Raw genomic sequence first — 57,671 nt, 5'->3', positions numbered from 1 at the left:
CAATCGCCAGCACCACCAGCATGCTCAACAGCGCGCCGATAAAAGCGGCGATCGGCAAGGTCAACAACCCGACAATTTCGCCGACATGCAGCACTACAATCACCGCGCCCAGCGTGGCCCCGGAGGTGACGCCGAGCAGATGCGGATCGGCCAGCGGATTGCGCGTCACCGCTTGCAGCACCGCGCCAATCAGCGCCAGCCCGGCACCGACCAGCGCGCCGAGGAGCATGCGCGGCACGCGAATCAGCCAGACGATATGTTCCTGCCCGGCGCTCCAGTTCACCTCGCCAACACCGAAGGCCTTGTGCAGCAAAATCCGCCACACCACGTCCACTGGCACCCGCGCCGGGCCGAAGCCGAGCGAGACCACGCACGACACCAGCAACACGGCGCCGAGGACGAGCAGCAGCAAGGCATATCGACGGTTGATCATTCGCCGTGGAAACCTTTGGCCAGGGTTTCAACGGCCAACACGTTGTCGATGCCCGGCGTGGCCTGCACATACGGGATGACGATGAAGCGCTGGTTCTTTATCGCATCGACCGATTGCAGGGCTTTGTTATCGAGCAGGAACTGGATTTTCTGATCTGCGGTGATTTCGCTGTAGTCGACGATCACGATCACTTGCGGATTGTGTTCAACCACGGTTTCCCAGTTGACCCGCGTCCAGCTCGCGTCGACGTCATCAAGAATATTGCGCCCGCCCGCCGCATCGATCAGTGCTTGCGGCATGCCGAGGCGGCCAGAGGTCATCGCGCGGTCTTCGCCGCTGTCATAAAGGAACACGCGCGGCTTTTCTGCTGGCAGGTCTTTGCGCACGGCAGCGACTTGCGCCTGCATGTCGGCGATCAAGGCATTGGCGCGATCCTGCACGTCGAAGATTTTGCCGAGGTTGCGCAAGTCGTTGTAAGTGTCCTCCAGCGTCGCCGCCGGGCGCTTCATCACGAAAGCGCAGGACTCGGTCAACTCGTAGACATTGATGCCCAGCGGTTGCAGGGTTTGCGGCGTCAGGTCGCCGCCGACGCGCATGCCGTAATCCCAACCGGCGAAGAGGAAATCGACGTTGGCGTTGAGCAGGGTTTCCACCGACGGGTACTTCGCCGCGAGCTCCGGCAGACCGTCGAGCAGCGATTGCATCTCGGGTGTCACCGACTTCCAGCCACTGACGCCGCTGTAGCCGGCCATCCGCGATTTGAGACCGAGGGCGAGCATCATCTGGGTCATGTTGATGTCGTGGCTGACCGCGTGTTTTGGCGCTTCCTTGAAAGTCACGTCGCGGTTGCAGCTTTGCACGGTCAGCGGGTATTTGGTCGATTCGGCCAAGGCCTCGGCACTGCACAACAGAAGGGCGACGCAAAGCAGGGAACGCAGGGTCATGGTCGGGTTATCCAGGTGATTCGCGGGTAGCCGTGGAGGGGATGCGCGTCGATCAACGCCTCGACGCCAAACACCTCGCGCAGCAATTGTTCAGTGAGGACTTCTTGCGGCGTGCCGCTGGCGACGATGCGGCCGTGATCGATCACGTACAAACGGTCGCAGAACGCGGCGGCCAGATTCAGGTCGTGGATGCTGGCGAGGGTGCCGATCTTCAGGCGTTTGACCAGTTGCAGCAGTTCGAGCTGATAGCGCGGGTCGAGGTGATTGGTCGGCTCGTCGAGGATCAGCAGTTGCGGTTGTTGAGTCAGGGCGCGGGCAAGAAAAACTCGCTGCTTTTCGCCGCCGGAGAGGGTGGCGAAGGCGTGGTCTTCGAAGCCTTCGAGGCCGACGGATTTCAGCGCTTGAGTGGCCAGATCGCGGTCTTCCCGGGTGTCACCGTCGAACAGACGTTTGTGCGGCGAGCGGCCCATGGCGACGACTTCTTCGACGGTCAGGCCGAAGGCATCAGGAAACTCCTGCAAGACCACGGCGATGCGTTGCGCACACCAGCGTGAGGACTGTTTCCAGACGTTGTGGTGTTCAAGTCTGACCTCACCGCTTTCCGGCGCGCTGAAGCGATAGGCGCAGCGCAGCAGACTGGTTTTGCCGCTGCCGTTGGGGCCGATCAACCCGACGAACTCACCGGCGGCCACCTGCAACGAGGCGTCACGCAGCTGGAACTGGTGATGACAGTGGCCGTGGCCCAGCGGTGTCCAGGCGAGGTCGGTGAGGGTGAGTGAGGTCATGCGGGTCCGGTGTGATGTCGATGATTGTGGTGGTTCAGTGAGATTTTTTCCCCCTCACCCCAACCCTCTCCCCCAAGGGGTAGAGGGGGAAAGGGAGCCGATCTTCATGCTGTTCAAACCCTGAGTTCGACTCGATCTTTCCAAATTTATAGAGGAAAGGGAGCCGAGCTGTGTGCTCTTCAAAGCCTGAGTTCGACTCGGTATTTCAAGTCGGTGCAACTTGGCCAAACACCTCGGTCAGTCCCCTCTACCTCTGGGAGAGGGCTAGGGTGAGGGCAAGGCTTTTCAATCAAAAGGTGTAATCAGCACTGACAAAAAACGAGCGCGGTTCGCCAAGGATCCACTGCTGCCCTTCATTGTATTGGGTTTGCGCATACCGGCGGTCAAACAGGTTGTTCACCTGCAAGCCCAGCGTCGTGTTGCGCAGGGCTTGCCACGACAACGTCGCGTCGACCACGGTGTAACTCGGCAGCTCGTTGCGGTTGGCCATGTCGGCGTAACGCGCATCAACATACCGCACACCGGCGCCGGCTTTCAGGTCATCGTTAATGGCCTTGTTCAACCAAAGATTGGCCGTACGCCTTGGCACGTCCACCGGACGATTGCCGTTATACGACAGCGTCTGGCCGTTCACTACCGCCGAGAAATCGTCGTACTTGGCCTTCACGATCGCCGCGTTTGCTTGCAGTTGCCAGGCGTGCGGCAATTGCAGATCGAGGCTCGCTTCCAGCCCGTTAGACGACTGCTGACCCACCTGCTGCTTAAGCGTCGGGTTGCCCGGATCGTCAGTCAGCAGCTTCTTTTTCACAACGCGATACGCCGCCAAGGTGAACTCGCCGCGCTGATCCCAGAACAATTGCTTCAAGCCGACTTCAGTCTGGCGCGCGGTCGACAGATCATATTGCTGCTGGCTCGGGCTCAGAGAAATCAGCCCGCCAATACCGTCGGTGCTGGTCGCCATCTGGCCGTAGAGCGACGTATCCTGCGTCAACGCAAACACCAACCCGGCCTTCCAGTTGTTGCCGGTCAGGGTCTTGTCGCTCTGACTGCCATCGAGCAGATTGTTGCGATCGACGTGCACGTAATCGCGGCGCACACCGGTCACCAGCGACCAGCGCTCACTCAGTTGCGTGCGGTTCTCGGCGAACACCGACAGCTGTTTGGTGGTGCTGTCGAACTGATCGCGATAAGGGTCGGCGCTCTCGAAAGTGCCGGCTTGCGGGTGATACAGATCCACGGCCTGGCCGGTCGGCAACACGTCGTTGAACGGTGAGTTGCTGTTGAGCTGGAAGCGGATGCGGTTGTATTCGACGCCGCTGACGGTTTGGCTGTCGAGGCCGAACAGCGAGTGTTTGAAGGTGAAAGTCTGACGGTCGCCAACCTGTTCTTGTTTATGGCCGATGCCGAAATAACCGCTGCGGCTCAGTTGCTGCGTGCCCGCGTCGAAGTTGTAGTTCTCGGCGTTCTGCCAGCGGCGCTGGGCTTTGAGGTAGTACAACTCGTTGCTGGCGCTGACCGAGTCGTTGATCTGCCAGTCGCTGGTCAGACGCGTCCACTGATCGTTGTAGTGCTGTTTGTCGTCGCGCACGTTGTAGTTTTTGTTGCGCAAACTGTCCTGCAAATGGCCATTGATCAACGGCGTGCCGAAGTAGTTTTGCGGGCGCTGATCGCCGTAATCGTGGGCGAGGGTAAACGCCAGCTCTTCGCTGGCCTGCCAGCGCAGGGCCGCGCTGATGAAGTCGCTGGAGGCGTCGCCGCGATCGATCCAGCCGTTGCTGCGCAGACGATTGAGATTGAGGCGATAGCTCAACGTATCGCTCAGTGAACCGCCGCTGTCGAAGGCCTGCTGTTGGCTGTCGTAAGAGCCATAACCGACGCGCAGATGATTTTCGATGTCGCCCTCGAATGGCTTCTTCGGAATGACGTTGACCACCGCGCCGGTCGCGCCTTCGCCGTACAACACCGACGCCGGGCCACGCAGCACATCGACACGCTCCACCGACCAAGTGTCGACCGGAAACGTGACGGTGCCCATGCCGCTGTACATGCGGTTGCCGTCATACAACTGCATCACCGAACTCTGCCCGGTGAAACCGCGCGCCTGCAACGATGTGCCGCCATCGCCCGGCGTCCCGGTGCGGCTGATGCCGGTGCTGCGCGACACCGCGTCCTGCACGCTGCGATCGCCGCGTGCGCGGACTTGCTCGCCGCTGAGGCTTTCAACGCTGGCCGGGGTTTGCATGGCGCTGAGGTTCAGCCGCGAACCGGCGGTGGTCGGCGTGGTGAGGCTGACGGTTGCATCGTCAACGGCGGGCGCGCTGATGGTGCCGGTGGGCAACGTCAGGGGGGCGCTGTCGGCGTGGGCATTGTTCATGGCGAACAGGCAGAGGCTGGACAAGAGGTACTTGTTCATCGGTACGGTGAATCACTTCATCAAATGAAAAGCCCACGACTTGTGGTCGTGGGCAGAATGGCAAATTCGCGTTATACAGTAACACTAAAAATTGCCGGCATATAAGCCCCGGCAGTCTATAGAGCTGTCTAAATCGCGCATCTCGCCTGCTTCATGATGAAGTTGAGGCAGATTCAGGTTGGCGACCAAACCGCGACAGCAGCAGTCGATCCAGCAACCACACCACCACCAGCGAAGCCCCCACCAGCGGAAAAATCACCGCCAGCGCGAGCATGATGACCACGCCGGTTTTCCATTTCGGCAGGTCATGCCGCAGCGGTGGCACGCCGAATTTGCCCTGTGGCCGACGCTTCCACCAGATCACCACGCCGCTGACGGCGCTGAGCAGAATCATCAGACAGATCAGCAACACGACGATCTGATTGAAGGTGCCGAACATCTTGCCTTCGTGGAGCATCACGCCGATTTCGGTGGCGCGGGCAACCGTGCCGTATTGTTCGAAACGCACATCGGCGAGGACTTTGCCGGTGTATTGATCGACGTGCAGGGTGGCGTCGTTGCGCGGATCGTCGGCGAACACGGCGATGGTGAACACGCCGGTGGCGGTGGTCGGCAGGGTGATGCTGTAACCCGGTTCGACCTTGCGCGCGGTGGCGATGTTTTGCACGTCTTGCAGGCTGATGCTCGGTGCCGCCGGGCCAGCGTTGGCGCCGCCGTGGGCCATGTGTTCGGCGTGGTCGCCGGACATCGGCATCGGCGTGTTTTCCATTGCCCAAGGCACGGTCTGGCGGGTGGCGCTGTTCAGGGTTCGCGCTTCAACATCGGAGGTCGGCACGTTGTCCCACATCGCCGCCGGGAACACGTTCCACACCTGCGCGTATTGTTTGCCCCAGAAACCGGTCCAGGTCATGCCGCTGAGCAACATCACCAGCAGCAATGTCGCACCCCAGAACCCGGTGACCGCGTGCAGATCCCGCCACAACACACGACCGCGACTGTTCAGCCGAGGCCACAAAATGCCTGCTGCCTGACCGCGCGGCCACCACAGGAACAACCCGGACACCACCAACACCACGCCCCAACCGGCGGCCATTTCGATGAGACGGTCACCGACGGTGCCGATCATCAATTCGCCGTGAATCGCGCGGGCGATGGCTTGCAGGTTTTGCTTGGCATCTTGTTCGCCGAGGATGTCGCCGTGGTACGGATCGACGAACACATTGAGTTCGTGACCGGCGTTGGTCACCACAAATTGCGCGCTGCGTTCGGCGTTGACCGGCGGCAGGTATTGGGTGACCTGGCCTTGTGGATAAGCGCTTTTTACCCGTTGCAGCAAGTCATCGGCCGGGACGCTGTGATGACCGGCGGGGACGTTGAGCAGGCTGCTGTACATCAATGAATCGAGTTGCGGTTTGAACAGGTAAATCATGCCGGTCAGGGCCAGCATCACCATAAAAGGGGCGACGAAGAGCCCGGCGTAAAAATGCCAACGCCAGGCCAGGTTGTAGAAATTCGGTTTGGGCTGATTCATCACGTGTGCTCCGCTTGGCTTGGGTCTTCTAGTTGTTCATTCAGGTTGCAACACTGCATTCCCTGTGGGAGCGGGCTTGCTCGCGAAAGCGGCGGCACATTCAACATTGATGTCGCCTGGCATGCCGCCTTCGCGAGCAAGCCCGCTCCCACATGGGTGGGTGTTGCCTGTCAGAAACTCATGTCCACCTTGGTCCAGAGCGTGCGCCCCGGTTCGTTGATGGCTTGCGGGTCGTTGGCCGGGTAGCCGAATCCGGCGTTGCCCGCCAGGTTCAGGTGTTCGGCGTAAGCCTTGCCGAACAAATTGTCGACGCCGCTGCTGACCTTCCAGTTTTTGTTGATCCGGTAGGCACCGTTGAGTGAGAACACGCCGAAGCCCGAACTCTTGTCGTAATCCTTGCCGACCACGTTGCCCTTGTTCTGGTCGATACGGTTTTGCGCAGCAACCACCCTCCACAGTGCGCCGGCGCTCCAGTTGTCTTTGGTATAGGTCAGACCGAAGCGTGCATCCAGCGGCGGCATTTGCGGCAGGGCCGAACCGTCGCTGCTGTTCTTGCCCCAGGCGTAGGCCAGGGTTGCATCGGTCTTCCAGTTGTCGGTGAGTTGATACGCGGCACCGAGTTCACCGCCCATGATTCGCGCGTCGATGTTCTCGGCGCGCGAAGTGCTCATGCCCATCATTCCCGGGGTGTAATCGAAGAGGATGTAATCGCGCACCACGCCGATGTAGCCCGAGGCCCAGGCTTCCAGATCGGCGCTCTTGTAGTTCACGCCGAAATCGAACTGCGTGGTCTTTTCCGGTTTGATCGAATCGAACGCGTTGAGCGAACCGACCGGGCCGCTGCTCGCCGAGAACAGCTCCCAGTAATCCGGAAAGCGCTGCGCGTGACCGAGGCCGGCGTAGAGCGTGGTCGGGCTGTCAGCGAGGTCATGCTCGTAGCGCACGAAGCCGCTGGGCAGGGTGTCGGCGCGGGTGTCGTCGGCGGTCGGATTGGGGCGGGTCATCATTCCCGAGCCGCTGGTTTGCCGATAATCCTTGGCCGAGGCGCGGTCGACGCGGGCGCCGGTGATCAGCCGATCGCGGTCGGCGGCGTACCAGGTCATTTCACTGAACACGCCGTAGTTATGGAAATCGGCGTCCTTGGTGTAGGGCAGATCTTTGTAGGTGTCGACGCCCATTGAACTGCGCTGGCGATGCTCGTTGGTCTGCGCGTCGAGGCCGGTGATCAGTTGAATGTCGGCCCAACGCCAGGTCGCTTTGATCCGCGCACCGAGGGTGCGGCGGTCGACATTGGAGGCCATGGGCCCGGCCATCATGCCGGTGCCGGACGGCGTGCGCAGCGTATAGTTGTCCATCACGTGGTCGGCGTAGTTGTAGTAGACCTGCGCTTCGAGTTTCTCCAGCACGTCGGTGATGTTGGATTTTTCGAAACGCAGGCCGAGGCTTTCACGCAGGAATTGCGAGCCGTCCATGCCGCGCCCAGCGTAGCGCGCTTCGCCGTCGCCCTTGCCGGCGGTGAGTTCGATCAGGGTGTCGGCATCCGGCGTCCAGCCGACCGCGACGTCGCCGTTCCACTTGTCGTAGCGCGAGGCGACGATGTCGTTGTTGCCGTCGCGGTAATCGTCGGAATGCGCGGTGTTGCCGATCACCCGCACGTAACCCAACGGGCCACCGGCAGCGGCGTCGACAACCTTATCGAAGCGTCCGTGAGAACCGGCCAGAACGCTGGCGTTCACCCGCGTGCCGAGTTCGCCGAAGCTCTCCGGTTCACGATCAAACAACACCGTGCCCGCCGAGGCGCCCGGGCCGTAAAGCACGGTTTGCGGGCCTTTGATCACGGTGAGTTTGTCGTAGGTCTCCGGCGAGATGTACGAGGTCGGCGCGTCCATCCGGCCCGGGCAAGCGCCGAGCAGCATGCTGCCGTTGGTGAGAATGTTCAGACGCGAGCCGAACATGCCGCGCAATACCGGATCGCCGTTGGTGCCGCCATTGCGCACCAGCGCAAAACCCGGAATGGTTTTCAGATAGTCGCCGCCGTCACTGGCCGGCACTGGTTGGCGTGGATCTTTTGGGTTGGTAACGATGGTCAGCGGTGAGCTCGGCGCGATCGCGGTGATCACCGTTGGACTCAGTTCTTCGTTGTGGCCGGGGTGATCATCGGCCAACACCAACGGGGACAGCAGGACGCCGCAAAGGACGGCGCTAGCGTGCCTGAAACGAATCCGCGATTCGTTCAACACGAAGGACGCCGGGGCGGAACCCGAGCGTGAAACAGCAGCAAACCTGGACATGACAATTTCCATCAAACAGTCGTAAACGACACGGCCGGCAGCCTGAAGCTGTCTTCTCCACCGTGTGCAATCAAAGGTGCGTGTTTACGTGGCGATGGGCGGGGCGCGGGTGCGGGCGCCGGGGAAGAAGGTTTGCCGGGCGTGGCCCAGGCGCGGGGAGGGCGGAGTGAAAGTGTTGAGTGGCGGGATGTTGAAGGCGACGAAATCGCCGCCGCCGGTCAGTGCCGGGCAATTGAACAGCAGGCTGCAATAGCCGCATTTTTCCCACAGCACGTGGTGCGAGGATTGTGGCGGGCAATGTTCGGCGCTGGGTTTCGCGTCATGTCCGGAGTGATCCATCCCCGGCATGTCCATCGACATGTCCATGCTCATTGGCAGGGAGGTCGAGGCGTGTTGATCCATCGGCATCGACTGAGAAATCAGTGGGCCGATGAAAATCATCAACATGGCGAACAGGGCGATCCAGCTGCCGCGAGTCAGGTGTTCAGTCTGACGGCGTGGCGCGGAGGGCCTGGCGCTCAGCGGGCGCATGGGCGGAATCTGCCGGAAGGCTTACTGAGCGTGCGCGTGAGCCTGCGTGGTTTCCGGGGGCTTCTTCTGCACCGAAACTTCGACGGTGACGTCGCCGGCCTTCTCGAAATGCAGCGTCAGCGGGAATTGCTTGCCGTCCGTGAGCATGCTGCGATCAGTCGGGTTGAGCAGCATCACGTGGTAGGCCATCGGCGCAAATATCACGTTGCCGCCAGCAGGGATTTCCACGCTCGGCACCTGCTGCATCTTCATCAGATCGCCCTGCATCACATGCTCATGCAACTGCGCTTGGGGGGCGATCGGCGAGTCGACGCTGAGCAAGCGGTCAGCCGTTTTGCCGCCGTTGTGAATCACGAAATACGCCGCTACGGTCGGCGCATTCGGCGGCAATTCCTGCGACCACGGGTGGGCGATTTCAATCTCGCCAGCCTTGTATTCGTGGGCATTGGCGAAGCACGCGGGCAGCAACAGCGCAGCGATGACGATGAGTTTGTTCAACATGGCAGTTCTCCAGAACGATTTGAAACGCAGGTCAATTGCGAGAACAAATCAAACCAGAGGAGAGGCGCGGGGATTGAGGCTCGGCCATTGCTGGCGCGGAGTAGGGGTTTGCAGTGAGAGCGGCGCGACGCTGTGATTGCTTTCATAGCGGGCGAAATACAGCTGCGGCGAATGGCCCGGCAACGCCACCAATGGCGCAGAACCCGAGCAACACCAGCAATGCTGCATGTTGGAATGCGTGTCGTTGGCCGGCGCCTTCTGCTCGGTGGAACCGATGTTGATCGCGACCATCTTCGTCCCGCTGCCGGTGCAGAAACTGCTCCACAGCAACTGTTCGGCCGGTGAATTGGCCGCCTGCGCCATCGCCCCCGTCATCGGCATGGCGAGCATGTTGAACAGCACTGCAAAGCAGGCGATCCAGGCAAATGCTAGCCGTTGTCGGTTCATCGGAGAGATCCATTGGGTGGGCGATCAGGCGCGGGCTATTTAGCCTGATCAGGGCCGATAAGTAAAAAAGCGTCGTGCGGTTTGGTGTCGCAGCGTTTTTCAAAGAGTGTAGCGGTTGCGAATCGCGACGCCAGTCAGGCCGCCTTCGCGAGCAAGCCCGCTCCCACAGTGATTGATGGCGTACGCAGAAAATGCGAACGCCGCGAACCCTGTGGGAGCGGGCTTGCCCGCGAAGGCGGCCTCAAGGTTTCTAACCTTTCAAACCAGGCCTTCAGTCGTGAGGGCCGCGAGGACTTCAGACGCCGACCCAAACTCCCGATCAACCCCCGGCAACACCGGTCGCTTCAACACCAGCACCGGCACTCCACGCTCGCGTGCCACTTCCAGTTTCGGCTCGGTCGCAGTGCTGCCGCTGTTTTTGCTGATCAGCACATCGATCTGCCGGCGTTCGAACAAGGCGCGTTCATCGTCGATCAGGAACGGCCCGCGCGCGCCGATGACTTCGCAGCGTTCGTTACCGGGATAAACGTCGAGGGCGCGCAGCGTCCAGAATTGCTCAGCGGGGATTTCGTCGAGGTGCTGCAACGGTTCTCGGCCAAGGGTAAACAGCGGACGGCGGAAGGGTTTGAGGGCATTGATCAGCTCCGCCCAGTCGCTGACTTCGCGCCAGTCATCGCCCGCTTGCGGCTGCCACGCCGGGCGGCGCAGGGCCCAGCACGGGATGCCGGTCAGATGCGCGGCGGTGGCGGCGTTTTGGCTGATTTGTGCGGCGTACGGGTGCGTGGCGTCGAGCAGCAGGTCGATGCCTTCGGCGCGAATAAATTGCGCCAGACCTTCGGCACCGCCATAACCGCCGACGCGCACCTGACAGATCAGATCGGTCGGCACACGGCCGACACCGGCGAGGCTGTAAATGTGCTCCGGCCCCAGCTTGCGTGCGATCGCGAGCGCTTCGGTGACGCCGCCGAGCAACAGGATTCGTTTACGCATCGAAGGGTTTAACCAGATCAAGCAAAGTGATCGGCAACGCTTGTCGCCACGTATCAAACTCGCCCAGCGGCTGCGCCTGCGCGACATGAATGCGCGTCAGCTCACCGCCGAAACGTTCGCGCCAGCTCATCAGGGTGACTTCACTTTGCAGGGTCACGGCGTTGGCCACCAGACGCCCGCCGGGTTTGAGCCGTTCCCAGCACGTTTCAAGCACGCCCTCACGGGTGACGCCGCCGCCGATGAAAATCGCATCCGGGCGCTCCAGACCTTGCAGCGCTTGGGGAGCCTTGCCGCGAATCAACTGCAAACCGGGCACGCCCAACGCATCTCGGTTGAGCTCGATCAATTGCTGGCGACCGTCATCGGCTTCGATGGCCAGCGCGCGGCAGCTCGGATGTGCGCGCATCCATTCGATGCCGATCGAGCCGCTGCCGGCGCCGACGTCCCAAAGCAATTCACCGGGCGTCGGGGCGAGGCGGGCGAGGGTGATGGCGCGCACGTCGCGTTTGGTCAGTTGGCCGTCATGTTTGAACGCCGAGTCCGGCAGGCCGGCAAGGCGCGACAGACGTGGCGTGTTGGCGTCGGCGAGGCATTCGATGGCGATCACGTTGAGGTCGGCAGTCGAGGCAAGGTTCCAGTCGTGGGCGCTGGCGTCGATCCGTTGCTCGGCATCGCCACCCAAGTGTTCGAACACGCTCATGCGACTCGAACCAAAGCCGCGCTCACGCAGCAATTGCGCAACTGCCGCCGGGCTCTGTCCGTCATTGCTCAACAGCAGCAACCGCACGCCGCTGAACAACTGCGCATTGAGCGCTGCCAGTGGCCGCGCCACCAACGACACAATGCTCACTTCCTGCAACGGCCAGCCCAGCCTTGCCGCCGCCAGTGAGCAGGAAGAGGGCGCGGGTAAAATCAGCATCTCATCGCTGGGCACCTGCCGCGCGAGACTGGCGCCAACGCCATAGAACATCGGATCGCCGCTGGCCAACACACAGACCGCTTCGCCGCGCTGCTCAAGCACCGGCGCGAGAGAAAACGGGCTCGGCCACAACTGGCGTTCGCCGCGAATGCACACCGGCAGCAAATCCAGCTGACGCTGGCCACCGATAATCCGCGAGGCGTTCATCAGGGCGCGCCGGGCGTTTTTTCCAAGGCCTTTAAAGCCATCTTCAGCGATGCCTACAACCGTCAGCCAAGGGGCCATACCTTCCTCAATCGTGTGCTTGCGATTATCCGGCGACATGATAGCGCGATGGCTGCCCACTGACTGCTTTCAATCTGTTAATTGGCGAACGGACACTAATTGTTTTAGTTGCTTTTATTGGAATTGTTTTGAGGTTGTTATTCTCAGTGCAATGCGCTGCCGTTACAGCTGAACAGGCATTAATAATGAGTGCCAGGCAAGGCACCTTAAATATACAGGAGTGTAAATATGAGTGAGATGCAGCGGGCTGCAAGTGCTTTAATTGATGGCGGTGCTTCAGTCGTAATGGGAGGCAACTTACTGTCGTTTCTCTCGGGTGTGGCCAAGATAGATCAACGGTTTATTAAAGACAGTATGCGCTGGGCGGAGTTTGGAGCGGATCAGCGCCATAACAGAAAACATGAACCTGCGGCATGGTTCGAATTTTACTCTGGCGTCCTGTGGTCTGTTGGCTGGGGGTTGGAGTACGAGCCGGTAATTGTTGCCGACAAAAACTTTACAGGGAACGTGTTGGACAAGTGGGCGAAATCGGTGTCGACGCTGATAAGCCGATCAAAAATTGCCGCAATGAAAGAGACCTTTCAGTTACTTGAGTTTAGCTCGGCTGGAATCGACGTGTTATCCGATGGCGCGCGCGCATGGGCAGACTTTCGTTTTTCCCCAGCGCAATATAACGCGCAAAAAGAGTTGGAGATCGTGATTAGCAACGTGCGCTTTCTGCAAACTGACTGGAGTTCAAATTATCTGTTCTGGACGGTACAGCACAGCGGTGCGCAACTTGATATCCAGTCCAGGCGCTTTGCAATCAAACCGCGACAGATGGAAGAGTATCGCGCACGATTAAGCGAAGCGGTGCTTGAAATGCGTACGAGGGAAATTGAACTGACGCGTTAAATGGTGGCTGGAGATGAAATGGTTTTAATGTTGGCGTGACAGCTGAAATGAATTGAATGGAACGGAAGTTGATTAATTTTAAACGTGGGGTTAATTTGGTTTTACGCCAAGACGGCGTTTAAATAATTGCAGGGAATCAATAGTCATGACTGAAGTAAAAGAACAGGTAACTTCTGCTGCTCAACGTGTTGCATTAATTACGGAGTGCAATGAGTTTGTTGCGGCACAACCAGTAATGCATGCGCGCACCGTTCGGGCCGCAGCGAACTTGCCCATTGACAAGGATGAACTGAACGCCGCCATCATGGGGTCGGGTATCGCAGGTTTTGATGCGAGCATGTCCAAGCGCAGCAAGCGTATCGTCAAGAATACGTACATGTACGCCGACCTGGTGGCCTTGCTCAAATTTCCGGCGGCCAGTCAGAAAGAACAGCGATACAACGAGTTCATGCGACTGATGAAGTTGACCGGATGGTTCGCCTTCAGCCAGCCGTATAATCGCTACAGTGCTTCTTCGCAAAAGCTCACGATGGACAATGTTGCCTTGACCATTATTCATGCGGCAGTGGGTGCAGCCATTGGCCAAGGCCAGACAGCATTGAAGGTACTGTCGACTGTCGCCGATTCAACTATGGATGCACTGAAGAACGAGCCTGAAGCATTGAAGCTTTTCGAAAACAACTCGAAGAAAGCCGAAGGTGGCAACTTCTGCATGTCCAGTGCCCTGGAAGATACCGACGGTGGCATTACCCTGGCCGTTGCAGCCGTGCAATACCTCGCCACTGCGCAACCGACCAAAGTGTTGTTTGTCGAGTGGGCCACTTCGGCGGTTGAAATCTATAACGGCGCGGCCACCATGCACATGGATGAAGAGGATTACTTGATGGTCGAGCCGCTGATTGTCAAAGCGCTGACCGAGCAGCGTGAAAAAGCGCTTAGCTATGAGTTCGGTAAAAAGGCCTGAGTTTAAATAAAGCCAGAGACGCGAGTCTCTGGCTTTCCAGGAAGCTGAAAATGAACACAGGATTTAAAACTTTTGTCTGCGCCGGCGCGGTCATTCTGGTGGCGGACGAATTATCCGCAGCAGACCGATCCGATAGCCTTGATGCCCTGCTGTATGCTCAAACAGTCGCCTCCCATAAAGTGTCCGATGGCCGCGACGTTGAGTCATGGGCCCACGCTAATAACATGGCATTGAGAGCCACCGGTGCCCTGTTGCTGGACAACCCGGGCGTAAATTTTCCGGCGCCTTTGCCTGAAAGCTTTACCGTGTTGGAGTTGGCAACCAGACTTCTGCACAGCTGGATTCCCGCGACGGTCACACGCGTGTGCGCTTCAGCGATCAAGTTGCAGTTGAAGCAAGTCTGCGCTGAGGTTGCTAATCAGAGTATCCAGCCACATGTTTTGTTAGAGGGGAATTGCATAAGATTTATGTTGGGCTTTGTTTCTTCCGGGACAGCGGTATCGACTGTGGTCGTGTCTTTTGAAGTTGCAGAAATCGTCGTCGATAATGTGCTTTATCATCGTTTCAATAACAAAAGTATCCAGGGCCGCGTGTTTGTCGAAGGCTACAAAGCGCTGATCGATCCCGAGGATTATGGTTTTTCCCGGGCCAAGGTTATCTCGTTACTGGGCGAGCGCCGCCAAGAGCAAATCATCGCGTTGGCCTGAAATGCCCGCGAGGGCAATGCCCGTCGAGGGATATGTCTTGCAAAACCGACGGGCAGACTTTTCATGCCGGTGAACAAAGCAGGCATAATACCGCGCCTTTCCCTCGCAACCGGTTCGCCCCTTGAACGAACGCCCGATGTCCACTGCCATACGCCCCTCGGCTTGTCCGGGGTTGCTGCGCATCGTTCAGGCATTGGATGGCGGGATCTGTCGGATCAAACTCAACGGTGGCTCGATCAGTGCCGATCAGGCAGATGCGGTGGCGAATGCGGCACAACAGTTCGCCAGCGGCGCCATCGAGGCGACCAACCGCGCCAATCTGCAGATTCGCGGGATCGGCGCTCAGTCCTCTGCATTGATCGACAGCCTGTTGGCTGCCGGCCTCGGCCCGCGATCCGCCGCCGGCGACGATGTGCGCAACCTGATGCTCAGCCCGGCTGCCGGGATCGACCAGCAGATGCAATTCGACACTCGTCCGCTCGCCGAACAGATCCTCGATACCCTGCAAAACCATCCGCGCTTTCATGAATTGAGCGCCAAGTTCGCCGTGCAACTGGACGGCGCTGAAGCCTTGGCGATGCTCGAACACCCGCATGACCTGTGGTTGTCGGCCTTCAAAAAGGACGGCGAAACATTGCTGGCATTCGGTCTGGCCGGTTGCCCGACGGATCGTGCGCTTGGTGCGGTGGCACTGCACAACGGCCATGCGCTGGTGGTCGCGGTGCTCGAATTGTTCCTTGATCTGGCGCGCCCTGAGCAAACGCGGATGCGCCATTTGCTCAGCGAAATGACGCCTGAGCTGTTTCTCGAAAAACTCGCTCAGCGGGTCAATCTGCAAACCCTCAGCGACCGGCAACGCCCGCCAGCGGCGGACAATCTGCACATCGGCGTTCATCCGCAAAACGCCTTGGACTTGGTATACATCGGCGCCGTGCCAGCGCTCGGTCGACTCGATCCGACAATGCTGCGCGGTGTTGCACAACTGGCTCGCCAGTTCGGCAACGGCCACCTGCGTTTCACCCCGTGGCAAAGCCTGTTGCTGCCCGACGTCAAAATCACTGACGCCGCCGAGGTGCTGCAAGGCCTCAAGCAACTCAACCTGCTGACCGAGCCGAGCGAACCGCTGTCGCGCCTGATTGCCTGCACCGGTTCCAACGGCTGCGGCAAAGGCCTCGCCGACACCAAACAGGACGCCCGCCATCTGGCGACGCTGCTGCCCTCGGCGCTCAGCGTGCACCTGTCCGGTTGCTCGCGTTCCTGCGCCGCCGCGCACCGTGCGCCGGTGACGTTGCTGGCGGTCAGCCCCGGTCATTACGACCTCTATTTTCGCGATGCGACGCTGCCGGGTTTCGGCGCGTTGCACGCACGCAATCTTACTATTGAAGCGGCCGCGACCCTGCTCGACGCCCGCTCCCGGAGCCCCCTTGATGCTTGATTACATTCGCGACGGTCAGGAGATCTATCGCAACTCCTTCGCGATCATTCGCAGCGAAGCCAACCTCGCGCGAATCCCGGCCGATCTGGAAAAACTCGCGGTGCGGGTGATTCACGCCTGCGGCATGGTCGAGGCCATCGACGGTCTGCAGTTTTCCGAAGGCGCGGGCAAGGCCGGGCGCGAGGCGCTGGCCGCCGGTGCGCCAATCCTGTGTGATGCACGAATGGTCTCCGAAGGCGTGACCCGCGCGCGCCTGCCGGCCAACAACGAAGTGATCTGCACCTTGCGCGACGACAGCGTGCCGGAGCTGGCGCGCGAGCTGGGTAACACTCGTTCCGCCGCTGCGCTGGAACTGTGGCGTCCGCACCTTGAAGGCAGTGTTGTGGTGATCGGCAACGCGCCGACTGCGCTGTTCTATCTGCTGGAAATGCTCGATGCCGGCGCACCAAAACCGGCGCTGATTCTGGGCTTCCCGGTCGGCTTCGTCGGCGCTGCCGAATCGAAAGCGGCACTGGCCGCCGACAGCCGTGGCGTGCCGTTCGTGATCATGCAAGGCCGCCTCGGTGGCAGCGCCATGGCCGCCGCCGCCGTCAATGCCCTCGCCACGGAGATCGAATGATGCAGGCTAAAGGACGTTTGATTGGCCTGGGCGTCGGCCCCGGTGATCCGGAACTGATTACCGTCAAAGCGCTGCGCTTGTTGCGTGAGTCGCCAGTGGTTGCGTACTTCGTCGCCAAGGGCAAAAAGGGCAACGCGTTCGGCATCATCGAAGCGCACCTGCAAGAAGCGCAGAACCTGCTGCCGTTGGTGTATCCGGTGACTACCGAAGCATTGCCGGCGCCGCTTTCTTACGAACAAGTCATCAGCGATTTCTACGATGAAGCCGCCGAAACCGTCGCCGCGCATCTCGACGCCGGTCGCGATGTCGCAGTGATTTGCGAAGGTGATCCGTTCTTCTACGGCTCCTACATGTACCTGCACGATCGCCTCGCCACGCGCTATGAAGCGCAAGTGGTGCCGGGCGTTTGCTCGATGCTCGGTGGCGCTTCGGTGCTGGGCGCGCCGTTGGTGTATCGCAATCAAAGCCTGTCGGTGCTCTCCGGCGTGTTGCCCCATGAAGAATTGAAGCGACGTCTGGCCGATGCTGATGCCGCCGTGATCATGAAGCTTGGGCGCAACTTTCCGAAAGTGCGTCAGGTACTGGAAGAACTCGGTCTGGCCGAGCGTGCGTTGTACGTTGAGCGCGCGACCATGGCCAATCAGAAGATCGTGCCGATGGATCAGGTCGAGCCGATGTCCTCGCCGTACTTCTCGCTGATCATCGTGCCGGGCGAACGGTGGCAGGGCTGATGACTCACTCAATACCCGCGATCGTCATTCTTGGTCAGGCCAGCCTGGCCACGGCCCGTCGCATTCAGCAGGTCTATCCGGCGGCGCAGATTCACGGCCTCGCCGGGCGCGTTGAAGGCGCCGATTGCAGCTATCAGGAATTCGGCGCGACCCTGCGGGATCTGTATCAGCACAACACGCCAATCATTGCGCTGTGCGCTGCGGGCATTGTCATCCGCACACTGGCGCCGCTGTTGCTGGAGAAGGGCGCCGAGCCTGCCGTGCTCGCCGTGGCTGAAGATGGCAGCGCGGTGGTGCCGCTGCTTGGCGGCCTCGGCGGGGTGAATGTCATGGCGCGGGAAATCGCTATGGGGCTGCAAGTGACGGCGGCGATCACCACCAGCGGCGAATTGCGCTTCGGCACTTGCCTGCTCAATCCACCGAGCGGTTATGCGCTCGCCGATCTGGAACTGGGCAAGCGTTTTGTCTCCGATCTGCTGGCCGGGCACAGCGTGCGTATTGACGGCGAGGCGCCGTGGCTGGATCAGGCGCAACTGCCGGAAGACCCGCAGGCGCAGCGTTCGATTCATGTCAGCAGCGCTGAGCGTGAAGTCAGCGCCAACGAATTACTGATTTATCCGCGCAGTGTGGCGGTGGCGGTCACTGCCGACGTTGCCGATCTACCGAGCGCCGTTCGCAAAGCATTGCAGCAAGCAAAAATTGCGCTGCAATCGCTGGCGTGTCTGGTTGCCGCTGACAGTGACATGGCTTCGGCGAACTTGCGTGATGCAGCGCTTGAACTGGGCGTGCCGCTGCGGTTTGTCGCTGCGCAAACTGATCTCGAAGCATTGGCACTTGATGCCGTACCTTCAGCGAGCATCGTGACCGCAAACAACCTCGCCATCGCGATTGCCGAGCAGCCGCTGGACGTTGCTCATGTCGGCCGCCCACGCGGTCGTCTCGCCGTCATCGGTCTTGGCCCCGGCGCTGCCGAACTGATGGTGCCCGCCGTCAAAGCCGAACTGGCGCGTTGTACCGATGTGCTCGGCTACGAAACCTACGTACGCATGGCCGGCCCGTTTCGCGACGATCAAGTGCAGCATTGCACCGACAACCGCGAAGAAATGCAGCGCGCCCGTCACGCTTTCCGACTGGCCGCCGAAGGTCGTTCGGTGATCGTGGTTTCCTCGGGCGATCCCGGCGTGTTCGCCATGGCGGCGGCGGTGCTCGAAGCGCTGCATGAGTCGGATGATCCCGCCTGGCACAGCGTCGATCTGGAAATTCTTCCCGGCGTTTCCGCTTCGCTGGCCACCGCCGCACAGGCCGGTGCGCCGCTGGGGCACGACTTCTGCGTGATGTCGCTGTCGGACAACCTCAAGCCGTGGTCGATCATCGAGAAACGTCTGGACCTGGCTGCGGAGGCGGATCTGGCCCTGGCCTTCTACAATCCGATCTCCAAGGCTCGGCCGTGGCAGTTGGGCCGCGCGCTGGAAATCGTCGGCCAACACCGCACAGCGCAAACCCCGGTGGTACTGGGGCGCGACATCGGCCGCCCAGGGCAGACACTGCGCGCCACGACGCTGGGGGCGCTGACCCCGGATCAGGTGGACATGCGCACGATGGTGCTGATCGGCTCGTCCACCACCTGCACGTTCCCGCGTGCCGACGGTAGCAGCTGGGTTTACACCCCACGTTGGTACGGTGAAAAACCCGCCTCCTGAAATCATGCGGCCCGCGCTGGGCCGCCTATCCCTTCCTGCGTCAGCCTTGATCAGGTATTTATTCGCTTATCGCTGTAGGCATCTTCCTGAATGCCGACGTAAAGCCAGCTGGCGGGTGTAGGTTTTTTTACATTGGGTTGTCAGTCTATTTACTGCCTTGATTGAAGTTGTTTCCGACTGATTGCAGATGTAAGTAATGTTTTTGTTGTTTTGCGCTGTGAGCGCTATTTGCGTGCTGGCTTGAAGTTCATATTGTTTATTGTATTTCCATGCCGCTGTTTATTGATTCGACATGTAGCCGTGCTCCTGAAAACAATTGAATTCCTTGTGGCTTGATCGCGTTGGCAGGGGGAATAGTTTTTCCTTGTTCAAAAGGTCAAAGCGGCCTTGCGTTAATTTAAGTCAATGGTTGATAAAAGGGGTTTTAGTGTATGAGTGAGTCAGAAGTCTCGCCGGCGAACGGCTATGTTGAATTTGTAGAACTCTTTAAACTGCAAACGCTGGAAGAAGCATTGTTGGCCTATAAAAGCAGTAAGCAGCATGACGCGATCTTGCGTTATTACGCCGGCTGCGTTGCGGCAGATACGGCCTCTGAATTACTTGAGCCGTTGAGATTGTTACAGCAGGCGCTTGCCTCGTTGACTGATTCTCCCGGTGGTCGCCGTCGACGTTCAACAGAGCCCGCTGCTCCTGTAACGGAAGAAACCAAGGCTGATGCGGAGTTGACGGTTATCAGCAACAGAATCGATGAATACGCCACTCGCCTGGGCAACAGCGTCGAGCAACTGAATGCCTCGGCCAGGGAAGTGGTGAAGTTGCAGCACTTTGTCTGGCTTGGCGGAGGCATCGGCGATATCCAGCGTGATTACATCAATGTCTGGACGCAGGTACTGGGCCCCGAAGGCTATGCCTTCAAGCTCTGGTATGACAGTGATGCACTGCTGGTTCATGAAACCAATCGGATTGTGGTGGAAGCGGCAAAGGCTGATGCCATGGCGGCCGGAGGTGCAAGCGTTTCCACGGGATATGATTTGGCCGATCTCTACGAAGCGCGTCTGGAAGTTTTGAAACTACAACTGTTCGAGCATGTGCAGGCGGGAAAATCTGGCGCCGATGAAGCGCGAATAGACTTGCTGGTACGTGCTTACGGTCAGGACGAAAAAAGGCTACGTGAGCTGCGGCAGAAGAACCTGGTGACACTGCAGGGCATGAACCAGGATTCTTTACGGTTAGTTGATGTGCGTGAGAAGGACTATTTACTCCCGCTTGTGGATATCTATGAGCGTGAATTGAACATGCGTGGCAATCTGGCGGCGGCGGGCGATGTTCTACGCTACCAGGTGTTATTCAATGAAGGCGGAACTTACAGCGATGTAGATTACTTGCCACCGTTCAAGAAGATGCTGGGCGAAGTTCACGTCGATATGATCAAGGGAGATCTGGCCTCGCTGGCGGTAATTCAATTGATCCTTGATCGTAACCCGCATTTTATGCCCGGTCGTCAGGCTTTACGCGACCGCTACAAAAGTTATGCAGAGGGTATTCCGGCGGATTTATTACCTGAAATTGAGGCGTTTGCTGCCAGCGGCCCTTTGTTGAAGGACGTGTTTGCCGCCCCCGAACCTCGTGTAGCCATTCCACACGCATTGCGGGCTGCTTACGTTAATAATGCCGCTTTGAGCAATGCTTTTTTGATCGCTCACCCAGGCGCGGCGAGTTTGGAGGCTGTTACATCGCGTGTGCGATTCATGTACGAGTTGATGGATCAGTACAGAGATGCATTGATTGAGCAGCGAGTACCTGCGCTCGACCGTGAAACCCAACTTCGGATTGCTACTGATGTGATCGTTGGCGCACCGGGGTTTAATGAGCTACCTGGTGAAATTCAGGACTACCTTCAGGCTCGAACATACGATCTCGTCGGTTACATTGGCGAAGGGGTGACACCCAATGCCAAAGGCACCATTCATTTGACCGGGCCGGGCGTCATGCGCACGGGGATGTCAGTCTACGCAGCAGCCCATTTCACGCCCCGCGCTGCAGCGGTGTTCAGCGAGCAGGCGAAGTTGCAGGACGGGTTCAACTACTACACTGAAGAAGATCAGGATCACAGCTGGCACGAGAAGTTTTCTGACTTCGAACAGTGGCGTTTGAGTGAACAGAAAAAATCGCAGGAAGGCGTATTCAAGGCCCGCTATGTGGGTGATGTCGAAGAACTGCTCAAACGCCAGATTATTGAGTTCGATGAAGGCTGGCCGGTCATCGAGGGGCGTTACGTGCTGGCGACCGAAATCCTTCATGGACCTCGCCGAAGGGCTTGGCGAACCTTTCTTGCGGGCGATGCGTGAAGGCTTCACCGGCACCGTGGGCTTTGCCCGTCTGGTGCCGCTGGGTTTTGATCAGCGTCAGGCCATTGTCGCGCAGAAGGCCAACGTCTTCGCCCCTGCTTCAGGCGCTACCGCGGAGACCCGCGATCTGCCACTGGATGAATTCCTGCAGCGATACGCCAAGGGCACGTTCGGGCTAGAGCAACTCAGTCCTTGCCAGCGCCTGTTGCTCGGCTCGTTGCTGGGTGCGCCGAGCCTGGACAAACACAGCTTTGAAGCGCTTGTCGTGGAACTCGATAACCTCGCCAACGGTGTTTTGGAGCTGGGCATTTCAAGTCGTTATGCGGTCATCGAGCGCGAGCTGTTCAGGCGTCAGGCACCGGCGTTTCTCGCCGGGCTGAAACGCCCGCCGGCCTCGCCTCCGGCCCATGATGAAACGGCATTGGCGTTGAAGAAGTATGCGCTGGAGCAACCACTGACATTGAGTCAGTGGGGGGAGCATGTCGCACGCATCCAGCAGGTGGCGAAGCTCGAGTTTCGCGACCGTATCGTCGAGCGCCTGAGTGATGTGCTCGACAGCTTCCACGGCGCCGACACCAAACTGGTGCCTCAGGATCTGTTGCTGGAAGGAGCGGGCGACACCATCGGTGGCCGCTGCTACCCGCTGGCACTGGTGATGGCGGCCGCCCTGCATCAGGGCGCTGACGCCATGAACACCCTGCGCGAGCGTTTCTACCTGGGCGTGATCGAGCCTTCTGATCGCGACTCGATGGCGTTTTTGCAAGTACTTGAAGAACTGCGCGATGAAAGCCTGGCTGATTCCGGCAGCGCCCTTGAACGTTCCACGCTGGAGCAGGTGGTGAGCCTGCTGGAGGACGCCGATGCTACTCGCACGATCATGCTCAACTCTGACAATCACGCGATGCTGGTCGCTAAAACGTGGACTGGCGAGGGCAGCGCCTATCACTTTTACGATCCCAACTTTGGCGTCTTCGAATTTGCCCAGGCGCAGCCGTTTCGCGAGGCGCTGGAACGCTTTTTCATTGAGCATGGAATGGCTCGTCACTACGCCACGTTCGGCGAACTGTCCGCACCGACATTTGATCTGATCGAACTGAATGCCGAACGCGTCGGGGCGCTCGTCGTGCCGTCGGGGTTGCAGGTGAACGAACTGCTGGCGCCGGGAGCACTGCGCGAAAGACCGCTGCTGCCCGGGCGCCAGCGCCTGACCAGTGCGCGCGGGCAGTCCCTGGTGAGCAACATCAATCTGGGCAACAGCCTGCGTGATCTGGACGGTCACTGGTGGGCGCAACAGATCGAGCAGGCCACCCGCCGACTGCAAATCGACAACCAGCTGACAGCAAGCTTTGCGCCGGTGTTTGATTCGCTGGAGGTGACGCCGACGGGTGACTATCACCTCAGCCTGGTCAACCTCGAGGATCCGCAGCAGTGGGTGAAAGTCACCACCCGCGATCATGGGATCTTGCGCATCAAACAGTTCTTGAGCGAGCGTTTTGCCAGTCTCGCCCGACAGCCTGTGTCCGCTGGCAGTCCGCCGGATCCGACCGAAGCCGGCAGCGTCCACACCCTCAACGCCGGGTTTACCATTCAGGCACTGATGCATGCACTGCGTTCGCGCGAGGGTGATACGCGGGAGCTGACCATGGCGGTGCGTTTGCACGCCTACATCAACTACGCGCAGTTGCTGCACGGCAACCTGGTGGATATCGCCGGTGTCATCCAATTGGTGCGTCAGGCGCTGGCGCAGGAAAAACTCATCGCGCAGACCAGCTCTTCGGTGGTCGGTGAAGCCCTCGGGCATGCCGCCGGCGAAGGCGCTGGCGCGGTGTTGGGACTGGCCAACGTCGGGTTTGATATCTATCAGTTGAGCGAGGCGGGCAGTGATGCCGAGAAGGCGCGCTTCGGCACCCAACTGGCGTTTGACTCCGCCAGTTTGCTGGTCACCGGTTCCGGACTGATCGCGGCAGCCGCCGGCGCAGGCACGGCGGCGGCGGTGCTCGGCGGCGCCGGGGTGATTCTGGGCGGACTGGCCATCGGTGTTGGCGCATTGGTTGAAGGATTCGCCGGTATTTTTGAACGGGCCAGGCAAGTCGGGTTGTTCTTTTACGAGTTCGATAAAGCCGTTCGGCAGGGCGGTTATCGTCTGGATCCGCAGAGCAAGGCGTGGACGGCCCACGCCTCGCTGGTGGTCGAGTCCGTTGACCTGCTGACCGGTCAGCTACGTCTGGGCAGCCCTCAACTGTTTCCGCTACGTGATCATTTCGGGGTTCCGGACTACGAGGTTGATTTCACCCGTAGTGTGGATATTCGCCAAGGCCTGGAGTTGCCGCAGACGTTGGCTTTTTCGCCGCAGGCAGGCGACTTGATCGTCCTGCCCTGTACGCCGAAAACCTGGTATGGCTACGGCTACAAAGCCTTTCCGTTCGCAAATGAAAAGCACGCTGAAGGTTTTGACCTGGCGCGCCGCCTGGAGAAACCCGGGGCCGATGGAAAACGCAGGTTTTTGTTCTCGTTCTACTCGTTTCCAAGTGAGTATCTGGTCGCAGACATGGCGCCGGTCTACAAACCCTCGGCGATCAAAGTGCGGCTGGACACTGTCGAACGAACGCTGGTGGTGCCGGTGTTGCCGAAAAACTGGCACGGCTTGATCAGTTACGACATTGAGGGCTGTGGAGCGCCGTGTACTTTGTTGCTCAATCCCGGGGTCAGCCTGGCATTCACCGGCACTCATCTGGCCACCACACGCTGGACATTGCTGGCGAGTTGGGCGACGCAAGCCGATGTCAGCTTGTCCGGCGGCCGGCTGGATATCGGTAAGATGAGGCTGTGCTTCGACGACGTCAATCTGCATGAGGTCAGCCTCAAACTGGCCGATCAGGTCCTGCGTATCGACCTCACGCAGCAGACGCTGCTGCTGGTTTCAGCAGATCTGCAGCCGGGCATGATGGACCCGCGCACGCTGCATGCGCACTTCAAGAAACTCGCCCATGAGCATCGCCTGGCGTTGCCCTATACGCCGGTGCATAACTATCGGGTGCCCTTCGAAGACCCTGGCCAACCGCGCGATACAACGGCGTTCTACGACGCCCGAGAGGATCGCTTCATCTACATTCGCGATGAAGACCTGCCGTTAGCCGATGAGGCCCAATTGGGTATGGTCATGGGCCAGGATGCGTTCTTTTATCAACCCGACAGTTTCCTGGTCTGGCAGGTCGATGTCGTCACCGGTCTGATCAGCCATCACTACCGTCTGCTGGCGAGCGTCACGGGCAGCCGCATCACTCGCTGCGAGCCTGTTGCCGGTGGCGCCGTACAGGTGACGCAGGAGACACCTCGCGCCGGTCAGGCTGCAGATGTGCTGAGCTACCTGATCCGCGATGGCGAGGTGTATCTGACTTCATTGGTACGCGGGCCGGACAGTGCATTGCAGGCGCTTTTCAGTGCGACACCGACGTTGTCCGACTGGTCGCTGGTGCTCGGTGAATTCTATGAATTGCGCGAGCGCGAACACACCGCAACCGCTGTCTTCGTCAATTGGCAGCCGGCGCCGATCGTCTCGGTCTGCTGGGCGATCGATTCGAACCAGCGCGATATGGCATGGGTGCGTCATGAGGATCGTTTGATCATTCGTCCGCCGGCGCGTCGGCACCATGCTCGCGGTTGGGCCGACTCGATCAAGAATATGCAGGACCTGTTGTTGATAGTGCCCGCAGGCGGACGGCAGGATCTGTTCGTCGTGTACGACAAACTGCACAAACGCCTGTTGCGCTTGCAGCGCAATCAGAGCGCGCAAGCGGGGGCACACTGGTCAAAGGCAAATATCTGGGTCGATGGATTGCAAAACATTCTGGCCACAGACCACGGTTACGTGGCGCTGAGTGAGAACGGGCTGTGCTTCGACGTGACGAATGATGGTCAGCTGGCGCTCAGCGGCCTGGCCGAATCGTGGTTCAAACAGCGCCCTGAGTGGTGGGCGCACTTGGCAGAGGTCGCGGCGAAACACCCCGTTATCCGTTTTGCGCTGCTGGGATTGAGCAACGCCGCCGGTGATGCAAAGTTGTGTGCCTGGTACGTCGACGATCGTTTGTTGCTCGCCGACTTGGGGCCGGGTGCTCATGTTCGTCTGCTCGGGGTTACGCCGGACCGGCAGGCCGCCTGGTTGTTCGAGGTTGATAGCGGCGTCATCTATCGCCAGGGTTTCATCGCGGCTGATCGACTGTCAGCAGCGTTCGGTCAGGGGACTCGGCTGTTACAGGCTGACAGACTGCCGGCACCCCAACGGCTGTGGGCGGATTGGCCTTTTGTCGATGTGACGGCCAAGGGTGCAGAGCTTAGAGGCGTTACCGCGCAAGGTCTGATTATGACCTTGCAGCAGGATCAGCCCGCGTTGCTGACCGGCGTCGAAAGCCAATGGGTTTCGACGCATGAAGACAGGTTGCTGGCTGACCTTGCGGCACTGGCGAACTCCCATCGACACGTGGATTTCCTGTCCGTCGACACGCCGCAGAAAGTCCAATGGTACGTCGCCGCCAGCGGGCAGTTGCTCGGGGTTGATCGTGCATTGGTGCAGCCTTCCAGCGCTTTGCTTGGGACGCGGCAGCAAGGCCATGCACTGGTGCTCCATGACCCGGCGCGGGGTGTGGTTCAAGCCTTTCCGGGCGAAACCCGAATCGGGCCGCTGCCTTATGCTCGACGTGACACTGACGTGATGACGCTGGAGGGTCAGCAGTTGATCGGCGATGTTTTGCCTTTGCTTCCCGACGATGTCAAAACCCTGGTATTGCGCCTGGGGCAGGGCGCTGTGACGTATCGACTGTCGCGGGGGGCCTGGCTGAGGCTGGATTCGCTGGTGCTCGATTGCCGACCGGCCTTGGCCGGTAAGCCAGCGATTCCCGGCAAGTTGATCTGGGAGCTGGATGATCCCGGCAAGTTGCTGCTGAGCATCGTTGGCGAACATCTGGTGCTGATCGAACCGGACAGTGGCCACGCGGTGATCATCCGGGAAGCCTGCGCGGCTGATGTCAGCTTGCGTGGCGAGGTTGTCCTGGCGTTTGCCGGCTATCGCTCGCTGCTTGTGTCTGCGCTGGTCGCGGCGATCGCTGATTTGGGGGCCGCCGCAACAGGCGTGTCGCTGGAAGAACTGGTGGGGCGTGCGACCAATTAGGTCGAGGTGGCGCCTGCCGACCTGGATGCCTTGATCGATTGAAAATGACGCCCTTGCGCGTTACCCGGTTTGGCCTGTTCCGCCAAACCGGGTGTGCAGAGCCGTCTTAAGGCACCAGATACCCCTTCACCCCGGTAAAGATGATTTGCGCCGCCAGTGCGCAGACGAACAGCCCCATCAAACGGCTGACAATCTGCAACCCCTGATCGCCGAGAATTCGCTCGATGCGGTTCGACAGATAAAGCACCACGCCAACCGTGAAGCTGGCCAGAATGATGCTGAGAATCGCCGTGAGTTTGTCGTCCCAGTGCGGCTGGCTCACGCCCATCACCAGCAGCGCACCGATGGTGCCGGGGCCGACGGTAATCGGGATGGTTAAAGGTACGATTGTCACGTCTTGCTGGACATTATCGGCCTGCACCGCCGATTTTCCCTGCGCCATGCCCAGTGCCGAGATAAACAGCACGCTGCCGGCGCCGATGCGGAACGCATCCACGGTAATGCCGAAGACATCGAAAATCACTCGCCCGAACAGGTACAGCAAGACGCTGGAAATCAGCGTGGCGGCGGCGACTTTCCAGGCCAGGCGCCGTTGTTCCTTGCGCGAGTAGCCACGGGTCAGGGTAATGAAGCACGACAACACGAAGAACGGGCTGTAAAGCACCAGCATCTTCAGGTAAACGCTGAACAACACGTGGAGCATGGTGCTGGCTCACTGGCGAGGGTAGTCGTGGGGGAGTCTAACAGGCGTTACGACGGTTGGGTTGTCGCGCGATTCTGCTGATCACGCTCAGCTACCCAATGCTCGATCAACTCGCGCAACTGCGACAATTCCACCGGTTTCGACATGTGCCCGTCCATGCCGGCCTGACGCGCGCGTTCTTTGTGTTCGGCAAGAATGTGCGCGGTCAGGGCAACGATTGGCGTGCGGATGCGCTGATTGCTGACTTCCCAGGCGCGTAACTGCTGGGTCGCTGAGAAGCCATCGAGAATCGGCATTTCGCAGTCCATCAGCACCAGATCGTAACGCTGCGCTTTCATCGCCTGCAGGGCTTCTTCGCCGTTGCTGGCAGTGTCCGGTTGCAGGTTGAGCTTGCCGAGCATGCCGCGAATCACTTTGGTCGAAATCGTGTTGTCTTCGGCGACGAGGATGCGGAAATCGCTCGGCACTTTCGCTGCCGTGGCGGCGGTGACCACTTGCGGCTGGAACACCACCTGACCTTTGTTGCGCTGGTTGAGTTCGTCCGCCAGCGTGGTCTTGAGGGTGTAGCCGGCCACCGGTTTGGCCAGAATGCGTTTGATCCCCGAGTTGCGCGCGATGATCTTGCTCGGCGCGTTGCTGATGCCGGTGAGCATGATCAGCAGAATGTCGTGATTGAGGCTCGGGTCTTCCTTGATCTTTGCCGCAAGCTGCATGCCGGTCATGCCGGGCATGTTCTGATCGAGCAACACCACATCGAAATAATCGCGCAGGTGCGCTTTGGTGCGCAGCAGGGCCAGCGCTTCCTTGCCCGACGGCACGGCGCTTACATTCAAGCCCCAGGCGCTGCATTGCTGCACCAGGACTTTGCGGCAGGTGTCGTTGTCGTCGACCACCAATACGCGCGCGCCTTGCAGTGGGCTGTCGAGATCAGAGGTCGGGTGTTCGAGACGATCCGGATCCAGCGGCAAAGTCAGCCACAACGTGCTGCCCTGCGTGGCGCCGCTCTTGATGCCGAATTCACCCTGCATCAAACGAATCAGTTGCCGCGCGATGACCAGCCCGAGATTGCCGCCCAGACGATTCGCCGAGAGGAAGTGTTTGCTGTGCAGTTCGGCGTGCATCAGCGCATCGCGTTCTTCCTGCTCCATCGGCGCGCCGCTGTCCTGCACGGCGATGCGCAGACGCGGTTTGGTGCTGCGCTCGTCGAGGGCGACGACGATCAGCACTTCGCCTTCTTCGGTTTTCTTCAGGGCGTTTTCCAGCAGGCTGAGCAAGGTCTGGCGCAGGCGGGTCGGATCGCCGCTGATCACGCGCGGCACTTGCGGCTGGATGAAGCTGATCAGTTCGACGTTCTGCTGTTCGGCCTTGGCGCGGTAGATGCTCAGGCAATCGTCGATCAACGCATTGAGGTCGAACTGCACATCGTCCAGTTCGATCTGTCCGGACTCGAGTTTGGAGATGTCGAGAATCTCGTTGATCAACGTCAGCAATTCGTTGCCGGCGCTGTGGATGGTTTGCACGTAATCGCGTTGCTTGACCGACAGCGGCGTGCCGAGCAGCAGTTCAGTCATGCCCAGCACGCCGTTCATTGGCGTGCGGATTTCGTGGCTGATCTTGGCGAGGAATTCGGCTTTGGCGTTGATCTCGGCGTTGCTCGCGGCGAGGTCGCGGCTGACGCTGAAACGGCTTTCAGTGATGCTGCGCTGACGCTCGCCGAGGGCGATGCTCATCAACAGACCGCTGACGCAGATGAACGCCATCAGCGTCATGATCAAGCCTTGCGGCGACACCAGTGTCAGCCCCAGCAACGCCGGCAAAATAATCAGCGTGCCGATGTTGAACACCACCATCGCCGCCACGAACAGGCGCGCCGGGCGATAACCTTTTTGCCAGTGATAGACGCCGACGAACAACATGCTCAGACCGGCGAGTGCCACCAATGCGTAGGTGATGATGTTCAGCGGCAGTGTATTGACGAACAACAGCAGCAGGCTGCAGATGACAATGAACAGGATGTCGGCCATCAGCAGCTTGTTCAGCGGGTGCGGGCCGAGCGGGCCGAAGAAGCGATAAGCAAACATCAAACCGGCGGGTGCGGTCAGCAGCAGCGCCAGATAAGCGCCCGGTGTCTGGATCGCGTGCCAGTTCGGCAGCCAGGGCCCGAGTAGATTGAGCAGCAGCAACAGGCTCAGGCCCAGCAGACCTTCGCAAACCGCCAGCCACAAGCTGCTGCGTGAACGCGAATAGCTGTAACGCACCACGTTATGCAGCAGAAGCATGGCGAGGCAGCCGAACAGTAAACCGAAAATCAGCGACTGGTTTTGATTGGCCGCGCTCATCACGGCCGATTGCAGGGTGATGTGCGGACGTAATTGATGGTCGGAGAACATCCGCAAATAGACGTCGAGGGGCTTATTGCTTTGCGGCAGGGCGAGCATGAAGTCGCTGCTGGGCAACGGTCGCTCGGCCTGCGGTTGCTCGGTGCCGGTGTTGCGTTGCTCGATCAACTGGTCGCCGTCGAGCACGTACAGATTGAGCTGCGAGAGGTCGGGGGCAAAGATGCGCAGCACTTGTTCGTGCTTGCCCGGCGCCAGTCTGAAGCGCAGCCACAGTGCACCATCGGGCTCGGACGCGGTGAGGCGGTCAAGGTCGATGGGGCTGAATTGATTGGTGTAGCGAGCGGAGCGGATGTCGCTCAGTTGCAGATTGCCCTGATCGTCGAGCAATACCGACCAGCCACTGCCTTGTGCGGCCTGGGCCGGAAGCATGCAGAGCAAGGTCAGCATCGTGACGGTGAAGCTTATGGCAATCCTGAGCCAGCGCACGGCGAAATCCCTTCGTAGGTTGATGCCAGAATATAACGATGCGCCGCGGCGGAACAGCCCGGCGAGGAACGGTATCCCTCGCCGGACTTGATGAACAGCTTATTCCTGGGTTTCGCCACGTTCACGGGCAATGGCGCGGTAGCCAATGTCCTTGCGGTAGAAGCTGCCTTCCCAGTCGATGGCTGCCGCCAGCTTGTACGCTTGCTGCTGCGCTTCACCGACGCTTGCGCCCATCGCAGTGGCGCAGAGTACGCGACCACCGGCGGTGACAACCTGGCCATCCTTCAGCGCAGTACCGGCGTGGAAGACTTTGCCTTCCAGCTTCGCCGCTGCGTCGAGACCGTTGATCGCCGCGCCCTTGGCGTAGTCGCCCGGGTAGCCGCCAGCGGCCAGCACGATGCCGACGCTCGGGCGTGGATCCCACTGTGCTTCAACCTTGTCCAGCGCTTGCGCCAGCGCGGCTTCGACCAACAGCACCAGGCTCGATTGCAGACGCAGCATCACCGGTTGGGTTTCCGGGTCGCCGAAGCGGCAGTTGAACTCGATGACTTTCGGATTACCGGCCTTGTCGATCATCAGACCGGCATAAAGGAAACCGGTGTAGACGTTGCCTTCTTCGGCCATGCCGCGCACGGTCGGCCAGATCACCAGATCCATCACGCGTTTGTGCACGTCGGCAGTGACCACCGGGGCAGGGGAGTAAGCACCCATGCCGCCCGTGTTCGGGCCGCTGTCGCCGTCGCCCACACGTTTGTGATCCTGGCTGGTGGCCATCGGCAGCACGTTTTTGCCGTCGACCATGACGATGAACGACGCTTCTTCGCCGTCGAGGAACTCTTCGATCACCACGCGCGAACCGGCGTCACCGAAAGCGTTGCCAGCGAGCATGTCGCGCACGGCGTCTTCGGCTTCGGCCAGGGTCATGGCGACGATCACGCCTTTACCGGCGGCCAGGCCATCGGCCTTGATCACGATCGGTGCGCCTTTTTCACGCAGATAAGCCAGGGCCGGCTCGATCTCGGTGAAATTCTGGTAGTCGGCCGTCGGGATCTTGTGACGGGCGAGGAAATCCTTGGTGAAGGCTTTCGAACCTTCCAGTTGCGCAGCGCCGGCAGTCGGGCCGAAGCAATCCAGACCACGGGCGCGGAACAGGTCAACGACGCCAGCCACCAGCGGCACTTCCGGGCCGACGATAGTCAGGGAAACGTTTTTCTCGGCGAAGTCGGCCAGTTGCTCAAGGGCCAGCACGTCGATGGGGACGTTTTCGCACTTGGCTTCAATGGCGGTGCCAGCGTTGCCCGGTGCAACAAAAACCTTCTGCACGCGCGGATCCTGAGCCACTTTCCAGGCCAGAGCGTGTTCACGGCCACCGCTGCCAATGATCAAAACGTTCAAAGAGAGACTCCTTCGGAGAAAGCTGCAAGCTATAAGCTGCAAGCAAGAGCGAATGTGTGGCTCTTAACTACAGCTTATGGCTCTGAATTAATAAGGCTGCATCTGCAAGAAAGAGCGACACATGCCTGCTCTTTCTTGCAGCTTGCAGCTTGAGACTTGTAGCTGCCGTATTTCAGTGACGGAAGTGGCGCATGCCGGTGAACACCATGGCGATGCCGGCTTCGTCAGCGGCGGCAATCACTTCAGCATCACGCATCGAGCCGCCCGGCTGGATCACCGCAGTGATACCGACTTTGGCTGCGTTATCCAGACCGTCGCGGAACGGGAAGAACGCGTCCGAGGCCATCACCGAACCGGCGACTTGCAGACCAGCGTGCTCAGCTTTGATCGCAGCGATACGCGCCGAGTTTACGCGGCTCATCTGGCCAGCGCCGACACCGATGGTCTGACGGTTCTTGGCGTAGACGATGGCGTTGGATTTAACGTATTTGGCAACTTTCCAGGCGAAGATCAGGTCGTGGATTTCCTGCTCGGTCGGCGCACGTTTGGTCACGACTTTCAGGTCATCGGCGCTGATCATGCCGATGTCGCGGCTCTGTACCAGCAGGCCGCCGTTGACGCGCTTGTAGTCCCACGCTGCAGCGCGGTCAGCCGACCACTCGCCGCAGGCCAGCAGGCGCACGTTAGCTTTGGCCGCGACAATCGCGCGGGCTTCTTCGCTGACGCTTGGGGCGATGATCACTTCAACGAACTGACGCTCGACGATCGCTTTGGCGGTCTCGGCATCCAGTTCACGGTTGAAGGCGATGATGCCGCCGAACGCCGACTCGGTGTCGGTGGCGTAGGCCAGTTCGTAGGCCTGACGAATGCCGCCTTCAGCGTCCGGGCTCACCGCAACACCGCACGGGTTGGCGTGCTTGACGATGACGCAGGCTGGCTTGACGAAGCTCTTCACGCATTCCAGCGCGGCGTCGGTGTCGGCCACGTTGTTGTACGAGAGTTCTTTACCTTGCAGTTGGGTCGCGGTGGCGATGCCGACTTCGGCAGGCTTGGCTTCAACATAGAACGCCGCGCTCTGGTGCGGGTTCTCGCCGTAGCGCATTTCCTGGGCCTTGATGAACTGGCTGTTGAAGGTGCGCGGGAATTCGCTGCGACCTTCAGTGCTCAGGGTTTCAGCGGCCTGATTCACGGTGCCCATGTAGTTGGCGATCATGCCGTCGTAGGCAGCGGTGTGTTCGAATGCCTTGAGCATCAGGTCGAAGCGCTGAGCGTAGGTCAGGCCACCGGCTTTCAGACCTTCCAGTACGCTGGCGTAATCGCTGGCATTCACCACGATGGCCACGTCTTTATGATTTTTCGCTGCCGAACGCACCATGGTCGGGCCGCCGATATCGATGTTTTCGATCGCGGTCGGCAGGTCGCAACCTGGCTTGCTGATGGTGGCTTCGAACGGGTAGAGGTTAACGGCAACCAGATCGATCGGCTTGATGCCGTGCTCGTTCATGATCGCGTCATCGATACCACGACGACCGAGGATGCCGCCGTGGATTTTCGGGTGCAGGGTTTTCACCCGACCGTCCATCATCTCGGCGAAACCGGTGTAATCCGCGACTTCCACTGCGGCAACACCGTTGTCGCGCAGCAGCTTGAACGTTCCGCCGGTGGAGAGGATCTCGACGCCCAGAGCTTCAAGCTCCTTGGCGAATTCGAGGATCCCGGTCTTGTCGGAAACGCTGATCAAGGCGCGGCGGATCGGCAGGCGGGTAGTCTGGTCGGTCATCTCAATTTCCATCAAAAGCAAAGGAAGTCAGCAAAAAAGGCGACCGTTTTTTACGCGGGCGCCTTTCTGGTTTGATTGAATGCTTACAGCAGATCGTACTGCTTGAGTTTCTTGCGCAGCGTGCCTCGGTTGAGACCGAGCAGCTCGCTGGCCTTGGTCTGGTTGCCCTTGACGTAGTTCATCACGCTTTCGAGCAGGGGCGCCTCGACTTCGGAGAGCACCAGGTTGTACACATCCGTGACGGACGCGCCCTCAAGGTGGGCGAAATAATTGTGCAGCGCCTTCTCGACACTCCCGCGAAGGGTCTGACCTTCTTCGCTCGGGGTATTGAGGTGCTGTTTCAAATTCACGTTGTCGCTCACGGGTGCTGTTCCACTCACTAAAGTCTCGGTCATCATCGTCATGCGGCCACCCCTTCTTCGTCCCCTGTCAGGCTCTTGTAATGCTCGGCGAAGAACTCCCGAACATTGGCGCATTGTGTTTCCGTACCATCCAAACGATTGAAGTGGGCGCGAAACTCCTTGGCGCCCGGCAAGGTTGCGAGATACCAGCCCACATGCTTCCGAGCAATTCGCACGCCCATCACATCCCCATAGAAAGCGTGAAGTGCGGCCAGATGCTCTAGCAGTATGTGTTCCACTTCGATCAACTGCGGCGCCGGCAATTTCTCGCCCGTGCGCAGGTAATGATCGATCTCGCGAAAAATCCATGGCCGCCCTTGGGCGGCGCGGCCTACCAACAGGCCATCGGCTCCGGTCGCGTCGAGCACGTAACGGGCCTTCTCCGGCGAATCGATATCGCCATTGGCAAACACCGGAATCGACACGGCCTGCTTGATCGCGGCAATCGTGTCGTATTCGGCTTCACCTTTGTACAGATCGGCGCGAGTGCGGCCATGCACTGCCAGCGCGGTGATCCCGGCCTGCTCGGCGATCTTCGCCACGGTCAGACCGTTCTTGTTGTCGCGATCCCAACCGGTGCGGATCTTCAGGGTGACCGGCACATCAACCGCAGCCACAACGGCCTGCAGGATCTCGGTCACCAGTGCTTCATCTTTCAACAACGCGGAACCGGCGGCCTTGTTGCAGACCTTCTTTGCCGGGCAACCCATGTTGATATCAATAATCTGTGCGCCCAGCTCAACGTTGGCCCGGGCTGCATCCGCCAGCATCTGCGCGTCACCACCGGCAATCTGTACCGAGCGTGGCTCGGGATCGCCTTCGTGGATCATGCGCATGCGCGACTTGCGGGTGTTCCACAAGCTCATGTCGCTGGTGACCATTTCCGAGACTACAAGCCCTGCGCCCAAACGCTTGCACAGCTGACGAAAGGGCTGATCGGTGACGCCCGCCATCGGGGCGAGAATCAAGCCGTTCTGCAATATGTATGGGCCGATGCGTACCGCCGACATAGGACTTCCCTGAAGTGGGGCCGGATCATGAGAGTTCGAAAAAGGGTTGGCATGATACCCGCTCTCGATGACTGGATAAAGGCTGAATTGAACAAAATCTGAACAGTTATTCTGTTATTGCCAGCGGTTTGGTTGCCCGCCGCTCAGTCAGAAAACTGCCGTCAATCGAGAAACGGTGAAGCGATTCACTCGGGCGAGTGAAAACTCAGGCTGTAATTCACCGCTTTCGGGCCTGGATCGAGAATATCCAGCGCAATGTGGATCGGCGTCTGTGGTGGCATTTCCGCCAATCCTTCGAGATCGCCGCTCAGGTATTCGCCGGGTTTGAACCGACGACTGGCAATCAAGTGACCGTTGAGGTCGGCGAAACGCAGTTCCAGCAGCGGAAACGGCTGCGAGAATGTCGCGCGGTTATAGATGATCGCGTCGACCACCAAGGCACCGCTGAACTCCGGATGGCTGCGCACCACCAGATTGCTGCTTTTGATGCGGGCAATGTCGACTTTCGACGGCACGGTGCAGCCGATCTGCGGGCAGATCTCCTGGAACCATGGCCGGTATTGATCCTGCCGCGCCAGTTCGTCGAAATGGTAAGCAACGTACTGCGCGCCGAGACCGCTCGCCGCCAGCAGCACCAACAACAGCCAAAGCATGCGCCGGCCCCACGGCGAGCGGCGCTTCTGCCAGTCGAGTTGCAGCGGGTCGTCAGTCAGATCCTGCAGGACTTCGGCGCGCACGCCGGGGTCTGCGCGGTCACGCTTTTTGCGCAACGGGGTGATCGTTGGCAGGTCGTCGTCTTCGCTGTCGTCGCTGGCGGAAAAGCGTTCGCGACGGGCGTTCGGATCGATCGGGTCGTGCAGGCGCAATTGCGGGATGGCCGGCTCGTCGTCGAGATCCGCCGGTTCGAGCGACAACGAAGGCTCGGTGCGCGCGGATTTCACCGGCTCGATGTCGACGGTTTCTGGCTCGTGTTCTTCGTGCTCTTCGTGTTCGGCGGCGTGCTCATCGGCGCGTTCGCTGAACAGAGTATCGCGCCAGACCGTTTCATCCGGCTCAGGGCTGTCGCGGCGGGCGCTCAGGGAATCTTCGCGTTGACGACCGAATTCGGTGGTCGGCTGGATTTCCCGTTGTTCGAGGCGGGCAAGTTCTTCGTCCAGATCGAGGCTGTCGAGATCAAGCTCCGACGCGCTCCACTGTTTTTGGCTGATGGCGCGCGGTGCGGGCGGCTCGATGATGGGCGGTGGCTCGATAACGGGCGCGGCCTCGACAATCGGCGCGGGCTCGACAATCGATGGCGCGACCGGCGTCACCGCATCCTTGCCGGCGTGTTGTTCCAGCAGCTGTTTGGCCGCGTTGAACACTTGCAGACAAGAGCCGCAGCGAACCACCCCGCGGGCCACGCTCAATTGAGCATGGCTGACACGGAAACTGGTTTGGCAATGCGGGCACTGGGTGACGAAGCTGTCGGTCATGCGGCGATCCGGATTGTGCAGGCGGTCATATTAGCGCCGACGGCCGGTGATGCGCACCCAGCCATCGCGATTGGCGATCGGGTCGAGGTCGAAATCCTGCGCGTAAGCGGCGGCGACTTCATCACCTTGCTCGGCAAGAATGCCCGACAACGCCAGACGGCCACCGGATTTCACCAGGCTGGACAGTTGCGGCGCCAGCGAAACCAGCGGGCCGGCGAGAATATTGGCGACCAGCACATCGGCTTGAATCTGCGGCAGATCTTCCGGCAGGTACAGCGGGAACAATTCATCAGCGATGTTGTTGCGCCCGGCGTTGTCGCGCGACGCTTCCAGCGCCTGCACATCGATGTCGGTGCCGACCGCTTCTTTCGCGCCGAGCAGCAGCGCGGCGATGGCCAGAATCCCCGAGCCGCAGCCAAAATCGAGCACGTTGCAGTCTTTCAGATCCTGACCGTCGAGCCATTCCAGGCACAGTGCGGTGGTCGGGTGCGTGCCAGTGCCGAAGGCCAAACCCGGATCGAGCAGCAGGTTGACCGCATCAGGCTCCGGCGCGGCGTGCCAGCTCGGCACAATCCACAGACGCTGACCGAAACGCATCGGCTCAAAACCGTCCATCCAGCTGCGTTCCCAATCCTGATCTTCGATGACTTCGCTGTGATGCTCGGGCAGCGGGCTGCCGGTCAGCAGTTCGAGATGGGCCAGAACCGGTGCCGGTTCGGTGCCGCCTTCGAACAGCGCCAACAGATGCGTGTGTGCCCACAGCGGGGTGGTATTGAGTTCCGGTTCGAAGATCGGCTGATCTTCGGCGTCCATGAAGGTCACCGACACGGCGCCCACTTCAAGGAAAGCGTCTTCGTAGGTTTCGGCTTGTTCCGGGCTGATGGCGAGACGTACTTGCAGCCAAGGCATGGCGGGCACCTTTGAAAAATATTGATTGCAGCCTAGCGGCCGGCGAGAAGCGCGCAAGTTTACGCGAGCGCAGGCGGTTTGTGGGAGCTGGATTTGTAGCGCCAATCCCTTGTAGGAGTGAGCCTGCTCGCGATGGCGATGTTGCCGTCAACATAAATGCTGAATGTGCCGGCCTCATCGCGAGCAGGCTCACTCCTACAGGGATTTATGCAATCTGCAGAAACAACAAAGCCGCCCGAAGGCGGCTTTGTCTGGTGCGGGCTGAAGCTTAGTGCTTCTCGCCAGCCAGCTTGTGTTCGAGGTAGTGAATGTTCACACCGCCCTTGCAGAAGCCTTCGTCACGAACCAGATCACGGTGCAGCGGGATGTTGGTCTTGATCCCGTCAACCACGATTTCGTCCAGGGCATTGCGCATGCGGGCCATGGCTTCGTCGCGGGTCGCGCCGTAAGTGATCAGCTTGCCGATCAGCGAGTCGTAGTTCGGCGGAACGGCATAGCCACTGTACAGGTGCGAATCGACGCGAACGCCGTTGCCGCCTGGAGCGTGGAAATGCTTGACCGTACCCGGGCTCGGCATGAAGGTTTTCGGGTCTTCAGCGTTGATCCGGCATTCCAGCGAGTGACCGCGGATTACCACATCATCCTGAGTGAACGACAGCTTGTTGCCAGCGGCGATGCTGAGCATCTCCTTGACGATGTCGATGCCGGTGACCATTTCCGAAACCGGGTGCTCCACCTGAACACGGGTGTTCATTTCGATGAAGTAGAAACGACCGTTCTCGTACAGGAACTCGAAAGTACCCGCGCCGCGGTAACCGATGTCGATGCACGCCTTGACGCAGCGAGCCAGTACTTCTTCGCGAGCCTTCTCGTCGATGCCCGGTGCCGGCGCTTCTTCGAGAACTTTCTGGTGACGACGTTGCAGCGAGCAATCGCGGTCGCCCAGGTGGATCGCATGACCCTGGCCGTCGGACAGCACCTGAACTTCGACGTGGCGCGGGTTGGTCAGGAATTTTTCCAGATACACCATCGGGTTGCCGAACGCCGCGCCAGCTTCGGTGCGGGTCAGTTTGGCGAAGGCGATCAGGTCTTCTTCCTTGTGCACAACGCGCATGCCGCGACCACCACCGCCGCCAGCGGCTTTGATGATCACCGGGTAGCCGACTTCACGACCAATGCGCAGCGCCGTTTCTTCGTCTTCCGGCAGAGGGCCGTCGGAACCTGGAACGGTCGGTACGCCCGCTTCGATCATCGCGTGCTTGGCCGAAACCTTGTCGCCCATCAGGCGAATGGTCTCGGCTTTCGGGCCGATGAAAGCGAAGCCGGAGTTCTCGACTTGCTCGGCAAAATCGGCGTTTTCCGCGAGGAAGCCGTAGCCTGGGTGAATGGCGGTAGCGCCAGTCACTTCAGCGGCAGCGATGATGGCCGGGATGTGCAGGTAGGACTGAGCGGCAGACGCCGGGCCGATGCAGACGGATTCGTCTGCCAGACCCAGGTGCATCAGCTCTTTGTCGGCCTTGGAGTAAACGGCGACGGTCTTGATGCCCATCTCTTTGCAGGCACGCAGAATCCGCAGGGCGATCTCACCGCGGTTCGCGATCAGAACTTTTTCCAACTTCGCAGTCATCAAAGGCTCTCCGCAGTTCAAACGATGGTGAACAGCGGTTGGTCGTACTCAACCGGCTGGCCGTCTTCGACGAGGATGGACTCGATCACACCGCTGGTTTCAGCTTCGATGTGGTTCATCATCTTCATGGCTTCGACGATGCACAGAGTGTCGCCTTTCTTCACGGTCTGGCCGACTTCAACGAAGGCTGGCGAGGCTGGCGAAGATTTACGGTAGAAGGTGCCGACCATCGGCGAACGGGCAACAGTGCCGTTCAGCGCTGGCGCAGCAGCGGCAACCGGGGCTGCAGCCGCTACCGGAGCAGCAACAGGTGCGGCAGCCGGTGCTTGCATCGGAGCCGGCGCGTAATACTGCTGAGCCGGGGTTTTGCTGTGACGGCTGATGCGTACGGACTCTTCGCCTTCCTTGATCTCGAGCTCGTCGATGCCGGACTCTTCCAGCAATTCGATCAATTTCTTAACTTTACGGATATCCATGAATCATCAACTCCCAAGGGTCGGTCAGGGGCGCTTAACGCTTGTATTTCAAGTCGTTGCCGGTGTTTCAAGCTGTTCTAGTGCAGCCTCCAGGGCCAGTCGGTAACCGCTGGCGCCAAGGCCGCAGATCACTCCCACCGCTACGTCGGAGAAGTAAGAGTGATGGCGGAAAGGTTCGCGTTTGTGCACGTTGGACAAATGCACTTCGATGAATGGGATGCTCACTCCCAGCAGCGCGTCACGTAATGCGACACTTGTGTGTGTAAAAGCTGCTGGATTGATCAGGATGAAATCCACACCTTCGCCGCGCGCGGCGTGGATCCGGTCGATCAATTCGTACTCGGCATTGCTTTGCAGATACAGCAGATGGTGGCCGGCTTCACGGGCGCGGCGCTCCAGATCCTGATTGATCTGCGCCAGGGTCGTTGAACCGTAAGTACCGGGTTCGCGGGTGCCGAGCAGGTTCAGGTTGGGGCCGTGCAGCACCAGTAGCGTTGCCATCTGCGTGTCCTTGTTATGGGTGAGCAATGTTCAGAACCCGGCGACTATGCCGCAAAGACTTTGTGACTGTCCAGTTCTATGCAATAGCCAGCACGATGGGCGATGTTTGCGCAAAATATGTGACCGAGTGATTAGATCCGGTCATTCCGCAAGATATGCGGTGATACGAATGACGCTATCGCGAGCAGGCTCACTCCTACAGTTGAAATGCGTTCCCCTGTAGGAGTGAGCCTGCTCGCGATAGCGGTTTATCAGACGCGAAAGGCCTGCACGGCTGTATGCAATTGCCCGCCTAATACCAGCAAGTTCTCGCCTTGTTCGCGCCCACGACCGATCCGCACCAGGTTATCCCCACCCAACTGATGAATTCGCTCACTGTGGTCGCGAATCTCGCTGACCGCGCCACTCTGCTGCGCCGTCACGTCGGCAATGCGCACTGCCGTGTCGGAAATCGTCTGGATCGCGCCAACAATTTTATCCAGCGCCCCGTCCGCTGCTTGTGCCTGACTGGCCGTGGCTTCGGCGTGTTCGACCTGCGCGCGCATGCCTTCGACCGATTGCCGCGCCGCCGTTTGCAGGCCGGCAATCAACGTCTGAATCTCCGCCGTGGCCCCGGCTGTCCGCTGCGCCAGCGAACGCACTTCCTCGGCGACCACTGCAAAACCACGACCCATTTCCCCAGCCCGCGCCGCTTCAATCGCCGCGTTCAGCGCGAGCAAATTGGTCTGATCGGCAATCGAGCGAATCACCGTCAACACGCCGCCAATGGTCGCTGACTCCTCAGCCAGATGCTCAATCATCTGCGCATTACCTTGCACTTCACCGACCAAGGCGTGCAGCCCGGTCAGGCTCTGGCCAATCACGGTTTGGCCATGTTCGACGGCCAGTCCGGCATGACGGCTGGCATCGGCTGCCTGTCGCGCGTCACCGGCCACTTGTTGAATGGTCGCCTCCAGTTCGCCGAGGGAATCGCGGATCAACGCGGTGTCGCCGGCCTGATGCTCGGCGCCGCTGTGCAAATCGTTGCTCAGCTCGGCGAGGGTGCGGCTGCTGCCCGCGACCTGCTCGGCGTTGCCGCGAATCGTCCCGACCAGATCGACCAGATAGGCGCGCAAGCGATTGAGCGAAGCCTCGATGTCATGCAGTTCGCGGTTGGTTTTGCCCAGATGAATGTCGCGGCTGAAATCGCCTTCAGCCCAGGTCGACAGCGCTGGAGCGAGGTTGGTCAGGGTGCGCGAGAGTCGGCGCTGCAAGGTGTCGATCAGCAGCGCGATCAACAGAATCAGGCCGATCATCACGCCCTGCATCAGGCGCACTTCACCCTGAATCTGCCCATGTTGCGCACGCACCACCGGCTCAAGTCCGGCGATGGCCTGCTGCACGGCGGCGATTTTCTGGTGGGTGGCGGCGCTGAGATCGCTGCGCTTCTGGATCTGCTCGCGGGTGCGCGCCAGCTCTGCCGGATAACGACCGAGCAGGCTGTTGAGTTCGCGTTTGAGGCCGACGCCAGCATCTTCGGCGACGGCTTTTTCAGTGTTCTCGATGCCCATCATCGCGGCGAAATCGTCGCTGCCGGATTCACTTTTCGCAACCACGCCGAGCAAGGGCAGGGCATCAATCGCTTGCGCCTGCGTGCTGATATTGCTGACTTCACGCTCAACGTCCGCCGCCAATTCACTGCGACCGCTGCTGACCAGTTTGTCCCGCGCCAGCGACAATTTGCCGAGATGTTGCGAGGCGGCAAGCAGCGGCGTCAGGTAATCCAAGTTGCCGTTGGCGTAGGTGCTGAGTTGATCAAGGCTGGCGCTCAGTTCGCGTTCGGCCTGCAACAGCAGCGCCTGCGGATCACCGGCCAGTTTGCCGGCGGCGAGCAGATCGGTTTTGCTGAATTCATCCAGCTCCGACAGGCTCGGGCGCAGCGTATCGGCCAGCGCCGGCGGCAGTTCGCCGAGTTCTTTGTGCAAGCCATCAATGGCCTGACTGGCAGCGCTCAGGCGCAAGGCGTCGCCGCTGGCGAGGTAGTCCTCGACGTTGCGCGCCACCTCGTTCTGAAATTGCTGTGACAACCCCAGATACCGCTCCATCAATAGATACGGGCGTTCGAGGGCTTTTTGCGACCACCACAGCGTGGCGCCGAGTGCGACACACACGGCGACCAGCAGCAGGGTATTGAGATTGGTGAGCAACTTCAGGCGCATGACGGCTACCAACGGCAGAAATGGTAAGCGCCTGAATTTATTGCGGTTCTGTTACAGGGTTATGACCGAATCAGTGGAATCTGATGAAAAGGTGGCACTTTGCTTTGATTCCCGCGCCGACTGCACGCGATTGCGTCCGGCACCCTTGGCGCGGTACAGCGCTTCGTCGGCCTGGCTGGCCATCATCAGGCTGTCGCAGTCGTCGTGCATTTCCACCACGCCGGCGCTGAAGGTGCACCACAAATCCTGCGGTTGCGCCGGGTAATGAATCTCGGCGAAGCGCTGACGAATTTCGTCGAGCACTTTGTGCGCAGCCTCTATATCGGTGTCGGGCATGACGATGGCGAACTCTTCGCCGCCGTAACGGCCGATGAAATCGGTCTTGCGCAGACGCTGCTTGAGGAACAGTGCGAGGCTCTTGATCACGCGGTCGCCCATTGGGTGGCCGTGGCTGTCGTTGACCCGTTTGAAGTGGTCGATGTCGAGCATCGCAAAGCTCAGCGGCTTGCTCTCGCGGCGGGCGCGGAACGAGCAGTCTTCGAGCAATTGCAGAATGTGCGTGTGGTTGTACAAACCGGTGAGGCTGTCGCGCACCATCCGTGCTTTCAGATTGCGCGCACGGGCGGCGCGGTTGCGCACGGTGGTGATCAGGTGGCGCGGCTTGATCGGCTTGGTCAGGAAGTCATCGCCGCCCTCGCTCATCGCGTCGAGCTGTTTGTCCAGATCGTCCTCGGCCGACAGATAGATGATCGGCACGCTGACATAACGGTCGTTGTGGCGAATCACCTTAGCCAGCTCGGTGCCGGTGCAGGCCGGCATGTACATGTCGAGGATGATCAGATCCGGCTGGAAATCGGCCAGTTCGGCCATCGCCTGAATCGGTTCGATCAGCGTGCGCGTGACGATGCCGGCGCTGTTGAGCAGGCGCTCGGTGTGCAGGGCTTGCGCACGCGAGTCGTCGATGATCAGCACTTTATAAGGTTCGTATTGGGCGACGCAGGTGAGAACTTCGATCTTCTCCAGCAGGCTCGACGCTTCGAGGGTGCCGGTGAGGAATTCCTGGCCGCCGGCGCGCACGGCGGCGAGACGGGTAGGGGTGTCGGTTTCGTGCAGGCTGAAGAACAACAGCGGCAGCGGTTCATCCAGACCGACTTGCGCTTCGGCGGCGAGTTTCAGGCCGATGCCGGCCCCGCTGAAGTCCACGTCCATGACGATGGCGGCGGGCAAGCGCTCGACCATCGACGAACGAAAGGCTGCCACGCTGTCCAGCGCCTGGGCGCTGAGACCGAAAAATTCCAGTTGTTTGGCCAGTCGTTCGGCGCGGTCGTGATCCTGCAGCATCACGTAGATCGGCTTGCGCAGCGGCGGCAGGAAGGTCTGGTCGAGTTGATCGCCATGACGCAGGCCGGTGCGCGACAAACGCTGCATCAAACGATTGAGGTCGGTGATCAGACCACTGCTGAGACGGCCGCGATTGGCATCCACTGCTTGCAGCGATTGACTGATGTGGTGCGCCAGTTGCGTGTGTTCGGGCTGTTCGAAGCGCTCGGCAAAACGCAGCAGGCGCAAGTTCGCCTCGCTCAGTTCGGCGAGGTCGACGGTTGACCACTCACTGCGTTGCAGGCGCTGCCATATCTCAAGAATCTGACGTGCCTGATGAATTACCCGCTGGGCAAAGTGGTGCTTGAGACGCTCACGGCTGGGGTCTTCTGGCTCGGTCATATCCTGACTACTAGTTAGGCTGCATGCTGAGGGCGACTGGTGGCTCTATGCTAGCACCTCTTTTCCCTTACACGAGCGTCGTACTGCAATAATCTGCAATGCGTCATCATTCAGTTTCTGACCGATCGGTTTTGTTTTCGACCTGCTCGTCGGTGAAGTCCCCGTGATCTGGGGGCGTTATAGAGGCAGGGTGATTTTCGGATGGGTTTTTTGCCCACGCTTTTATCATCGCGGTGAATGCGCTTTTCGATTGTTTTCAAGCGCCTGCATGCGTGTGAAGGGCGCTCGGGTATCAGGGAAACCCTTAGATCGGCGCGAAGCGTCATTCGCCCGCATGATTTGCGGCTTATCTTTACGCGCGGGTGCCCGGCTCTGGCACGTTGTTGTATGGTTGTGGTCGAACCGTTGAACCCAAGTGATTGAAAGGATATCGCCATGCTGGACTGGAAAAACCGCGCGGGCAGCGCGCCTGAACGTGCCGCCGAGCCCAAGTCGGCTACCCGCAGCTATGTTGGCGGGCTGCTGTTCAGCCGCGCATTGGCCACACTGATCGGCATTTATCTGCTGGTGACCATCGGCCTCGGCTGGTACTGGAGCCAGGAGCCGGCGCTGTTTCCGGTCGCTCAAAACGCGCAAGTGGCTGCCGAGAAAGAAGGCAAGCAAATGGTCATCGGCTACACCACGGTCGAAACCCTGAAGACCGTCGCCGGCACGTTGCTCAACAAACCGGGCGGCTACATTTCCAACGACCGCTTCCCGCCAGGCCTGTGGATGGACAACACGCCGAGCTGGGAATACGGCGTGCTGGTTCAGGTGCGTGACCTGACCCGCGCCCTGCGTAAAGACTTCGCCCGTTCGCAATCGCAGTCTGCCGAAGACGCTGATCTGGCCAAGGCCGAGCCGCGTTTCAACTTCGACAACAAGAGCTGGGTTCTGCCTTCCAGCGAATCCGAATATCAGGAAGGCATCAACTCGCTGAGCCGTTATCAGGCGCGTCTGTCGGATCCGAGCCAGAAAAACGCACTGTTTTATGCGCGTGCTGACAACCTGAACAACTGGCTGGGCGATGTCGGCACCCGTCTGGGTTCGCTGTCGCAACGTCTGTCGGCCAGTGTCGGTCGGGTCAAGCTGAACACCGCGCTGAAAACCGAAACCCCGGCGGTGGGTGAAGTGCCGCAGGTCGATGAGGAAATCGTCGAGACGCCGTGGATGCAGATCGACAACGTCTTCTACGAAGCACGCGGTCAGGCGTGGGCGCTGTCGCACTTGCTGCGCGCTATCGAAGTCGACTTCGCCGATGTACTGGCGAAGAAGAACGCCACCGTCAGCGTGCGTCAGATCATTCGTGAACTGGAAGCCTCGCAGGAACCGGTGTGGAGTCCTATGATTCTTAACGGTAGCGGCTTCGGCGTTTTGGCCAACCACTCGCTGGTCATGGCCAACTATATTTCCCGTGCGAACGCTGCTGTGATCGATCTGCGTCAACTGCTTAATCAGGGATGAGTCATGTCCGATAGCGCGAAAGAGGCGGCGCACCGTGCCGCCTCCGATGCCGAACAGATTGCCTGGGTCGACGAGCAGGACAACCTGCTCGGCGCTCTGGTGCGCGCCGATCTGCGCGAACGCGGGCTGATCGGTCGCGGCACTTACATCATGCTGTTCAATTCCGCCGGTGAGCTTTGCGTGCATCGGCGCACCTTGAGCAAGGCGATTTATCCCGGTTACTGGGATGTCGCGGCGGGCGGCATGGTGCAGGCAGACGAGACTTACGCCGAGTCGGCGGCCCGTGAGCTTGAAGAAGAGCTGGGCGTCAGCGGCGTGGAGTTGACCGCTCACGATCATTTCTACTTCGAAGACACCGGCAACCGTCTCTGGTGTTCGGCATTTTCCGCCGTCTGGGACGGCCCGCTGAAACTGCAGCCGGAAGAGGTGCTGGAAGCGCGCTTTATTCCGGTCGAGCAGGTCATGCAGGAAATCCGGCAAAAGCCTTACTGCCCGGACTCGCTGGCCGCGTTGAAGCGCTATCTCAAGGCGCAACAAAGCAACGTCGCAAAGAACACATAAATTGGCGCTGATTGGCACTTAGCAATCGGGTTTTTTGCCGTTACACTGCGCGACCTTTTCAAGCTGCACCGAATAGTTTGAGGTTGGCCTGATTGACTGCTGGCCTGTGGGGAATCTGTAGGAGCTGCCGAAGGCTGCGATCTTTTGATCTTGGCCTTTAAAAAAGATCAAAAGATCGCAGCCTTCGGCAGCTCCTACATTTCAGCAATTGAGCAGTCCAGGAATCGATATCCGGTGCAGTAGCGCTGCCCCTGCCTGAGTGGGGCTTCGCGGTCGATGACCTTGCCCAAGGTCGCGATCAGTCTTTGTCCTCCCAAGAGGATTGCCGGTGGCCAAAAAAGCCGCATCCTTCGCCGCCCTTGGTGGCCTGGTATTTTCCACCGACGCAGGTCGTCATTGCCCGGAATGCAGTAAGCCGGTGGACGCCTGTATCTGCAAACAAACCGTGATCCCGGCAGGGGACGGCATTGCCCGCGTGCGTCGCGAGAGCAAGGGCCGCGGCGGCAAGACGGTGACCACCATCACCGGCGTGCCACTGGCCGAAGACGCGCTCAAAGAGTTGGCGACAACGTTGAAGAAACGTTGCGGCACTGGCGGGGCGCTGAAAGACGGGATCATCGAAATCCAGGGCGATCATGTCGAGCTACTCTTGGCTGAGCTGATCAAGCACGGTTTCAAAGCGAAGAAGTCCGGCGGCTAGCAGCCTCTGTGAAATCCATCTGCGGCTTGATCCGGCGCTGAATTCATTCAGATCCGGCGTCGTCTCCATGGTTTTCACAGAGCCTGTTCATGACCGGTTTCTAAACTCCACGCGGTCAGCGCGGTCTACCGCCGCGCTGACGAATCGTCATTTTCATTCTTTAGACTGCGCCAGCCTGCGTTCAGGCGACGCACTATGACTTCTTTATAGGGGACTTCGATGTCCGTACGACGCACACGTAAAGACGATGGCAGCCAATGGACAGTTGCGGACAGCCGCAGTGTTTACGGGATTCGCCATTGGGGGGCCGGGTATTTCGCGATCAATGAAGCCGGTCGCGTCGAAGTTCGTCCGAACGGCCCGAGCAGCTCGCCTATCGACCTGTTCGAGCAAGTCGACCAACTGCGCAAAAGCGGTTTGTCCTTGCCGTTGCTGGTTCGTTTCCCCGACATCCTGCAAGACCGTGTCCGCCAGTTGACCGGCGCCTTCGATGCGAACATCGAGCGTCTGGAATACCAGAGCAAGTACACCGCGCTGTACCCGATCAAGGTTAACCAGCAAGAAGCGGTGATCGAGAACATCATCGCCACCAAGGACGTCTCCATCGGTCTGGAAGCCGGCTCCAAGCCTGAGCTGCTGGCCGTGCTGGCGCTGGCGCCGAAGGGCGGCACCATCGTCTGCAACGGTTACAAGGATCGCGAGTTCATTCGTCTGGCGCTGATGGGTCAGAAGCTTGGCCACAACGTATTCATCGTCATCGAGAAAGAATCCGAAGTCGCTCTGGTGATCGAAGAAGCCGCCTCGCTGAAGGTCAAGCCACAGGTCGGCCTGCGCGTGCGTCTGTCGTCGCTGGCCTCGTCGAAGTGGGCGGACACCGGTGGCGAGAAATCCAAATTCGGTCTGTCGGCGGCGCAACTGCTGTCGGTGGTCGAGCGCTTCCGCGCGGCCGGTCTGGATCAGGGCATTCGCCTGCTGCACTTCCACATGGGTTCGCAGATTGCCAACCTCGCTGACTATCAGCACGGTTTCAAAGAAGCGATCCGTTACTACGGCGAGCTGCGCAACCTCGGTCTGCCAGTCGATCACATCGACGTCGGTGGCGGTCTGGGCGTCGACTACGACGGCACGCACTCGCGCAACGCCAGCTCGATCAACTACGACATGGACGATTACGCCGGTGTTGTGGTCGGCATGCTCAAGGAATTCTGCGACGCGCAGGCCCTGCCGCATCCGCACATCTTCTCCGAGAGCGGCCGCTCGCTGACCGCGCACCACGCAATGCTGGTGGTGCAGGTGACTGACGTCGAGAAGCACAACGACGAAATCCCGCAGATCGAAAACAAGGAAGCGCTGCCGGAAACCGTGCAGTGGCTGGTTGACCTGCTCGGCCCGACCGACATTGAAATGGTCACCGAAACCTACTGGCGCGCGACTCACTACATGAGCGACGTGGCCGCGCAGTACGCCGACGGCAAACTGACTCTGGCTGAAAAAGCCCTGGCCGAGCAGTGCTACTTCGCCGTGTGCCGTCGCCTGCACAACTCGCTGAAAGCGCGTCAGCGTTCGCACCGTCAGGTGCTCGACGAGCTCAACGACAAACTGGCCGACAAGTACATCTGCAACTTCTCGGTGTTCCAGAGCCTGCCGGACACCTGGGCGATCGATCAGGTACTGCCGATCATCCCGTTGCACCGTCTCGACGAAGAGCCGCTGCGCCGTGCCGTGCTGCAGGATCTGACCTGCGACTCCGACGGCAAGATCAATCAGTACGTCGACGAGCAGAGCATCGAAACCAGCCTGCCGGTACACGGTTTGAATGAAGGCGAAGACTACCTGCTGGGCGTGTTCCTCGTGGGCGCCTATCAGGAAATCCTTGGCGACATGCACAACCTGTTCGGTGATACCGACTCGGTGAACATCTACCAGAACGCCGATGGCAGCGTGTACCACGCCGGCATCGAGACCCACGACACCATCGAAGACATGCTGCGTTACGTGCACTTGTCGCCGGAAGAACTGATGACCCACTACCGCGACAAGTGCGCCAGTGCCCGCATCAGTGCCAGCGAACGCACGCAATTCCTCGATGCCTTGCGTCTGGGTCTGACCCGCTCCTCCTACCTGTCTTCCTGACGGCAGGTTGTCCTTAAACCGGGTTGTCTGAAATTTTCCCCACTGGCTGTGGAAAATTCGGATAACCCGGTGGGACATATCCCAACTTCCCCGCGAAATCCTTGGCCATCCCGGCCAGCAAAGTCATCCGGTCTGCTTTTCGCGTAGGTCATTTCCTAAGTTGTACTTCGGCACTCTACTCAGCCATGGGTCTCGGCGAGAATCCCCGGCCGCCCCTCCTGTAGAGATCCGCCTATGTTTGATCCAGTCAACGAGCCGACCTTTCGTCTCGATGTAGCGGGTCTGTCCGACGCCTTCGAAGTGCTGGCGTTTACCGGTAACGAAGCCCTCAGCGAACCCTTTGCGTTTGAGATCGATGTGTTGATCGACGATGTGCAACTGGATCTCGCCGGTCTGCTGCACCGCTCGGTGTTCCTGCATTTCGATGCGCTGCGCAACGGTGTGCACGGGCAATTGCACAGCCTGGTTCAGCACGAGCATGGCCCGGGCGTCCGCCTGTGCCGCGCGCGGCTGGGGCCAAAATTGAACTGCCTGGCGCTGCGTTTCAGTCAGCGGGTGTTCAGTGGTTGCTCGGTGCCGCAAATTCTCGCGCAAGTGCTCAAAGAACACGGGATCAGCGGTGGGCAGCGACGCTTTGAGCTGGGCGGCGACTATCCGCCGTTGGCGTTCTGCACCCAATACCGCGAGTCCGACCTGCAACTGCTGCAGCGGTTGTGCGCGCAGGCGGGCATCCACTATCACTTCGAGCATCGGCGTGACGGCCATTGTCTGGTGTTCGGTGACGATGTCGCGCAATTGCCTCGGGCCGGTGCCGCGCAATTTGCTGACGTGATAGAAGACGAAGCGCCGGCGGTACGTCGCTGGCAATTGCACAACGCATGGTCGCCGAGCGAGGGCGGTACGCAAGCGGCGCAGAGGGCCGAGGGCGAAACTGATCTGGCCTGCTTGCGCAGTGGCCGCTGGTTGCCGCTGGCGGGGCATCCGTTTGCCGAGTGCAACCGTGAATGGCTGCTGTCGCGTGTCGAACATCACGCCGATATGTCCCTCGAACAGCCTTACGCCAACCGGATTTTCGCGGTCTTGCAGGATGCCGCGCCGGTACCGGAAACCGTGCCCGCGCGCCCACGCATGCAAAGTTTGCAACGGGCCTGGGTGGTGGCGGTCGATGAGCCGCGTCCGGATCGCTCGCGGCCGGTGGCGGTGCAGTTCGACTGGCTGTATCAGGGCGAAGGCGCTGCGGCCAGTCATTGCTGGCTGCCGCTGGCGCCGGCGTTGGCCGACCAGGCGTTGCCATTGCTGCGCGAAGGGGTCGAGGTGGTGGTGAGTTTTCTTGAAGGCGATCCGGATCAACCGGTGATCAGCGGGGTTTTACAGGCGCCGCTGGCCGATGAAGAGCCTGAGCAAGATACCCCGTTGCCGGAGCAGATCATCACCGAAGGCCTGCCGCAATGGCTGAAGTCGGCGCAACCGTTGCTGCTGCTGTGCCTGATCCCCGGCGGCGGCAGTTACAGCCATTGTCGCGAATCAATCTGCAGCTGCCGGTTGGTCAGTGAACTCGACCAGAGCGGTCGCGGATGAGCGACGTCATGCTCGAACCGCTGGCGCAATGGCTGCTACTCGATGTCCAGGAAGCACCGCAGGCGCTGAAGAATCTGCGTGAAGAGTTTGCCGGCTTGCGGCACTTCTGGCTGTTCGATGCCACGGAGTTTCAACCGCTGCGCGAGCACGGGCCGTTGTTGATCGAGTTGCACGACAGCGAGGCGCTGCTGGAATGCTGTCAGCGCGACCCGCAGACCTGGCGCGGCTTGTTGCTGGATAGCGAAGTGTCGAGCGCGGAATTGCTCCTGCATTTGCGGCGCATGCTCACCGTGTCGTTCGGCCTGCATCACCGGGCGCTGCTGAGTTACTACAACCGCCAGACCGCCAGCTATTTCTTCGACGCCTGCGATGCCCGCGAGTTGAGCCGCTGGCTCGGGCCAATCCAGCAACTGCGTTGGTACGGCGGCACCTGGGCCGACCGGGCAATCGGCAGTCACGGCTGGCAGCAATTGCGCAATCCACGCTTGGCGGTGGCGCCGCTCGGGGTTGAAGAAAATCTGACCGCGCAGCAACGCGAGCGCCTGCAAACCTGTCTGCTGGAGCAGCACATCTGGCGCTGGTGCCAATCGCTTGGAACCGACTACGCGGCGATGGCCTCCCATGTTCAACAAGGTCTGGCGCTGGGCTTCAGCGACCGCGGTGTGCTCGACGGCTGGTTGTGGCTACGCTTGCTGCATCCGCGCGCTGTGTTGCTGCCGCCGCCGGCGGGATTGACCCAGCAGGAAGGGCTCGACCATGTGCGTCGTCAGTGGCAGAACGATCAACCCTGAAACAGAGGTTCGGCATCCATGGCAGGCACTTTGCGGCAACGGTTTGGCGCGCTGATCGGCGGGATTTTACTGTTGGTGCTGGGCGGTTGTTCGCCGGTGAAGGTGCTCAACGCCCTGACGCCCGAAGATACCTTCGATAAAACCGCTGGGATTGCCTACGGTGACGATCCACGGCAGAGGCTCGACGTCTATGTGCCGCGTCATCCGCTCAAGGACGCGCCGGTGGTGGTGTTTTTCTACGGCGGCAGCTGGAACAGCGGCGACCGTGGTGACTACACCTTTGTCGGCGAAGCGCTGGCGTCGCGCGGAATTGTCGCAGTGGTGGCGGATTATCGGCTATATCCGCAGGTGCGTTATCCACTGTTTCTCGAAGACGGCGCGCGGGCGGTGGCGTGGGCCAAGGCACACATCAGTGAATATTCCGGCAACCCGCAGCGCCTGTATTTGATGGGCCACAGCTCCGGCGCCTACAACGCGGCGATGCTGGCGCTGGATGGCGATTTGCTGGGGAAGGTCGGCATGTCGCCGAAAGATCTCAGCGGATGGATCGGTCTGGCCGGGCCGTATGATTTTCTGCCGATCGAGAACCCTGATGTGCGCCCGGTGTTCTTCTGGCCGAATTCGCCGCCGCAATCGCAGCCGATCAATCACGTCAGTCGCGGCGCGCCACCGGCGTTGCTGATTGCCGCGAGCAAGGATGATCTGGTCAATCCGACGCGCAACACCGGCGGCCTCGCTCGCAAACTGCGCGAAGCCGGGGTGCCGGTGCAGGATGTGTATTACTCGCGGCCCAGCCACATCACGTTGGTGGCGACACTGTCACGACCGTTGCGGCGATTGGCGCCGGTGCTCGATCAGGTGGTCGGCTTCATCGAGCACACGCCCACTCAGTGAGCGCCGCCGTTGAACCAGCCGTCATTGCGTTTGAGCCACAGCGCTTGCGCGCCGAGCGTCAGGCTGCGCAAGACCATGAACAGCAGAAACGTTATCCACAGGCCGTGATTGCCCAGACCTTGCAGCGCCCAGGCGAAGGGCAGCAGCAGAACCACGGTCATCAACATGCCATTGCGCATTTCCCGCGCACGGGTGGCGCCGATGAACAGGCCATCGAGCAAGTAGCTCCACACCGCAATCAACGGCAGCACGGCGAGGTAGGGCAGGTAGATAAATGCGGTGTCGCGCACGCTCTGGATGTTGGTCTGCATCTCGATAAACAGGTGCCCGCCGAGCAGAAACAGCACGGCAAAACCGACGCTGGCGATCAATGACCATCCGCCAGCCACCACCAGCGATCGACGCAACGCAAGGCGATCACGCGCGCCGATGGCGTGGCCGCAGAGGGCTTCGACGGCGTGGGCCAGGCCGTCGAGGGCGTGGGCGGTCAGCAGCAAGCCATTGAGCAGCAACGCGTTGGCGGCGACGGTGGCATCACCCAGCCGCGCGCCTTGCACGGTGATCAGGAAAAACACCGATTGCAGGGCGAGGCTGCGGATGAAGATGTCGCGATTGACTGCCAGCAGTGGGCGCCAGCTCTGCCACAGCTTCAACGCCGCCCAGGCAATGTGCCCCGGATACGCACGCAGGGCTTTGCGGGTCATGTAGAGGCCGAGCAGGGCGCCGCTCCATTCGGCGATCACCGAAGCGCGGGCCGAACCGACCACGCCCCAGTCCAGGCCGATGACGAACCACAGATTGAGGGCGATGTTGATCAGGTTGGTGCTGAGCAGAATCGCCAGCGGCGCCCGCGCGTTCTGCGTGCCGAGGAACCAGCCGACCAGCGCGTAACTGGCCAGCGCCGCCGGCAGGCCGAACAGCCGCGTATGGAAAAACTCGCGGGTGAGCTGATCCAGCTCCGCCGACGGCTGCATGAAATGCAGAGCCACGCCGCTCAACGGCACGCCGAGGGTGCCGAGTACCAGCGCCAGACCCATCGCCAGCAGCAGCCCTTGCAAGAGAATCTGCCGCAACGCCGCGCCGTCACTGCGCCCGGCTGCTTGCGCGGCAAAACCGGTAGTGCCCATGCGCAGAAAACCCATGGCCCAAGCGAGAAAGGTGTACAGGCTGGCGCCGACCGCCACAGCGCCCAATTGATGGGCGTGGGGCAAATGGCCGATGACAGTGCTGTCGACCAGCGCCACCAGCGGCACGGAAATATTCGAAAGGATCATCGGCGCAGCCAGCGCCCAGACCTTGCGGTGAGTCGGGCGGTCGCGCCAGTCGGTGGTCAGGTTGGACATGCGGGCTCCTTGGGGGAGCGGCATTGTAGCGATTAACGCTATCCCCTGTAGGAGTGAGCCTGCTCGCGATAGCGGTGTGTCAGCTGAAGATGTTTCAACTCAACCACCGCTATCGCGAGCAGGCTCACTCCTACAGGAGGGCGGTGGTGTCAGTGAATAATCCAGCTCAGCAACCACAACCCCAGCAACAACCAGATAATCCCGGCAATAATCGACGCATTCATAAACGCCCGAATCGCCGACCACAACAGCATCAACCCGACAATCAGCGCGATGATGCTGATGATCGACGTGTCCATCCCCAGCGTCTTCGCCAGCCCGTCGACAAAGTTGCCGCCGGCATTGCTCAGAATATTGAACAGCCCGCTGAGGCCATCGACGATAAAGCGGATGACCGACCCGAGCGCCTGGCCGAGCCATTCGAAAAAGCTTTCTACCTGCATGTGTGCATCCTGATGAAAGAGCTGAGCCTTGGGCCACAACGCAGGTGGCCGAGTTCCCTGCATGATAGTGGGTTTACCCCAATCCTGTGGGAGCGGGCTTGCTCGCGAAAGCGGTGTGTCATTCAACACTTCAATTGACTGATCCAACGCCTTCGCGAGCAAGCCCGCTCCCACAATAGATCACCGGCGCTGCTTGCCTTCAGGTCGTATCCGCTTGAAGCTATACGCCTTCAGGAGAGCCCGATGAACCTTGTTGAACTGACCGAACGCCTGCACGTCATTCGCGACCGCAATGACTGGCGGCAATTTCACAGCCCGAAAAACCTGGCCATGGCCGCCAGCGTCGAGATGTCTGAGCTGGTGGAAATCTTCCAATGGCTGAGCGAAGACCAGTCGCGCCAGTTGCCCGCTGACAAACTCGCCCATGCCGGGCAGGAAGTCGGCGACATCGTGCTGTACCTGTTGCTGCTGTGCAGCGAGTTGGGGTTGGACATGAATGAAGTGGTGCGCGCCAAGCTCGCCGACAGCGAACGGCGGTTCAGCTGATGAGCGACCGGCATTTCGATCAGTTGGCGACGCGTTTCGCCGAAAAAATCTACGGCGGTGCCAAAGGCGCGATTCGCCTCGCGGTGTTGCAGGCCGACCTCGTTGAAGCGCTGCCGGATCGGCCGTTGCGCGTGCTCGACATCGGTGGTGGTCTCGGCCACATGTCACTGTGGCTGGCCGAACGCGGCCACGAGGTGACCTTCACCGAACCGGCCGAGCCGATGCTTGAAGGCGCGCGCCAGCGTTTCGCCGAAGCCGGGCAGACCGCGACGTTTATTCAGGCGCCGTGGCAGGAATTGCTTGGGCAACTCACCGAACCGTATGACCTGGTGATCTGTCACGCCGTGCTCGAATGGCTCGCCGAACCCCACGCGATCCTGCCGGTGCTGCATCAATTGACCAAGCCCGGCGGCTGGTTGTCGCTGGCGTTCTACAACCGCGACGCGCTGATTTACCGCAACCTGCTCAAAGGCCATTTCAAGAAAATGCGCAAGAACGACATGGCCGGTGAAAAGCAGAGCCTGACCCCGCAGCAGCCCCTCGATCCACGGGAATTGGCAACGCAACTCGAAGGGTTGTGGCAGGTCGAAACTCAGAGCGGGATCCGGGTTTTCCACGACTACATGCCGGTGGAATTCCAGGCCCGCGCCGAACTCGTCGATTTGCTCGAGATGGAGCTCGCTCACCGTCGCCACCCAAGCTTCGCCGGGCTTGGGCGTTACTTGCACTGGATCTGCCGGCCGATCTGATCGGAGCGCGAAATGAAAGCTCAATCCGGGTTATTGCTGATCTGTCTGGGGTTGGCCGCCTGCGAGGGCAGCAACCCTTACGTGGCGCAGTCGCGGCCCTTGCCGCCGGCGCCGCCGCAAGCCGCCAACACCTTTGATCGCAGCGCTTACCCGGCACCGCCGCGCGATTACGGGCGTTATCGCAGTTGGGCCTGGCTCAACGGCCAATTGCCGCCAGGCACGGCGTGGGCGGATTCGGCGCAAGTGGCCGAGGCAGTGAGCAACGCGCTGGATCAGCGTGGTTTGCGCCCGCTGCACGACAATCGTCCGGCCGACCTGTTGGTCAGCGCCAACCTGAGTCTGCAAACACGCTTGCGTCAGGTGCAGGACGATTACGGCTACTACGGCGGCGGATACAGTGGCTATGATCGTTATGGTCGGGGTTACGGGATGTACAACAGCGTGCCGATCGTGCGCACGTACTCCGAACAAGTGGTCGTCGTTCAGGTAGATCTGTTCGACGCCGGTACCGGACAACCGGTCTGGAGTTCCAGCGCCGAAACAGGCACCCGTGGCAACCAGAGTGATCAAGCCGATTCGATCCGGGAGGCTGTGGAAAAGGCCATGTCGGCGTATCCTCCCAGTTAGCTTCTTGCAAATGAGAAGCTTGTGCAGGTCATGTCTTCTACCGGAGAAAAACCATGTTCCGTCGTCTCGCCTTACTGGCCATGGCCGCGTTGCTCAGCGCCTGCGCCGCCAATCAGGTCAATCATGACTTCGACGCCAGCCGCGATTTTGCTGCGTATCGCAACTGGAGCTGGAAAGAACCCGCCCTGCAATATCGCCCGGATGATCCACGGATCAAAAGCGACCTGACCGAGCAACGCATCCGCCAGGCCGTCACCGATCAACTCGATCAACGCGGTTTGCGCCCGGCCGCTGCCGGGGCCAAAGGTGATTTGAGTGTGCAGACTTACTTGATCGTCGAGGATCGTCAGCAGCAAGTGACGACCAACTACGGCGGTGGTTGGGGTGGCCCTTGGAATGGCTACTGGGGCGCGCCGATGTACAACGAAACGCGCAACATTACCTACAAAGTCGCGACCATCCAGATCGACTTGCTCGACGGCAAGGACGGCAAACTGGTGTGGCGCGGCAGCGACGAGCAAATGCTCGCCAGCAAACCGAACCCGGAAGATCGCAGCAACGCCATCCGCGAGACCGTCACCCGAATCCTCGCCAACTACCCACCGCGCTGAAATCCCAATCCCTGCAGGAGCCGAGCTTGCTCGCGAAGACGGTGTGTCAGGCAGATAAATGCTGAGTGCCCCGTCGCTTTCGCGAGCAAGCCCGCTCCCACAGGTTTTTGGGGTGTTCACAGAATTTGTAGGCACCTCGGTCATTGTGGGAGCCGGGCTTGCCCGCGAAGAGGCCGGCACATTCAACATTGATTTGGCAGACAGTTCGCTTTCGCGAGCAAGCCCGCTCCCACAGGTTTTTGGGGTGTTCACAGAATTTGTGCGCACCTCGGTCATTGTGGGAGCCGGGCTTGCCCGCGAAGAGGGCGGCACATTCAACATTAATTCGGCAGACAGTCCGCTTTCGCGAGCAAGCCCGCTCCCACAGGTTTTTGGGGTGTTCACAGAATTTGTGCGCAACTCGGTCACTGTGGGAGCAGGGCTTGCCCGCGAAGAGGGCGGCACATCCAATATTGATGTGGCAGACAGTTCGCTTTCGCGAGCAAGCCCGCTCCCACAGGTTTTGGGGTGTTCACAGAATTTGTGCGCACCTCGGTCACTGTGGGAGCCGGGCTTGCCCGCGAAGAGGCCGGCACATTCAACATTGATTTGGCAGACAGTTCGCTTTCGCGAGCAAGCCCGCTCCCACAGGTTTTTGGGGTGTTCACAGAATTTGTAGGCACCTCGGTCATTGTGGGAGCCGGGCTTGCCCGCGAAGAGGGCGGCACATTCAACATTGATTTGGCAGACAGTTCGCTTTCGCGAGCAAGCCCGCTCCCACAGGTTTTTGGGGTGTTCACAGAATTTGTGCGCACCTCGGTCATTGTGGGAGCCGGGCTTGCCCGCGAAGAGGGCGGCACATTCAACATTGATTCGGCAGACAGTCCGCTTTCGCGAGCAAGCCCGCTCCCACAGGTTTTTGGGGTGTTCACAGAATTTGTGCGCAACTCGGTCACTGTGGGAGCCGGGCTTGCCCGCGAAGAGGGCGGCACATTCAACAATGATTTGGCAGACAGTTCGCTTTCGCGAGCAAGCCCGCTCCCACAGGTTTTGGGGTGTTCACAGAATTTGTAGGCACCTCGGTCACTGTGGGAGCCGGGCTTGCCCGCGAAGAGGCCGGCACATTCAACAATGATTTGGCAGACAGTCCGCTTTCGCGAGCAAGCTCGGCTCCTACAGGTTTTGTGCTGTGTGCGCTGGCGTGTTGCCAGCAGTGTTGCTCGGTCGCGTCTACACTCAATCGCATCAATGGAGGTTGCGCTCGGCAGTGCGCCGGCAAAGGAGTGCGCCATGTCGCCTCGTTCGCAGTTCAATGGCCCGGCCCGGCAACGCGGGGCGATCGGGTTGATGGCGGCTGCCACGCTGAGTGTGGCGCTGGTGGCGATGCTGTTGGTGGTCGACACCGGGCGCTTGTACATGGAGCAGCGCAAATTGCAGCGGGTGGTGGATAACGCTGCGCTGGAGGCGGTGAGCCGTGGCGGCAACTGTCTACCCGGTTTGACCGCTGCCACTTACGCCGGGCAAAGCGCGGTGCGTAATGGTTTTACCGTCGATGCCAACAA

Annotated in this window: 48 protein-coding genes (2 of these 48 cut by a window edge); 22 read left to right on the top strand and 26 right to left on the bottom strand. The window is 60.1% G+C overall.

Going from position 1 to position 57,671, the window contains the following annotated elements; all coding sequences use genetic code 11:
- From ACZZ0D_RS21095 to cbiE, 11 genes are all read right to left on the bottom strand, one after another.
- Positions 1-433, bottom strand: the start of a protein-coding gene (locus tag ACZZ0D_RS21095; RefSeq protein WP_463554203.1) for a FecCD family ABC transporter permease. The gene continues 578 nt to the left of window position 1, outside the view; only the first 433 of its 1,011 coding nucleotides appear in the window; it begins with the start codon at positions 431-433; its stop codon lies beyond the left edge, outside the window.
- Positions 430-1,377 carry an ABC transporter substrate-binding protein gene (locus ACZZ0D_RS21090; protein WP_463554202.1) on the bottom strand — a complete coding sequence of 316 codons (948 nt, stop codon included), beginning with the start codon at positions 1,375-1,377 and terminating at the stop codon, positions 430-432. Before ACZZ0D_RS21090 ends, ACZZ0D_RS21095 begins: the two co-directional genes overlap by 4 nt.
- Positions 1,374-2,162 carry an ABC transporter ATP-binding protein gene (locus ACZZ0D_RS21085; protein ID WP_463554201.1) on the bottom strand — a complete coding sequence of 263 codons (789 nt, stop codon included), beginning with the start codon at positions 2,160-2,162 and terminating at the stop codon, positions 1,374-1,376. Before ACZZ0D_RS21085 ends, ACZZ0D_RS21090 begins: the two co-directional genes overlap by 4 nt.
- A gap of 289 nt (positions 2,163-2,451) precedes the next feature.
- Entirely contained in the window at positions 2,452-4,575 is a 2,124-nt protein-coding gene (locus ACZZ0D_RS21080) for a TonB-dependent receptor (RefSeq protein ID WP_463554200.1), read from the bottom strand.
- 151 nt (positions 4,576-4,726) lie between these two features.
- Positions 4,727-6,106 (bottom strand): PepSY-associated TM helix domain-containing protein, encoded by a 1,380-nt coding sequence (locus tag ACZZ0D_RS21075; protein WP_282357202.1) that lies wholly within the window; start codon positions 6,104-6,106, stop codon positions 4,727-4,729.
- 170 nt (positions 6,107-6,276) lie between these two features.
- Positions 6,277-8,397 carry a TonB-dependent copper receptor gene (locus tag ACZZ0D_RS21070; RefSeq protein WP_463554199.1) on the bottom strand — a complete coding sequence of 707 codons (2,121 nt, stop codon included), beginning with the start codon at positions 8,395-8,397 and terminating at the stop codon, positions 6,277-6,279.
- 84 nt (positions 8,398-8,481) lie between these two features.
- Positions 8,482-8,928: a DUF2946 domain-containing protein gene (locus ACZZ0D_RS21065; protein WP_463554198.1), complete on the bottom strand. Its 447-nt coding sequence runs from the start codon at positions 8,926-8,928 to the stop codon at positions 8,482-8,484.
- A gap of 21 nt (positions 8,929-8,949) precedes the next feature.
- A complete protein-coding gene (locus ACZZ0D_RS21060; protein WP_463554197.1) occupies positions 8,950-9,429 on the bottom strand; it encodes a copper chaperone PCu(A)C in 480 nt (159 codons plus the stop codon).
- A 48-nt stretch (positions 9,430-9,477) separates the two neighbouring features.
- On the bottom strand, positions 9,478-9,876 hold the full coding sequence (locus ACZZ0D_RS21055) for a DUF2946 domain-containing protein (RefSeq protein WP_212544941.1): 399 nt from the start codon (positions 9,874-9,876) through the stop codon (positions 9,478-9,480).
- A 258-nt stretch (positions 9,877-10,134) separates the two neighbouring features.
- Positions 10,135-10,866 carry a cobalt-precorrin-6A reductase gene (locus ACZZ0D_RS21050; protein WP_463554196.1) on the bottom strand — a complete coding sequence of 244 codons (732 nt, stop codon included), beginning with the start codon at positions 10,864-10,866 and terminating at the stop codon, positions 10,135-10,137.
- Positions 10,859-12,070 (bottom strand): precorrin-6y C5,15-methyltransferase (decarboxylating) subunit CbiE, encoded by a 1,212-nt coding sequence (gene cbiE, locus ACZZ0D_RS21045; protein WP_426618508.1) that lies wholly within the window; start codon positions 12,068-12,070, stop codon positions 10,859-10,861. Before cbiE ends, ACZZ0D_RS21050 begins: the two co-directional genes overlap by 8 nt.
- 228 nt (positions 12,071-12,298) lie before the next feature.
- Here cbiE and ACZZ0D_RS21040 point away from each other — a divergent pair, with 228 nt between their 5' ends.
- The 9 genes from ACZZ0D_RS21040 to ACZZ0D_RS21000 all read left to right on the top strand — a co-directional run bounded on the left by ACZZ0D_RS21040 (position 12,299) and on the right by ACZZ0D_RS21000 (position 26,632).
- Positions 12,299-12,964 carry a hypothetical protein gene (locus tag ACZZ0D_RS21040; protein ID WP_463554195.1) on the top strand — a complete coding sequence of 222 codons (666 nt, stop codon included), beginning with the start codon at positions 12,299-12,301 and terminating at the stop codon, positions 12,962-12,964.
- 145 nt (positions 12,965-13,109) lie between these two features.
- Entirely contained in the window at positions 13,110-13,928 is an 819-nt protein-coding gene (locus tag ACZZ0D_RS21035) for a hypothetical protein (protein ID WP_463554194.1), read from the top strand.
- Between the two features lie 50 nt (positions 13,929-13,978).
- Positions 13,979-14,635: a hypothetical protein gene (locus ACZZ0D_RS21030; RefSeq protein ID WP_463554193.1), complete on the top strand. Its 657-nt coding sequence runs from the start codon at positions 13,979-13,981 to the stop codon at positions 14,633-14,635.
- 136 nt (positions 14,636-14,771) lie between these two features.
- On the top strand, positions 14,772-16,070 hold the full coding sequence (gene cobG, locus ACZZ0D_RS21025) for a precorrin-3B synthase (RefSeq protein WP_463554192.1): 1,299 nt from the start codon (positions 14,772-14,774) through the stop codon (positions 16,068-16,070).
- Positions 16,063-16,689, top strand: a complete 627-nt coding sequence (locus tag ACZZ0D_RS21020; RefSeq protein ID WP_053116894.1) for a precorrin-8X methylmutase — start codon at positions 16,063-16,065, stop codon at positions 16,687-16,689. Before cobG ends, ACZZ0D_RS21020 begins: the two co-directional genes overlap by 8 nt.
- Positions 16,686-17,420, top strand: coding sequence for a precorrin-2 C(20)-methyltransferase (locus ACZZ0D_RS21015; protein ID WP_370872600.1), 735 nt, complete (start codon positions 16,686-16,688; stop codon positions 17,418-17,420). The genes ACZZ0D_RS21020 and ACZZ0D_RS21015 overlap by 4 nt, the downstream gene beginning before the upstream one ends.
- A complete protein-coding gene (cobJ, locus tag ACZZ0D_RS21010; RefSeq protein ID WP_463554191.1) occupies positions 17,420-19,120 on the top strand; it encodes a precorrin-3B C(17)-methyltransferase in 1,701 nt (566 codons plus the stop codon). Before ACZZ0D_RS21015 ends, cobJ begins: the two co-directional genes overlap by 1 nt.
- 431 nt (positions 19,121-19,551) lie before the next feature.
- Entirely contained in the window at positions 19,552-21,468 is a 1,917-nt protein-coding gene (locus ACZZ0D_RS21005) for a TcdA/TcdB catalytic glycosyltransferase domain-containing protein (RefSeq protein ID WP_463554190.1), read from the top strand.
- The gene (locus ACZZ0D_RS21000; RefSeq protein ID WP_463554189.1) at positions 21,419-26,632 is read left to right on the top strand and encodes a TcdA/TcdB pore-forming domain-containing protein; all 5,214 of its coding nucleotides are present in this window, start codon (positions 21,419-21,421) and stop codon (positions 26,630-26,632) included. Before ACZZ0D_RS21005 ends, ACZZ0D_RS21000 begins: the two co-directional genes overlap by 50 nt.
- A gap of 106 nt (positions 26,633-26,738) precedes the next feature.
- Here the strand turns inward: ACZZ0D_RS21000 and ACZZ0D_RS20995 are convergent, their stop codons facing one another.
- The 13 genes from ACZZ0D_RS20995 to gcbA form a co-directional block, all read right to left on the bottom strand.
- Positions 26,739-27,335 carry a MarC family protein gene (locus ACZZ0D_RS20995; protein WP_400647980.1) on the bottom strand — a complete coding sequence of 199 codons (597 nt, stop codon included), beginning with the start codon at positions 27,333-27,335 and terminating at the stop codon, positions 26,739-26,741.
- A 47-nt stretch (positions 27,336-27,382) separates the two neighbouring features.
- Positions 27,383-30,160 (bottom strand): hybrid sensor histidine kinase/response regulator, encoded by a 2,778-nt coding sequence (locus ACZZ0D_RS20990; RefSeq protein ID WP_463554188.1) that lies wholly within the window; start codon positions 30,158-30,160, stop codon positions 27,383-27,385.
- Between the two features lie 99 nt (positions 30,161-30,259).
- A complete protein-coding gene (gene purD, locus ACZZ0D_RS20985; RefSeq protein WP_463554187.1) occupies positions 30,260-31,555 on the bottom strand; it encodes a phosphoribosylamine--glycine ligase in 1,296 nt (431 codons plus the stop codon).
- A gap of 172 nt (positions 31,556-31,727) precedes the next feature.
- Entirely contained in the window at positions 31,728-33,335 is a 1,608-nt protein-coding gene (purH, locus tag ACZZ0D_RS20980) for a bifunctional phosphoribosylaminoimidazolecarboxamide formyltransferase/IMP cyclohydrolase (RefSeq protein ID WP_463554186.1), read from the bottom strand.
- An 83-nt stretch (positions 33,336-33,418) separates the two neighbouring features.
- Positions 33,419-33,739, bottom strand: a complete 321-nt coding sequence (gene fis, locus ACZZ0D_RS20975) for a DNA-binding transcriptional regulator Fis (RefSeq protein ID WP_003221275.1) — start codon at positions 33,737-33,739, stop codon at positions 33,419-33,421.
- On the bottom strand, positions 33,736-34,746 hold the full coding sequence (dusB, locus tag ACZZ0D_RS20970; RefSeq protein WP_053116903.1) for a tRNA dihydrouridine synthase DusB: 1,011 nt from the start codon (positions 34,744-34,746) through the stop codon (positions 33,736-33,738). The genes fis and dusB overlap by 4 nt, the downstream gene beginning before the upstream one ends.
- 185 nt (positions 34,747-34,931) lie before the next feature.
- Positions 34,932-36,218 carry a DUF3426 domain-containing protein gene (locus ACZZ0D_RS20965; RefSeq protein ID WP_463554185.1) on the bottom strand — a complete coding sequence of 429 codons (1,287 nt, stop codon included), beginning with the start codon at positions 36,216-36,218 and terminating at the stop codon, positions 34,932-34,934.
- A 30-nt stretch (positions 36,219-36,248) separates the two neighbouring features.
- On the bottom strand, positions 36,249-37,127 hold the full coding sequence (gene prmA / locus ACZZ0D_RS20960) for a 50S ribosomal protein L11 methyltransferase (RefSeq protein ID WP_463554184.1): 879 nt from the start codon (positions 37,125-37,127) through the stop codon (positions 36,249-36,251).
- A gap of 268 nt (positions 37,128-37,395) precedes the next feature.
- Complete coding sequence (gene accC, locus ACZZ0D_RS20955; protein WP_038360556.1) at positions 37,396-38,754, bottom strand: acetyl-CoA carboxylase biotin carboxylase subunit; 1,359 nt, start codon at positions 38,752-38,754, stop codon at positions 37,396-37,398.
- A gap of 17 nt (positions 38,755-38,771) precedes the next feature.
- Positions 38,772-39,230, bottom strand: coding sequence for an acetyl-CoA carboxylase biotin carboxyl carrier protein (gene accB, locus ACZZ0D_RS20950; protein WP_008078186.1), 459 nt, complete (start codon positions 39,228-39,230; stop codon positions 38,772-38,774).
- Positions 39,231-39,278: 48 nt separating this feature from the next.
- Positions 39,279-39,731 carry a type II 3-dehydroquinate dehydratase gene (gene aroQ, locus ACZZ0D_RS20945; RefSeq protein ID WP_008078187.1) on the bottom strand — a complete coding sequence of 151 codons (453 nt, stop codon included), beginning with the start codon at positions 39,729-39,731 and terminating at the stop codon, positions 39,279-39,281.
- A 251-nt stretch (positions 39,732-39,982) separates the two neighbouring features.
- A complete protein-coding gene (locus ACZZ0D_RS20940; protein ID WP_463554183.1) occupies positions 39,983-41,929 on the bottom strand; it encodes a methyl-accepting chemotaxis protein in 1,947 nt (648 codons plus the stop codon).
- Positions 41,930-41,980: 51 nt separating this feature from the next.
- Entirely contained in the window at positions 41,981-43,651 is a 1,671-nt protein-coding gene (gene gcbA, locus ACZZ0D_RS20935; protein ID WP_053116907.1) for a diguanylate cyclase GcbA, read from the bottom strand.
- Positions 43,652-44,086: 435 nt separating this feature from the next.
- On the opposite strand from gcbA, the gene ACZZ0D_RS20930 reads away from it, so the two are divergent.
- The 7 genes from ACZZ0D_RS20930 to ACZZ0D_RS20900 all read left to right on the top strand — a co-directional run bounded on the left by ACZZ0D_RS20930 (position 44,087) and on the right by ACZZ0D_RS20900 (position 51,811).
- On the top strand, positions 44,087-45,154 hold the full coding sequence (locus tag ACZZ0D_RS20930; protein ID WP_053116908.1) for a DUF2333 family protein: 1,068 nt from the start codon (positions 44,087-44,089) through the stop codon (positions 45,152-45,154).
- Between the two features lie 3 nt (positions 45,155-45,157).
- Complete coding sequence (locus ACZZ0D_RS20925) at positions 45,158-45,715, top strand: NUDIX hydrolase (protein WP_463554182.1); 558 nt, start codon at positions 45,158-45,160, stop codon at positions 45,713-45,715.
- A 328-nt stretch (positions 45,716-46,043) separates the two neighbouring features.
- A complete protein-coding gene (locus ACZZ0D_RS20920) occupies positions 46,044-46,415 on the top strand; it encodes a translation initiation factor Sui1 (RefSeq protein WP_007914613.1) in 372 nt (123 codons plus the stop codon).
- A gap of 219 nt (positions 46,416-46,634) precedes the next feature.
- A complete protein-coding gene (gene speA / locus ACZZ0D_RS20915; protein ID WP_053116910.1) occupies positions 46,635-48,548 on the top strand; it encodes an arginine decarboxylase in 1,914 nt (637 codons plus the stop codon).
- Between the two features lie 234 nt (positions 48,549-48,782).
- Complete coding sequence (locus ACZZ0D_RS20910) at positions 48,783-50,126, top strand: contractile injection system protein, VgrG/Pvc8 family (RefSeq protein WP_463554181.1); 1,344 nt, start codon at positions 48,783-48,785, stop codon at positions 50,124-50,126.
- Positions 50,123-50,917 carry a DUF4123 domain-containing protein gene (locus ACZZ0D_RS20905; protein WP_463554180.1) on the top strand — a complete coding sequence of 265 codons (795 nt, stop codon included), beginning with the start codon at positions 50,123-50,125 and terminating at the stop codon, positions 50,915-50,917. The genes ACZZ0D_RS20910 and ACZZ0D_RS20905 overlap by 4 nt, the downstream gene beginning before the upstream one ends.
- A gap of 18 nt (positions 50,918-50,935) precedes the next feature.
- Entirely contained in the window at positions 50,936-51,811 is an 876-nt protein-coding gene (locus tag ACZZ0D_RS20900) for an alpha/beta hydrolase (RefSeq protein WP_463554179.1), read from the top strand.
- Here the strand turns inward: ACZZ0D_RS20900 and ACZZ0D_RS20895 are convergent.
- Together ACZZ0D_RS20895 and ACZZ0D_RS20890 are read right to left on the bottom strand one after the other, a co-directional pair.
- Positions 51,805-53,154: an MATE family efflux transporter gene (locus ACZZ0D_RS20895; RefSeq protein WP_053116914.1), complete on the bottom strand. Its 1,350-nt coding sequence runs from the start codon at positions 53,152-53,154 to the stop codon at positions 51,805-51,807. The genes ACZZ0D_RS20900 and ACZZ0D_RS20895 overlap by 7 nt on opposite strands.
- A gap of 149 nt (positions 53,155-53,303) precedes the next feature.
- Complete coding sequence (locus tag ACZZ0D_RS20890; protein ID WP_007914623.1) at positions 53,304-53,597, bottom strand: hypothetical protein; 294 nt, start codon at positions 53,595-53,597, stop codon at positions 53,304-53,306.
- A 243-nt stretch (positions 53,598-53,840) separates the two neighbouring features.
- Between ACZZ0D_RS20890 and ACZZ0D_RS20885 the strand changes: the two genes are divergently transcribed.
- From ACZZ0D_RS20885 to ACZZ0D_RS20860, 6 genes are all read left to right on the top strand, one after another.
- Entirely contained in the window at positions 53,841-54,143 is a 303-nt protein-coding gene (locus tag ACZZ0D_RS20885; protein ID WP_463554178.1) for a MazG-like family protein, read from the top strand.
- Complete coding sequence (locus ACZZ0D_RS20880) at positions 54,143-54,892, top strand: methyltransferase (RefSeq protein ID WP_463554177.1); 750 nt, start codon at positions 54,143-54,145, stop codon at positions 54,890-54,892. The genes ACZZ0D_RS20885 and ACZZ0D_RS20880 overlap by 1 nt, the downstream gene beginning before the upstream one ends.
- A 12-nt stretch (positions 54,893-54,904) precedes the next feature.
- Entirely contained in the window at positions 54,905-55,519 is a 615-nt protein-coding gene (locus tag ACZZ0D_RS20875) for a DUF4136 domain-containing protein (protein WP_053116917.1), read from the top strand.
- 53 nt (positions 55,520-55,572) lie between these two features.
- Positions 55,573-56,130, top strand: coding sequence for a DUF4136 domain-containing protein (locus ACZZ0D_RS20870; RefSeq protein WP_053116918.1), 558 nt, complete (start codon positions 55,573-55,575; stop codon positions 56,128-56,130).
- A 507-nt stretch (positions 56,131-56,637) separates the two neighbouring features.
- Positions 56,638-57,183 (top strand): hypothetical protein, encoded by a 546-nt coding sequence (locus ACZZ0D_RS20865; RefSeq protein WP_463554176.1) that lies wholly within the window; start codon positions 56,638-56,640, stop codon positions 57,181-57,183.
- 216 nt (positions 57,184-57,399) lie between these two features.
- On the top strand, positions 57,400-57,671 hold the 5' portion of the coding sequence (locus tag ACZZ0D_RS20860; protein WP_463554175.1) for a pilus assembly protein TadG-related protein. The gene runs 1,717 nt beyond the window's last position; only the first 272 of its 1,989 coding nucleotides appear in the window; it begins with the start codon at positions 57,400-57,402; its stop codon lies off the right edge, out of view.

It is taken from the genome of Pseudomonas sp. AC193 (assembly GCF_979258075.1).
This window is presented reverse-complemented; position numbering and strand designations above follow the sequence as displayed.

Coding starts and splice junctions, on each gene's coding strand:
- prmA (WP_463554184.1), bottom strand. CDS start 37,127: ATGCCTTGGCTGCAAGTACGTCTCGCCATCAGCCCGGAACAAGCCGAA.
- fis (WP_003221275.1), bottom strand. CDS start 33,739: ATGACGATGATGACCGAGACTTTAGTGAGTGGAACAGCACCCGTGAGC.
- ACZZ0D_RS21070 (WP_463554199.1), bottom strand. CDS start 8,397: ATGTCCAGGTTTGCTGCTGTTTCACGCTCGGGTTCCGCCCCGGCGTCC.
- ACZZ0D_RS20910 (WP_463554181.1), top strand. CDS start 48,783: ATGTTTGATCCAGTCAACGAGCCGACCTTTCGTCTCGATGTAGCGGGT.
- ACZZ0D_RS21040 (WP_463554195.1), top strand. CDS start 12,299: ATGAGTGAGATGCAGCGGGCTGCAAGTGCTTTAATTGATGGCGGTGCT.
- ACZZ0D_RS20895 (WP_053116914.1), bottom strand. CDS start 53,154: ATGTCCAACCTGACCACCGACTGGCGCGACCGCCCGACTCACCGCAAG.
- ACZZ0D_RS20925 (WP_463554182.1), top strand. CDS start 45,158: ATGTCCGATAGCGCGAAAGAGGCGGCGCACCGTGCCGCCTCCGATGCC.
- ACZZ0D_RS20890 (WP_007914623.1), bottom strand. CDS start 53,597: ATGCAGGTAGAAAGCTTTTTCGAATGGCTCGGCCAGGCGCTCGGGTCG.
- cobJ (WP_463554191.1), top strand. CDS start 17,420: ATGACTCACTCAATACCCGCGATCGTCATTCTTGGTCAGGCCAGCCTG.
- ACZZ0D_RS20870 (WP_053116918.1), top strand. CDS start 55,573: ATGTTCCGTCGTCTCGCCTTACTGGCCATGGCCGCGTTGCTCAGCGCC.
- cobG (WP_463554192.1), top strand. CDS start 14,772: ATGTCCACTGCCATACGCCCCTCGGCTTGTCCGGGGTTGCTGCGCATC.
- accC (WP_038360556.1), bottom strand. CDS start 38,754: ATGACTGCGAAGTTGGAAAAAGTTCTGATCGCGAACCGCGGTGAGATC.
- speA (WP_053116910.1), top strand. CDS start 46,635: ATGTCCGTACGACGCACACGTAAAGACGATGGCAGCCAATGGACAGTT.
- ACZZ0D_RS21065 (WP_463554198.1), bottom strand. CDS start 8,928: ATGCGCCCGCTGAGCGCCAGGCCCTCCGCGCCACGCCGTCAGACTGAA.
- ACZZ0D_RS21085 (WP_463554201.1), bottom strand. CDS start 2,162: ATGACCTCACTCACCCTCACCGACCTCGCCTGGACACCGCTGGGCCAC.
- ACZZ0D_RS20965 (WP_463554185.1), bottom strand. CDS start 36,218: ATGACCGACAGCTTCGTCACCCAGTGCCCGCATTGCCAAACCAGTTTC.
- ACZZ0D_RS20880 (WP_463554177.1), top strand. CDS start 54,143: ATGAGCGACCGGCATTTCGATCAGTTGGCGACGCGTTTCGCCGAAAAA.
- cbiE (WP_426618508.1), bottom strand. CDS start 12,070: ATGGCCCCTTGGCTGACGGTTGTAGGCATCGCTGAAGATGGCTTTAAA.
- gcbA (WP_053116907.1), bottom strand. CDS start 43,651: ATGACCGAGCCAGAAGACCCCAGCCGTGAGCGTCTCAAGCACCACTTT.
- ACZZ0D_RS20995 (WP_400647980.1), bottom strand. CDS start 27,335: ATGCTCCACGTGTTGTTCAGCGTTTACCTGAAGATGCTGGTGCTTTAC.
- ACZZ0D_RS21005 (WP_463554190.1), top strand. CDS start 19,552: ATGAGTGAGTCAGAAGTCTCGCCGGCGAACGGCTATGTTGAATTTGTA.
- ACZZ0D_RS20930 (WP_053116908.1), top strand. CDS start 44,087: ATGCTGGACTGGAAAAACCGCGCGGGCAGCGCGCCTGAACGTGCCGCC.
- ACZZ0D_RS21015 (WP_370872600.1), top strand. CDS start 16,686: ATGATGCAGGCTAAAGGACGTTTGATTGGCCTGGGCGTCGGCCCCGGT.
- accB (WP_008078186.1), bottom strand. CDS start 39,230: ATGGATATCCGTAAAGTTAAGAAATTGATCGAATTGCTGGAAGAGTCC.
- ACZZ0D_RS20905 (WP_463554180.1), top strand. CDS start 50,123: ATGAGCGACGTCATGCTCGAACCGCTGGCGCAATGGCTGCTACTCGAT.
- ACZZ0D_RS21030 (WP_463554193.1), top strand. CDS start 13,979: ATGAACACAGGATTTAAAACTTTTGTCTGCGCCGGCGCGGTCATTCTG.
- ACZZ0D_RS20875 (WP_053116917.1), top strand. CDS start 54,905: ATGAAAGCTCAATCCGGGTTATTGCTGATCTGTCTGGGGTTGGCCGCC.
- ACZZ0D_RS21000 (WP_463554189.1), top strand. CDS start 21,419: ATGGACCTCGCCGAAGGGCTTGGCGAACCTTTCTTGCGGGCGATGCGT.
- ACZZ0D_RS21060 (WP_463554197.1), bottom strand. CDS start 9,429: ATGTTGAACAAACTCATCGTCATCGCTGCGCTGTTGCTGCCCGCGTGC.
- purH (WP_463554186.1), bottom strand. CDS start 33,335: ATGACCGACCAGACTACCCGCCTGCCGATCCGCCGCGCCTTGATCAGC.
- ACZZ0D_RS20885 (WP_463554178.1), top strand. CDS start 53,841: ATGAACCTTGTTGAACTGACCGAACGCCTGCACGTCATTCGCGACCGC.
- ACZZ0D_RS20900 (WP_463554179.1), top strand. CDS start 50,936: ATGGCAGGCACTTTGCGGCAACGGTTTGGCGCGCTGATCGGCGGGATT.
- ACZZ0D_RS21080 (WP_463554200.1), bottom strand. CDS start 4,575: ATGAACAAGTACCTCTTGTCCAGCCTCTGCCTGTTCGCCATGAACAAT.
- ACZZ0D_RS21090 (WP_463554202.1), bottom strand. CDS start 1,377: ATGACCCTGCGTTCCCTGCTTTGCGTCGCCCTTCTGTTGTGCAGTGCC.
- ACZZ0D_RS21035 (WP_463554194.1), top strand. CDS start 13,110: ATGACTGAAGTAAAAGAACAGGTAACTTCTGCTGCTCAACGTGTTGCA.
- dusB (WP_053116903.1), bottom strand. CDS start 34,746: ATGTCGGCGGTACGCATCGGCCCATACATATTGCAGAACGGCTTGATT.
- ACZZ0D_RS21020 (WP_053116894.1), top strand. CDS start 16,063: ATGCTTGATTACATTCGCGACGGTCAGGAGATCTATCGCAACTCCTTC.
- ACZZ0D_RS21075 (WP_282357202.1), bottom strand. CDS start 6,106: ATGAATCAGCCCAAACCGAATTTCTACAACCTGGCCTGGCGTTGGCAT.
- ACZZ0D_RS21050 (WP_463554196.1), bottom strand. CDS start 10,866: ATGCGTAAACGAATCCTGTTGCTCGGCGGCGTCACCGAAGCGCTCGCG.
- aroQ (WP_008078187.1), bottom strand. CDS start 39,731: ATGGCAACGCTACTGGTGCTGCACGGCCCCAACCTGAACCTGCTCGGC.
- ACZZ0D_RS20940 (WP_463554183.1), bottom strand. CDS start 41,929: ATGCGCCTGAAGTTGCTCACCAATCTCAATACCCTGCTGCTGGTCGCC.
- ACZZ0D_RS21055 (WP_212544941.1), bottom strand. CDS start 9,876: ATGAACCGACAACGGCTAGCATTTGCCTGGATCGCCTGCTTTGCAGTG.